We start from the raw sequence: 57,671 nt of genomic DNA on the forward strand, positions 1-57,671 counted from the left end.
CGGGCAGTGTTTGCCTTCGATACCGCCCCGTCCTGGGAACAGCGAAAAGCCAGACTCCGCACAAAGCATCGGCGCATACCGCAAAAACAATCGAGCGCGCGAATACTAGCCTATGCAAGTTACCTCGCCTATCGCGTGGTCGACATCAGGCTCTCTCTCGCCGACGAATTCACATAATTTGCGACATCATTCGCGCCCTTTCGGGCGCGAAATTTTTATCTGGCGTTCATTTTCACATGCGCCGCAACATGGTCAATCCGACCAGCCGCGAAACCACCAAAGCCACGTACATCACGCCGGAAAACTGCTCCAGCATGACCAGTGCGCGTGCCTGTGGATGCAACGGCACAACGTCACTCAAGCCGACGCCAGACAGCAAGCTGAAGCTGAGATAAAGCAGCTCCATCCAACTGCGCTGCGAGCCTCCGCCGGTGCCCTGGAAGCTGCCCGAGTACCACTGCTGGCATACCGCGAATGCGAACGCAAATGCCCATGCAAGCAAGGTGAATGTCGCGCCTGCGGCGAACAGTTCGTCGCGGGTGACCTTGTGGTCCTGGAGCATGTAGGCAATCAGCGCGCCGGCCGTATAGAAGTACAGCAGGCTCTCCAGCAACTGTGCGGTGGTCAGCAGTGCGCTGCGGTCGAGCAATGCGCCAGCCAGCGAGAACACCACCGACGGGATGGCCAGCAGCAGTGCCAGCCAGGTGCCCAGTGGGCTGCGCTGGACCACCCACAGCGCCAGGCCCAGTACCGCCATGCCGAACATGCCCAGCGCCGCGCGGCCGGCAGCGGTGTCATCCAGCGCGGGGTACAGCAGCACCGCGATCAACTGGGCACCCAGCAGCCAGGCCGAAGGATGACGGCGGGCAATGGCCAGCCAACGGGTGGTCATGGCAACGGGCATGGTGTCCTTCCCCCAGGGTGATGCGCGGAGCATAGCGGGGAGCGGCGTGATGAGCGGTGGTGCCGGCCGCTGGCCAGCACTCCTCCCGGCCCCTGCACAACCGGCCGCCGGCCAGCGGCCGGCACCCGGCTGCTCGTCATCCCTGGTGGTAGACCTCTGCGCCAGCCGCGCGGAACTCCTCCGACTTCTCCTTCATGCCGGCTTCGGCGTAGTCACGCACATCCTGGGTGATCTTCATCGAACAGAAGTGCGGGCCGCACATCGAGCAGAAGTGGGCCAGCTTGTGCGCATCTTTCGGCAGCGTCTCGTCATGGAACTCCTTGGCCTTCTCCGGATCCAGGCCAAGGTGGAACTGGTCTTCCCAGCGGAACTCGAAGCGCGCCTTGCTCAATGCGTTGTCGCGAACCTGCGCCCCCGGATGGCCCTTGGCCAGGTCGGCTGCATGCGCGGCAATGCGATAGGCCATGATGCCGTCGCGCACGTCCTGGCGATTGGGCAGGCCGAGATGCTCCTTCGGCGTCACGTAACAGAGCATGGCCGTGCCGAACCATCCGATCATCGCCGCGCCGATCGCGCTGGTGATGTGGTCGTAGCCCGGTGCGATATCGGTGGTCAACGGCCCCAGCGTATAGAACGGCGCCTCGCCGCACTCACGCAGTTGCTTGTCCATGTTCTCCTTGATCAGCTGCATCGGCACGTGGCCGGGGCCCTCGATCATGGTCTGCACATCATGCTTCCAGGCAGTCTTCGTCAGCTCGCCCAGCGTTTCCAGCTCACCGAACTGCGCGGCGTCGTTGGCATCGGCGATGCAGCCCGGGCGCAGGCCGTCACCCAGCGAGAAGGTCACGTCGTAGGCCTTCATGATTTCGCAGATCTCTTCGAAATGCGTGTAGAGGAAATTCTCCTTGTGATGCGCCAGGCACCACTTGGCCATGATCGAGCCCCCGCGGCTGACGATGCCGGTCACCCGCTTGGCGGTGAGCGGCACGTAGCGCAGCAGTACGCCGGCGTGGATGGTGAAGTAGTCCACGCCCTGCTCGGCCTGCTCGATCAGCGTGTCGCGGAAGATCTCCCAGGTCAGTGCTTCGGCGCGGCCATCAACCTTCTCCAGCGCCTGGTAGATCGGCACCGTACCGATCGCCACCGGCGAGTTGCGGATGATCCACTCGCGGGTTTCATGGATGTGCTTGCCGGTGGACAGGTCCATCACGGTGTCACCGCCCCAGCGGATCGCCCACACCAGTTTCTCTACCTCCTCGGCGATTCCCGAGGAAACGGCGCTGTTGCCGATGTTGGCATTGATCTTGGTCAGGAAGTTGCGGCCGATGATCATCGGCTCGCTTTCCGGATGGTTGATGTTGTTGGGCAGCACCGCGCGGCCGCGCGCGATTTCATCCCGCACGAACTCCGGAGTGATGATCTTCTGGATCGAGGCGCCGAACGCCTCGCCCGGGTGCTGCTGCAGCAGGCCCGCATCGCGGATCGTCTCCAGCCGCTGGTTCTCGCGGATGGCAACGAATTCCATTTCCGGCGTGATGACGCCGCGCCGCGCATAGTGCATCTGGGTGACGTTCGCGCCTGCCCGTGCACGGCGCGGCAGGCTGCGGGCGGGGAAGCGCACGGCAGCGAGCTTCGGGTCGTGCTCGCGATCACGCCCGAACGACGAACTCAGGCCTTCGAGCTGCTCGGTATCGCCACGTTCCTCCACCCAGCCGCGACGCAGTGCCGGCAGCCCGGCGGACAGATCGATACGCGCGTCCGGATCGGTGTAGGGGCCGGACGTGTCGTAGACCGTGACCGGTGCATTCTCTTCGCCGCCGAACAGCGTCGGGGTGCGGGTCAACGCGATCTCCCGCATCGGCACCTGCAGATCCGGGCGCGAACCGGGCACGTGGATCTTGCGCGAGCCGGGAATGGGCCGGGTCACGGATTCGGAGAGTTGCTGGGCCTGTTGCTGCAGGGCGGAGAGCTGTGCGTTCATCGGGCATCGTCCAGGAAGGTCAGGGACGAAGCGGCGGCGCACTGCGACCGCGCCCGGACGGTCCTTGGGCGGAGTCCGGGCACGGCTGCATTGCAAAGCTTCCCTACGCCGGTATGAGCCGGATCAGGTTCCAAGGGACTGTCTCAACCGTGGCCACGTGGCCTCGGTACCCCCGCTTCTTGGCGTGCATTAGAGCATAGACCGGCCGCTTCCGGATCTGACCCCAATCGCTATTCGTTAACAGAACCATGACGTCGCGTTCAGTAACGTGCACGTCCGTCGCGCTCCCGCGACCGATGCTTCCTTCGCCGCCGACGCGGCCCCTGCCCGGTTCGCGCTGCATGCCGCCGGCCCTTCGCTGCAAGCTCTGCTCGCTCCCCTCAATCCCTTGATCGGAGAAGCTCCTTCATGGTGTTTCGCGTTTCCATCGCACTGGTTCTGCTGCTGGTGCTGCTTGCCGGTATTGCACCTGGCCCCTTCAATACCGTGGTGCAGAGCATCCTCGGCGAACTCATCCGCGGTATCGGCTGGCTGTATCTGCTGGTGGTGTTCCTGGCCCTGGTGTTCCTGATGTACCTGGCCTTCGGACGCTTCGGCAACCTGCGCATCGGTGGCGAAGACGCCGAGCCGGAGTTCTCGCGGGCCAGCTGGATGTCGATGCTGTTCGCCGCCGGCATGGGCATCGGCCTGGTGTTCTGGGGCGCCGCCGAGCCCATTTCGCACTTCAGCAAGCCACCGGAGGGGCTGGCGCCCGAAAGCATGGACGCCGCGCGCGCCGCCATGCGCTATGCGTTCTTCCATTGGGGCCTGCACCCGTGGGCGATCTACGCGCTGATCGGGCTGGCAATGGCCTGGTTCCAGTTCAACCGCAACGGCCGTGGCCAGATCAGCGATATGTTGCAACCGATCATCGGCCGTCACCATCGTGGCTGGATCGGGCATATGGTCAACATCTCCGCGGTCGTCGCCACCGCGGTTGGCGTGGCTACAGCACTGGGCTTCGGCACGGTACAGATCGCGGCCGGCGTGGAACGCGTGTTCGGCGTGCAGGCGGGCGTGCCGCTGCAGCTGACCATCATCGCAGTGGCTTTCGTACTGTACATGGCGTCCACGCTCAGCGGCGTCGGCCGCGGCATGAAATGGCTGTCCAACTTCAACCTTGCATTGGCTGCACTGCTGCTCGCGCTGGTGCTGGTACTCGGCCCGACTGGCGCGATCTTCAACACCTTCACGACGACGTTGGGCTCCTATCTCAATCAGCTGGTGACGATGAGCCTGCGCATGTCACCGTTCTCGTCCAGCACCTGGGTCGCGGACTGGACGATCTTCTACTGGGCCTGGTGGATCTCCTGGGCACCGTTCGTGGGTTCGTTCATCGCGCGCATCTCGCGCGGGCGCAGCGTGCGCGAGTTCGTGATCGGCGTGGTGCTGGCACCGACGCTGCTGGGCTTCTTCTGGTTCTCGGTGTTCGGTGGCACCGCGATCTGGATGCAGATCTTCGGCCAGGCCGACCTGCTGCAGGCACTGGGCAACGGCTATGAAACGGTGCTGTTCACCATGTTCGACAGCATGCCGCTGCCGTTGCTGCTGTCGTGCATTGCGCTGGTGCTACTGATGATCTTCTTCGTGACCTCGGCTGATTCTGCGGTACTTGTGCTGGCCAGCATGTCCACGGACGACGCGGGCGAGCCATTGCGCAAGCACAAAGTGGCGTGGGGTGTCGGCATTGCGCTCGTGGCGGGTTCCTTGCTGTTGGCAGGGGGACTGGAGGCGCTGCAGGGCATGATCACCATCGCTGCGCTGCCGTTCGCGCTGCTGATGCTTCTTGTGATGGTGTCCCTGTACCGGGTGCTGGACCAGGAATACACCCGGGAGCGGCGGCAGGCGCAGCGCCAGCGGCACATGATCGATGCGTGGATTGCACGCGAGATGGCGGCGCAGGAGGAGACGCAGGCCGAGGCCGCACGCGCGCACGATCAGGATTGAGGGTGTTTTGCACCCTGCGGCTGCACCGCTTTTTCAAGCAAGGGCAAGTGCAAGTGCAGAAGCCAAGGCGGCTCTGGGCTTCTGCTTGCTTGGCGGGGAGGGGGCAGATGGCGGGACACGCCGCAAGTACGTCCCTGTAGGCTCGGCCACGGCATCCATGCCGTGGACGGTCCCGCCATCTGCCCCCTCCCCGCCTCCGACGATCTCCCAGTGACGGCAGTAGATCCACGCCATGCGTGGATCAGGTGTATCGGAAAACAAGAAGGGGTCGGATCCGTTTTCCTTCGGAAAACGGATCCGACCCCAACCCACAGCGCGCGGCTGTCGCTGTTGCCTTTGCTCTTGATCTTCTTCCTTCTCTTCCGTGGCTGACGCGCAAGGAAATTTTCGGGGGGCGTGCGGGTGGGAGTGGCGGGGGTATCCGCGCCATGGATGGCGCGGCTAAGCCTACAAGGACGTATTTACGGCGTCCCCCGACACTCCCACCCGCACGCCCCAGCGCATGAACCTGCTCCAGCGCTCAGCCGCGAGGGGGCTCAGCCCGGTGGCCGGGAAACCTCAATACCCCGCCGCCTGCCCATCCTTGCGGCTCTCCGAAGCACCGTAGTACACCCCGGTCTCGGGATCGCGCATGATCGCCTGATAGCCACCATACGGGCCGTCGGCGAACACGATGCGATGCCCCTTGCGCATCAGCGCGCGCACGGTCTCGTACGGGAAGCCGGTTTCCAGATTCACTTCGCCACCGTCGGTCATCGCCGTGGCCTGGCCGGTCGGCTCGGTGGAACCCTCATGCTGGATGCGCGGTGCGTCACCGGCTTCCTGCAGGTTCATGCCGAAGTCCACCAGGTTCATCACGATCTGCGCATGGCCCTGCGGTTGCATCGCGCCGCCCATCACGCCGAAGCTGGCATACGGCTTGCCCCCCTTGGTGATGAACGCCGGAATGATCGTCTGGAAGGGGCGCTTGCCCGGTGCGTATCCGTTGGGATGGTTCTTCTGCAGCACGAACATCTCGCCGCGGTCCTGCAGGATGAAGCCCAACCCCGGCGGCGCCATGCCGCTGCCCATGCCGCGGTAATTGGACTGGATCAACGAGACCATCATGCCGTCGGCGTCGGCCACCGTCATGTAGATCGTGTCGCCTTCCTCCAGCTGCTTCGGTGTGCCCGGCTGCACTTCCTTCAAGGCCTTGTCCATCGAGATCAGCGCGCGGCGCTGCGCGGCGTACTCCTTGGAGATCAGCTTCTGCACCGGCGCCGGCTGGAATGCCATGTCGGCGTAGAAGCGCGCACGGTCGGCGAAGGCCAGCTTCTTCGCCTCAACGAACAGGTGCACATGCTCGGGTGAGCCGAACGGGATCTTCGAGAAATCGTAGCCTTCCAGCACGTTGAGGATCTGAAGCGCAGCGATGCCCTGGCTGTTGGGTGGCAGCTCCCAGACATCGTAGCCACGGTAGTTGCTGCTGACCGGCTCGACCCATTCACCGTGGTGGTCGGCCATGTCCTGGTAGCTCAGGTAGCCACCGTTGGCCTTGAAGTAGTCACCGATGGTGCGCGCGATCTCGCCCTTGTAGAAGGCGTCGCGCCCGCCGTCGGCGATCTTCTGCAGGGTGCTGGCCAGGTTCGGGTTCTTCCACATCTCGCCCTTGCGCGGGGCGTGGCCGTTGATCGTGAACTGCTCCTTGAAGCCCGGGTACTGCGACAGCTTGGGCACCGAACGGTCCCAGTAGTAGGCGATCACCTCGGCCACCGGGTGGCCCTCGCGGGCGTAGCGGATGGCCGGCGCCAGGTTATCGGCCATCGGCTTGCGACCGAAACGGTCGTGCAGGGCGAACCAGCCGTCGACCGCACCGGGCACCGACACCGGCAACGGGCCGGTGGCCGGGATGTCCTTCAGGCCACGACGCTGGAACTCGGCCAGGGTGAGCGACTTCGGCGAGCGGCCCGAGCCGTTGTAGCCGTAGAGCTTCTGCGTCTTTGGGTCCCAGACGATGGCGAACAGGTCGCCACCGATGCCGTTGCCGGTCGGCTCCATCAAGCCGAGCGCGGCATTGGCCGCGATCGCCGCGTCGACCGCCGAGCCACCGCCCTTCATCACGTCCAGCGCGATCTGGGTGGCCAGCGGCTGCGAGGTAGCCGCCATCGCATGCGGGGCGATCACCTCCGAACGGGTGGCGAAGGTGTGGCCGGTGATGCGGTCGGCGGCGATGGACAGTGCAGGCACGGCAGCCAGCACGGCGGCGGCGAGCAGGGAGCGGGCAAGGCGTCGGGACACGGTCGGGTTCCGGTGGAAGGTGGTTCCGCGATCTTCGCCGCTGCGGCCTTCATGCGGTATCGGGCAGAGGTCATGGGCGATGGCCTTTCGGTGGGTGCCGACCAAGGTCCGCCCCAGCATGGCGAACAGCGACCCGGAATCCGCGCAAAAAGCGTGTTGAAAGGAGTGAATTCGGGTTCACTGAAACACTTTCAGTGGCAACCATCCTTGCGGCGCAAGCGATTTCGCTGGACTCACTGGAAACCGATAAAAAAACTGTCGTGAGGGTTGACACCGCCAAAACGCCTGTGTTTCTCTCGATCGCATGTTGCATCACAACACGCCACCGCGAACCCACATCGAAGCCGCCGCCATCGGCGCCGCCTCGCTGCGTTCGATTCTTGTGCTCGTACTTATTACCCAACCCACAGGTGCGGGACGAGCCAGCGTGTAAGCAACAGACACACCGGAACTCTTCAAAAACCCGCACCCGCCCCGGTGCGGGTTTTTTCATTTCAGAACCTGGTTTCAGACGCAACCACCATGACCAACGCTCATCGCACAACCCGGACCTGCAGCACCACGCCTCGTGGTGGCTGTGCCTGTGCGATGCGCGGCGCCCCCTCCACCGCTTTCCCCTGACCGGCCGGCACGTCACCTCGACGACCGGCCGTTCTTTTTTCTTCCCACCGCAAGGAACCTCCCCCATGAGCACCAACGACCTGCCCCAGACCAAGATCGCCGTCATCGGCTACGGCAGCCAGGGCCGCGCCCACGCACTGAACCTGCGCGAATCCGGCTTCGACGTGGTGGTAGGCCTGCGTCCGGGCGGTCCGACCGAAGCCAAGGCCCAGGCCGATGGATTCACCGTGGTCGCGCCCGCCGATGCGGTGAAGGACGCCGATCTGGTCGCCGTGCTGACCCCCGACATGGTGCAGAAGAAGCTCTACAACGATGTGCTGGCGCCGAACATGAAGCAGGGGGCGTGCCTGCTGTTCGCCCACGGACTGAACGTGCACTACGGCATGATCGAGCCGCGCGCCGATCTGGACGTGGTGCTGGTCGCGCCGAAGGGCCCGGGTGCGCTGGTGCGCCGTGAGTACGAGATCGGCCGTGGCGTGCCGTGCATCTGGGCGGTCTACCAGGACGTCAGCGGCAAGGCCGCGCAGCATGCCCAGGCCTATGCGGCCGGCCTCGGCGGTGCCCGCGCCAACCTGATCCAGACCACCTTCAAGGAAGAGACCGAGACCGATCTGTTCGGCGAGCAGGCGGTGCTGTGTGGTGGTGCGTCGGCGCTGGTGCAGGCCGGTTTCGAGACCCTGGTGGAAGCTGGCTACCAGCCGGAGATCGCCTACTACGAAGTACTGCACGAGCTGAAGCTGATCGTCGACCTGTTCTACGAAGGCGGCATCTCGCGCATGCTGGAATTCATCTCCGAGACCGCGCAGTACGGCGACTACGTCAGCGGCCCGCGCGTGATCGACGCTGGCACCAAGGCACGCATGAAGGAAGTACTGAAGGACATCCAGGACGGCACCTTCACCAAGAACTGGGTGGCCGAGTACGAAGCGGGCCTGCCGAACTACAACAGGTTCAAGCAGGCCGACCTGGAGCACCCGATCGAAAAGGTGGGCAAGGAACTGCGCGCCAAGATGGTCTGGTTGCAAGGACAGGCCGCGTAACCGCGCGGCCCTCCCCCACCCGCTTTGCAAGGTTCCCCCATGAACTCTTCCACACACCGCAGCGCGCCGCCCAACGGCGCGCGCTGGCTGACCCAGGCGCTGGAGGCCGAAGGCGTCCGCACGCTGTTCGGCTATCCCGGTGGCACCATCATGCCGTTCTACGACGCGCTGGTGGACTCGTCGCTGAAGCACATCCTGGTGCGCCACGAGCAGGGTGCCGCCCTGGCCGCCAATGGTTTCGCCCGCGCCAGCAACCAGGTGGGCGTCTGCGTGGCCACCTCCGGGCCGGGCGCGTCGAACCTGGTCACCGGCATCGCCGATGCGATGCTGGACTCGGTACCGATGGTCTGCATCACCGGCCAGGTCGGCACGCCGCTGCTGGGCACCGACGCCTTCCAGGAACTGGATGTGTTCGGCCTGACGATGCCGATCGTCAAGCACAGCTGGCTGGTGCGCAGCGTCGATGACCTGCCGCGCGTGGTGGCCGATGCGTTCCGGATCGCCCGCGAAGGTCGCCCCGGCCCGGTGCTGATCGACCTGCCCAAGGACGTGCAACTGGCCGACGCCAGCCATCTGCCGGCCCATGCGCCCAGCAGCGTCGAACCACCGCCGGCGCCGGCCGAGGCCGCCATTGCCGAAGCCATTGCCGCGCTGGCCGCGGCCGAGAAGCCGGTGGTCTACGCCGGCGGTGGCATCGCGCTGGGTGATGCGGTGCAGGACCTGCGCGATTTGGTGGAGGCCAGTGCCATCCCCACCGTGATGACGCTGCGCGGCCTGGGCGCACTGCCGGCCAGCCATCCGCAGTCGCTGGGCATGCTGGGCATGCACGGGACCCGCGCGGCCAACATGGCGGTGCAGGAAAGCGACCTGCTGCTGGTGCTGGGCGCACGCTTCGACGACCGTGCCACCGGCAAGCTGGCCGAGTTCGCACCGTTCGCCCGCGTCGTTCACATCGATGCGGACGCATATGAGATCTCCAAGCTGCGCAGCGCCGACGTCGCTGTGCCTGGCAATGTCGGCCATGCCATCCGCGCCCTGCGTGCGGCCTTCCCCTCCCCCAAGGCCCACCAGGACGCATGGCGCAAGCGCTGTGCACAGCATCGCGATCGTTTCGCAGCGCGCTACGACGCACCGGGCCAGCACATCTACGCCCCGGCGCTGCTGAAGCGCCTGAGCGAACTGGCACCGGCCGATGCGGTGATCGCCTGCGACGTCGGCCAGCACCAGATGTGGGTGGCGCAGCACTGCCGCTTCAACCACCCGCGCAACCACCTGACCAGTGGCGCGCTGGGGACCATGGGCTTCGGCCTGCCGGCAGCGATGGGTGCGCAGTTCGCCTGCCCCGATCGCACCGTGGTGCTGGTGTCCGGCGACGGCAGCTTCATGATGAACGTGCAGGAGCTGGCGACCATCGCGCGTTGCCGCCTGCCGGTGAAGATCGTGCTGCTGGACAACAGTTCGCTGGGCATGGTGCGGCAATGGCAGGAGCTGTTCTTCGCCGAGCGCTACAGCGAGATCGACCTGTCCGACAACCCGGACTTCGTGGCGCTGGCGCAGGTGTTCGGCATTTCCGCCACCCGCATCGACGCGCGGGATGACGTCGAGGGTGGCCTGGCCGCGCTGCTGGCCGAACCCGGCCCGGCACTGCTGCACGTCGCCATCGATGCACGCGCCAACGTATGGCCGCTGGTGCCACCGAACACCGCCAACAGCACGATGCTGGAAAGCAACCCCGCCCATGCCCGCCAGGAGATCCCCAATGCACTACCGGCTTGACCTGGTGCTGCACCCGGCCGAAGGCGCGCTGTTGCGCGTGATCGGCATGGCCGAGCGCCGTGGCTTCGCGCCGCGTGCGATCAGCGGTGCGCCGGTGGCCGCCGACGATGGCCGCTGGCACCTGCAACTGGTGGTGGATGGCCAGCGCCCGGCGGAAACGCTGTGCCGGCAGATCGAGAAGATCTACGACTGCGTGTCCGTGCAGGTCACCGCCGTGGAAGGAGCATCCGTATGAACACCCGTACCGTAGTGACCACGGTGCCGGTACGGAGGCGTCTTCTTCGCCGCCCGTGCCCGCATGCGGCGGTCGCCTGCACCCCGCTGGTGGCCCATGCCGGCCGCTGATGCCAGCCAGGAAAGCGATGTCGGCGACGTAAGCGTCGCCGACGTACTGGCGGCGCAGGCCCGGCTGCGCCGCTTCCTGCCGCCTACCCCGCTGCACCATGCCGAGCGCTTCGGCACCTGGCTGAAGCTGGAGAACCTGCAGCGCACCGGGTCCTACAAAGTGCGCGGCGCGTTGAACGCGCTGCTGGCCGGCCGCGAGCGCGGCGATACCCGGCCGGTGATCTGCGCCTCGGCCGGCAACCATGCCCAGGGCGTGGCGTGGGCGGCCTACCGCCTGGACGTTCCGGCCATCACCGTGATGCCACATGGCGCGCCGGCCACCAAGATCGCCGGCGTCGCTCACTGGGGCGCCACCGTGCGCCAGCATGGCACCAGCTATGACGAGGCCTACGCCTTCGCGGTTGAACTGGCACAACGCCACGGCTACCGCTTCCTTTCCGCGTTCGACGACGCCGATGTGATTGCCGGCCAGGGTACGGTCGGCATCGAGCTGGCCGCGCACGCACCGGACGTGGTGATCGTGCCGATCGGCGGCGGTGGCCTGGCCTCCGGCGTTGCACTGGCGCTGAAATCACAGGGCGTGCGCGTGATCGGTGCCCAGGTGGAAGGCGTTGACTCAATGGCGCGCGCCATCCGCGGCGACGTACGCGAGATCGCCCCCGTCGCCTCGCTGGCCGACGGCGTGCGGGTGAAGATCCCTGGATTCCTGACCCGACGCCTGTGCACCTCGCTGCTGGACGACGTAGTGATCGTGCGCGAAGCCGAACTGCGTGAAACCCTGGTCCGGCTGGCACTGGAAGAACACATCATCGCCGAGGGCGCCGGTGCGCTGGCGCTGGCAGCAGGCCGCCGTGTCGCTGGCCGCCGCAAGTGCGCGGTGGTGTCCGGCGGGAATATCGATGCGGGTGTCCTGGCCGGCCTGCTCACCGACATCCGGCCGCGCACGCCGCGCAAACCACGGCGACGGCGTAGTGAAACCCCGCGCTCGCCCGGCAAGGCCAGCGCCCTCGCGTCCCCCACCTCTTCCCCTTCCCCCCTGCAAGCCGCCGCACCCGCTGTCGAGGAGATTTCCCTGTGACCACCATCGAACGAATTACCACCCCGCGCATCCGCATCTTCGACACCACCCTGCGTGACGGCGAGCAGTCCCCCGGCTGCAGCATGAGCCCGCCGCAGAAGCTGGTGATGGCGCGTGCGCTGGACGAACTGGGCGTGGACATCATCGAGACCGGCTTCCCGGCCAGCTCGCAGTCCGACCGCGAAGCGATGGCACTGATCGGCCGCGAACTGCGCCGCCCGAGCCTGACCCTGGCGGTGCTGTCTCGCTGCCTGCAGGCCGACATCGAGACCTCGGCACGCGCACTGGAAGCTGCGGCCAACCCGCGCCTGCACGTGTTCCTGTCCACCAGCCCGCTGCACCGCGAACACAAGCTGCGGATGACCCGCGAGCAGGTGCTGGAATCGGTACGCAAGCACGTCTCGCTGGCTCGCTCCTACATCGACGATGTCGAGTTCTCGGCCGAGGATGCCACCCGCACCGAGCTGGACTACCTGATCGAAGTCTCGCGCGTAGCCATTGCCGCCGGCGCCACCACCATCAACCTGCCCGACACCGTCGGCTTCACCACGCCGGAAGAGATCCGCGCGATGTTCCAGCAGGTCATCGCCGGCGTCGCCGATGTGCCGAATGCCGCCAACGTGATCTTCAGCGCGCACTGCCACAATGACCTGGGCCTGGCGGTGGCCAACTCGCTGGCCGCCATCGAAGGCGGTGCACGCCAGGTCGAGTGCACCGTCAACGGCATCGGCGAGCGCGCCGGCAACTGTTCGCTGGAAGAGATCGCGATGGTGCTGAAGGTGCGCCAGGCCTTCTACGAACAGGACAGTTCGATCAACACCCCGCGCATCGTCGGCACCTCGCAGCTGCTGCAGCGCCTGGTCGGCATGCCGGTACAGCGCAACAAGGCCATCGTCGGTGCCAATGCCTTCGCCCACGAATCGGGCATCCACCAGCACGGCATGCTGCGCCATCGCGGCACCTACGAAATCATGCGCCCGGAAGACGTGGGCTGGGAAGATTCGCAGATGGTGCTGGGTCGCCACAGTGGCCGCGCCGCCGTCGAAGCACGCCTGCGTGCACTGGGCTTCTGGCTGGACGAAGACGAACTGAAGCTGGTGTTCGAGCAGTTCAAGGGCCTGTGCGAACAGCAGCGCGTGGTCACCGATGCCGACCTGCAAACCTTGATGCAGGGCGGCTCCAACGCGCAGGGCTATCGCCTGGCGTCGATGACCATCAGCGACGTCGGCAGCCGCGCCAATGCACTGGTCGAACTGTCCGACCCGGACGGCAACCGCGTGGCCGAGACCGCGCAGGGCGACGGCCCGGTCGATGCGCTGTTCGGCGCGCTGTCGGCTGCCACCGGCGTGCAGCTGATGCTGGACAGCTACCAGGTGCACAGCGTCGGCATCGGCGCCGATGCGCGCGGTGAAGCCAATCTGAGCGTGCGCCACGACGGCGTGGAGTACGACGGCACCGGCACCAGCAAGGACATCATCGAAGCCTCCGCGCTGGCCTGGCTGGATGTGGCCAACCGCCTGCTGCGCCAGCGCCAGGCCACCGCCCACAGCAGCACCGACGTTCCCACCCCTGCCACCGCCTGAGGAACCCGAGATGAGCGCCTTCGACACTCCTAGCGCAGCCGCTGGCCAGCAGTGGAACGCCCAGGACTATGCGATCGATGCCGGCTTCGTACCGTTGCTCGGTGGCGCGGTCGCGCGCCTGCTCGATCCGCGCGCCGGTGAGCGCATCCTCGACCTGGGCTGTGGCGATGGCGTGCTCAGCACCGAGCTGGCCCTGAGCGGCGCGTGCATCCACGGCGTGGACGCGTCGCCGGAACTGGTGATCGCCGCCCGTGCACGTGGCGTCGACGCGCAGGTGATGGACGGCCACGCGCTGTCGTTCGACAGCGAGTTCGATGCGGTCTTCAGCAATGCCGCATTGCATTGGATGGGCAACCCGGACCGCGTGCTGGAAGGCGTGCGTCGCGCGCTGCGCCCCGGTGGCCGCTTCGTCGCCGAGTTCGGCGGCCATGGCAACGTGGCCACGATCGTCGCGGCGGTACAGGCCGCACGCGTGGCCCACGGCCATGGCGCCAGCACCTTCCAGTGGTACTTCCCGACCGCCGATGCCTATGCCGACCGCCTGCGCCAGCATGGCTTCCAGGTGCAACTGATCGAATGCACGCCGCGCCCGACCCCGCTGCCGACCGGCGTGGCCGGCTGGCTGCGGGTATTCGCCGCGCCACTGCTGGATGACCTGCCCGCCGAGGCCCGCGCCACCGTGCGCGAGGCGGCTACTAGCCTGCTTGCCGAGTTGCCTCGTGACGCATTCGGCCAGCCGCTGGCCGACTACGTGCGGCTGCGGGTCCTCGCCCGCCGTCGCTGACTTGACCCTTTCATATTCATTCCTGATGTTCGCAACTTCGTACTTCTGCCAGGCATACGCATGACTTCCGCACCCCGCACCCTGTACGACAAACTGTGGGACGCCCACGTGGTGGTTCCCGAATCCGACAGCGCACCCGCCGTGCTGTACATCGACCTGCACCTGATCCATGAGGTCACCTCGCCGCAGGCATTCACCGAACTGCGCGAGCGCGGCCTGGCGCCGCGCCGGCCGGACCGCACCAAGGCGACGATGGACCACTCCACGCCGACCTTGCCGGCTGCGGCCGACGGCACGCTGCCCTATGCCAGTGCCGCCTCCGAAGCACAGGTCGCCACCCTGGCGCGAAACTGCGCCGAGCACGGTATCGAACTGTTCGACATGGCCTCGGACAACCGCGGCATCGTCCATGTCATTGCGCCGGAACAGGGCTTCACCCAGCCGGGCATGACCATCGTCTGCGGTGACAGCCACACCTCCACCCACGGTGCATTCGGCTCGCTGGCCTTCGGCATCGGCACCAGCGAGGTCGGCCACGTGCTGGCCACGCAGTGCCTGCTGCAGCGCAAGGCCAAGACCTTCGCGATCACCGTTGACGGTGCGCTGGCACCCGGCGTCGGCGCCAAGGATGTGGTCCTGCACATCATCGGCGTGATCGGCGTCAACGGCGGCACCGGCCACGTGATCGAGTTCCGTGGCAGCACCATCGAAGCGATGGACATGGAACAGCGCATGACCCTGTGCAACATGTCGATCGAGGCCGGTGCACGCGCCGGCATGGTCGCGCCCGACCAGGTCACCTTCGACTTCGTCGCCGCTACGCCGCGCGGCCCCAAGGGCGCCGACTTCGACGCTGCCGTGGCGCGCTGGCAACAGCTGCGCAGCGATGACGGCGCGCGCTTCGACAGCGAAGTGCACATCGACGCCGCCGACATCCGCCCGACCCTGACCTGGGGTACGCATCCGGGTACCGCGATCGCCGTGGATGCGCCGATTCCCGTCGCCAACGATGCCGCCGCACAGAAGGGCCTGGACTACATGCACTTCCAGGCCGGCAAGGCGCTGGCGGGCACACCGGTGGACGTAGTGTTCGTTGGTTCGTGCACCAACGGCCGCCTGAGCGACATGCGCGAAGTCGCACAGGTGCTGCGCGGCCGTCGTGTTGCCGAGCGCGTACGCATGCTGGTGGTACCGGGCTCGGAGATCGTCAAGCGCGAGGCCGAGGCCGAGGGCATCCATGAGATCGTGCGCGCGGCCGGTGCCGAATGGCGCGAGCCGGGCTGCTCGATGTGCATCGCGATGAACGGCGATCTGGTCGCCCCCGGCCAGCTGGCCGTGAGTACCAGCAACCGCAATTTTGAAGGCCGGCAGGGGCCCGGTTCGCGCACGCTGCTGGCCTCGCCGATGAGCGCGGCGTGGGCCGCGGTGAACGGGCACGTTGCCGACACCCGCGAACTGTTCGCACAGGAGGTGGCGTGATGGCCGGTTTCCGTACCCTGACCTCGGCCAGCGTGGTGCTGCGCCAGACCAACATCGACACCGACCAGATCATCCCGGCGCGGTTCCTGTCCACCACCGAGCGTGCCGGGCTGGGTCGCAACGCGTTCAACGACTGGCGCTGGCAAGCTGATGGTTCGCCGGTGGCCGACTTCGCCTTCAACCAGCCGCACAACGCCGGCCGCAGCATCCTGCTGGCGGGCCGCAACTTCGGCTGCGGTTCTTCGCGCGAGCATGCACCGTGGGCGCTGACCGACCTGGGCCTGCGTGCCATCGTCAGCAGCGAGATCGCGGACATCTTCCGCGGCAACGCGCTGAAGAACGGCCTGCTGCCGATCGTGCTGGACGAGGCCGACGTACAGGCGCTGATGCAGCGCCCGGACGATGCGCTGACCATCGACGTGGCTGCGCGCGAACTGCGCACCCCCGATGGCCAGGTCTATTCCTTCCCGCTGGATGGCTTCTCGCAGACCTGCCTGCTGGAAGGCGTCGACCAGTTGGGGTATCTGTTGGGCCGTGTCCCTGAAATCGAACGTTACGAGAGTGAGCATGCACGCTGAAATTGTTGTCCTGCCCGGTGATGGCATCGGCCCGGAAGTGGCCGCCGCGGCAGTTGCCGTCCTGAAGGCGGTCGCCGGACGCTTCAACCACACCTTCACCTTCAGCGAGCACGACATCGGTGGCATCGCCATCGACCGCCACGGTGAACCGCTACCGGCGTCGACGCTGGCCGCCTGCCAGACCGCCAATGCGGTGCTGCTGGGCGCGGTCGGCGGCCCGAAGTGGTCCGACCCGAACGCCAAGGTGCGCCCGGAACAGGGCCTGCTGGCGATCCGCAAGGCGCTGGGCCTGTATGCCAACCTGCGCCCGGTGCGTACCCACGAGGCCGCGCTGCACGCCTCGCCGATCAAGGCAGAGCTGCTGCAGGGCGTGGACTTCGTGGTGGTGCGTGAACTGACCGGCGGCATCTACTTCGGCCACAAGACCCGCGACGCCGACAGCGCCAGCGACCTGTGCCGCTACACCGTGGCCGAGATCGAGCGCGTGCTGCGCAGCGCCTTCCGCCTGGCCCAGCAGCGTCGCGGCAAGGTCACCTCGGTGGACAAGGCCAATGTACTGGAAACCTCGCGCCTGTGGCGCGACGTGGCCGCACGCATCGGCCGCGAAGAATTCCCGGACGTGGCGCTGGAGCACCAGCTGGTCGATTCGATGGCCATGCACCTGCTGGCCAAGCCACGCGAGTACGACGTGATCGTCACCGAGAACATGTTCGGCGACATCCTCACCGATGAGGCCTCGATGCTGGCCGGTTCGCTGGGCCTGCTGCCGTCGGCCTCGCTGGGCCTGCTGCCGTCGGCCTCGCTGGGCGAGCCCGGTGCGGTGGGCATTTACGAGCCCATCCACGGTTCGGCCCCGGACATCGCCGGCAAGGGCATCGCCAATCCGTACGCAACAATCTTCAGCGCCGCGATGCTGCTGCGCCATTCGCTGGGGCTGGAAGCCGAAGCGGCCGCAGTGGAAGCCGCCGTGCATGCGGTGCTGGATGACGGCGTGTTCACCGCCGACCTTGCGGCCAAGGGCCAGGCCGTCAGCACCGCCGCGGCAACCGACGCGGTGCTGGCGAAGCTGGGCTGATCCATCGGGCAACACCTGTAGAGTCGAGCATGGCACGGCTCTACAGGTGGCCCGTGGCCACTGCCCGACTCCGTGCCAACCAAGGTTGGCACCTACCACAGCGGTAGATCCACGCCATGCGTGGATGATTCGGTTCCCGCGCGGTAGGGCCACGCCATGCATGGCTTTGCTTACTTGGTGGTGTACCCACCATTGACCAGAATCGTCTGCCCGGTCATCCACCAGCCATCGGTCACCAGGAAGCGGATCCACGGCACGATGTCGGCGATGTCGGTCAGCCCGGTGCGGGTGAACGCCGACAACGCCGCCGCAGTCTTGTGATACGCCTGCGCATCGGCGCTCTCGGCCGGATAGAAGAACGGCGTGTCCATCGGACCGGGACCGATCGCGGTCACCGAGATGCCGCGCTCGCCGAACTCCTTCGACGCCGCACGGGTGAAATGCTCGACCGGCGCCTTGGTGCCGGCATAGCTGGAATAGAACGGCGTGAACGCACCCAGCAGCGAGGTGACCAGGGTGCAGATGCGGCCACCGTCATTGATGTGGCGACCTGCCTCCTTCAGGAAGAAGAACGCGGCCTTGGCATTGACCGCGCTCATCTCGTCGTACTCCGCCTCGCTGATGTCCAGCAGCGGCTTCTTGAGTACCTTTCCCACCGTATTGATGGCGATGTCAGGACGGCCGACTGCGGCCACGGCATCGACGAACAAGCGCTCCATCGCTGCCGCCGACGTCAGGTCGCCCTGCAGGGCCACCGCCTTGCTGCCGGCGGCCTGCACCGCGGCTACAGTCGCTTCTGCATCGGCCTGGGTAGCGGCACTGTTGTAGTGGATGACGATGGCTTTGGCGCCCTGTGCGGCGAAGTCGCGGGCGATCAGGCCGCCCAGGTTCTTGGCGCCACCGGCGATCAGTACGGTCTTGCCCTTGAGGGAATGCTCGGTCATGGCTTCGGTCTCGGGAGGGGGCTGCCCGGGGTGGCAACCCTGCCCTGACGACGATATCGTGCAGAAAAAGCGGATAAAGCCCGCCACATTGACTTAACTTTCCAGAGTCAGCGAACAATGGACCGGATCGATCGCTTCCGCATCTTCACCCGGGTCGTGGAGTGCGCGAGCTTCACCCGCGCCGCCGACCAGCTCGGCCTGCCCCGCTCCACTGTCTCGGCAGCCATTGCGGAGCTGGAGCAGCGGCTCGGCACCCGCCTGCTGCAGCGCTCGACCCGGCGGGTGTCCACCACCCACGACGGCGATGTGTTCCATGCCCGCTGCCTGCGCCTGATCGCCGAGGTCGAGGACGCCGAATCGCTGTTCCTCCAGGTCGACGCCCAGCCGTCGGGGCTGCTGAAGATCGACGTACCCAGCCGCATCGGCCGCCGCATCATCGCACCGGCGCTGCCAGACTTCTTCGCCCGCTACCCTCAGGTGGAAGTGGACCTGGGCATGAGCGACCGCGCGGTGAACCTGATCGAGGACGGTTGCGATGCAGTGTTGCGGGTCGGCCAGCTGGGCGACTCCAGCCTGGTGGCGCGCGAGCTGGGCCAGCTGGACTTCGTCAACGTCGCCGCACCGGCCTACCTGCGCGAGCACGGAGTGCCGCAGCACCCCGCCGATCTGCAGCAGCATCGCGCGGTGAACTATGCGTCGCCGACGAATGCACGGGTGGAACCCTGGGAATGGCAGGACGGCGGCCAGCTTCACATGCAGCCGATGCCGGGCTGGGTACGAGTGAACAGCGCCGAGGCGTCGATCGCCTGCTGCGTGGCGGGACTAGGGCTGTTGCAGATTCCGCGCTACGACGTACAGGCGGAACTGCAGTCAGGTGCCTTAGTGGAGGTGATGCCGCAACACGTGGCGCAGCCATTGCCGGTGACACTTCTGCAGCCGCATCGGCAACACCGCGCACAGCGCGTGCAGGTGTTCATCGAATGGCTGCTGCCGGTGCTGCGGAGCGGCCTGCAGCTGCAGTAGATCCACGCCATGGGTGAATGCATGCATCCGTGCCAACCAAGGTTGGCACCTACCAGGGCAAAGACCAACCGGCGTGGGGGGGGGCAGAGCCCTTTCCCGGAGGAAAAGGGATCCGACCCCGGTCGGCATCACGCCCCGGATTCATCGGGCTTCACCCGGAACCAGGCCGCGTACAACGCCGGCAGGAACACCAGGGTCAGCACCGTACCGACGATCAGGCCACCCATGATCGAGATCGCCATCGAGCCATAGAATGCGCTGCGCGACAGCGGAATCATCGCCAGCACGGCTGCCAGTGCGGTCAGCACGATCGGGCGGAAACGGCGCACCGTGGCATCGATGATCGAATGCCAACGGTCATGCCCGGCATCGATGTCCTGCTGGATCTGGTCGATCAGGATCACCGAGTTGCGCATGATCATGCCGGCCAGCGCGATCGTGCCCAGCAGCGCCACGAAGCCGAACGGCGCGCGGAACAGCAGCAGGAACAGGGTCGCGCCGATGATGCCCAGCGGCGCGGTCACCAGCACCATCGCTGCACGCGAGAAGCTGCGCAGCTGCAGCATCAGCAGCGTGGCCACCACCACCAGGAACAGCGGCATGCCGGCCTTGATCGAGTTCTGGCCACGCGCCGAATCCTCCACGGTACCGCCGGTTTCCAGCAGGTAACCACTGGGCAGCTCGGCACGGATGCCGTCCAGTGTGGGCAGGATCTGATGCACCACGTCCAGCGCCTGCATGCCATCACTGATGTCGGCGCGCACGGTCACCGTCGGCAATCGGTTGCGGTGCCAGATGATGCCGTCCTCGAAGCCGTACTCCATCGTCGCCACCTGCGACAGCGTGATGCTGCCACCGTTGGCGGTGGGCATCGACAGGCTGGACAGCAGCTCCAGTTGATTGCGCTCATCGGCCGGCCCGCGCAGCAGCATCTCGATCTGGCGATTGCCCTCGCGATACACGCTTACCGATTGCCCGGCCAACGAACTGGCCAGGAACTGGCTGACCTGGGCGCTGCTCACGCCCAGCGCGCGGGCGCGCTCCTGGTCGACCACCAGGCGCACCACCTTGCTCGGCTCGCTCCAGTCCAGGTTGACGTTCATCACGTGCGGGTTCTCCCGCACCTTGGCCTCGACCTGGCGCGCGATCGCCTGCACCTTCTCGATGTGCTCGCCGGAGATGCGCATCTGCACCGGATAGCCGACCGGCGGGCCGTTCTCCAGGCGGGTCACGCGCATCTGCACGTCCGGGAACTTCGGGATCACCTCGTGCAGCAGCCAGTCGCGGGTGCTTTCGCGTGAAGTGATGTCCTTGGCCAGCACCACGAACTGGGCGAAGTTGGTCGCCGGCAGCTGCTGGTCCAGCGGCAGGTAGAAGCGCGGCGAACCGGTGCCCACATAGGACACGTAGTTGGCAATGCCCTCGCGGCTGGACAGCAGCTTCTCAAGCTTCTCGGCCTGGGCCTGGGTCGAGCGCAGCGAGGCGCCCTCGGCCAGCTCGATGTCCACCATCAGTTCCGGCCGGGTCGAATCCGGGAAGAACTGCTGCGGCACGAAGCGGAACATCATCAGCGAGAACACGAACAGGCCGATGGTCGCCGCGATCACCCACCAGCGATGCCGCAGGCAGGTATCGAGGAAGCGACGGAAACTACGATAGAACGGGCGCTGGTACGGATCGTGGTCGTGCCCGTGCTGCGACGGCGCGATCAGATTGGCCAGCGCCGGATAGCGGTCGGCCCACTGCTGGCGCTTGGCGTGCCAGCGCGCTGACAGGCTGCCCGGCTTCGGCGGCTGCGGATTGAACAGGTCCGGCAGCATCTTGTCGCCCAGGTAAGGGATGAACAGCACCGCTGCGATCCACGACACCACCAGCGCGATGGTCACCACCTGGAACAGCGAGCGGGTGTATTCACCGGTACTCGATGCCGCAGTGGCAATGGGCAGGAAGCCGGCCGCGGTGATCAGGGTGCCGGTCAGCATCGGGAACGCGGTCGACTCCCAGGCGAAACTGGCGGCGCGCAGGCGGTCGTAGCCCTGCTCCATCTTGGTGGCCATCATCTCCACCGCGATGATCGCATCGTCCACCAGCAGTCCCAGCGCCAGCACCAATGCACCCAGCGAGATCTTGTGCAGGCCGATGTCGAAGTAGTGCATGACAAAGAAGGTCATCGCCAGCACCAGCGGGATGGTCACGCCCACCACCAGGCCGGTGCGCAGGCCCAGCGAGAAGAAGCTGACCAGCAGCACGATCACCACCGCCTCGGTCAGCACCTGCACGAACTCGCCGACCGACTCTTCCACCGATTGCGGCTGGTCGGACACCTTGCGCAGCTGCATGCCGGCCGGCAGGGTCTTCTGCAGGCGTTCGAACTCGGCATCGAGGTTGGCGCCGAGCTTGAGGATGTCACCGCCATCCTTCATCGCCACCGCCAGGCCGATCGCCTCTTCGCCCATGAAGCGCATCTTCGGCGACGCCGGATCGGCGAAGCCGCGCTTGACCTCGGCGATGTCGCCCAGGTGCACGGTGCGGTCGCCGGCGCGGATCGGGAACTGGCGGATCGCTTCGATGTCGTTGAACTGGCCGGTCACCCGCAGCTGCACGCGATCGGTGGCGGTCTCGAAGAAGCTGGTGCCGGTCACTGCGTTCTGGTCGGCCAGCGCCTGCTGCACCTGCTGCATCGACACGCCCAGCGTGGCCAGCCGGGTGTTGGACAGTTCGATCCACACCTTCTCGTCCTGCAGGCCGACCAGGTCGATCTTGCCGACGTCGGGCACCCGCTGCAGTTCCAGCTGGATGCGGTCGGCGTAGTCGCGCATCACCGCGTAGTCGAAGCCCTTGCCGGTCAACGCATAGATGTTGCCGTAGGTGTCGCCGAACTCATCGTTGAAGAAAGGACCGACGATCTCGCGCGGCAGCGTCGGGCGGATGTCGCCCACGCGCTTGCGCACCTGGTACCACAGGTCCGGGATCTGCCTGGAACGCAGGCTGTCGCGCGCCATGAAGATGATCTGCGATTCGCCCGGGCGCGAGTACGAGCGGATGAACTCGTACTCGCCGGTATTCATCAGCGCCTTCTCAAGCGGCTCGGTCACCTGCCGCGAGACCTGCTCGGCGGTCGCCCCCGGCCACAATGTGCGCACCACCATCGCCTTGAAGGTGAACGGCGGGTCCTCGGACTGGCCCAGATGCTTGTACGACCATGCGCCGATCAGCGCGAAAGCCAGCATCGCAAACAGCACCAGCGGGCGGTTGGACAACGCCCACTCGGAAAGATTGAAGCGGCGCACCGGCTTACTCCCTGGCCTTGGCGGCAGCGGCCGGCGTAGCCGGCTTCAGCACGGGACGGTTCTGCCGGTCCACGGCGATCACCGGCTGGCCGGCCCGCAGCAGGTGGCCACCCGCAGCAACTACCCAGTCGCCCGCGCTCACGCCCGACAGTACCGGTACCGTCTCGCTGCCAAACGCACCGGTGGTAACCGTTGCGGCCTTCAGCGTACTGTTGCCCGGATCGACCACCCATACGCTGGCGGCACCGTTGGCACCACGCTGCAGCGCGCCCAGCGGCAGCTGCAGGGTGCCGTGGCGACCGGCGCTGCTGTAGACGCGTGCACTCTGGCCCAGTTCGACGTCGGCCAGCGCATCGGCGGGCAGGCTGACCCGGGTCGCATAGGTACGTGCCTGCGGATCGGCAGCGGCGGCGATCTCCCGGATCGTGCCCGGCAGGCGCTGGCCGGGGCGGTTCCACAACTCCACCTCGACCGGTTGGCCCACAGCATAGTCGCGGATGGTGGCCTCGGGCAGGTCGATCAGCACTTCGCGGCCACCGTCGGCGGCCAGGTTGAAGATGGTCTGCCCGGCGGACACTACCTGCCCGGCCTCGGCCTCGCGGCTGGCGATCACACCGTCGGCCGGCGCACGCAGCTGTGCGTAGCCGGCCTGGTTGCGGAGCACATCGAGGTTGGCGCGGGCGGCGTTGGCCTGGCCCTGCGCGGCCTTGAACGCGGCGGACTGCTGGTCCAGCTGCGAGCGGCTGACCAGCTGCTGGTCGGCCAGCACCTGGTAACGCTTGAGGTCATCGCGGGCGCGCACCAGATCGGCTTCGGCTGCCGCCAGCTGCGCCTGCGAGGCACGGGCCTGCAGCGCGAAGTCGGCCACGTCCAGCTCGGCCAGCACGTCGCCCTTCTTCACCCGTTGCCCGGCATCGACGTGGCGCTTGACCAGGTTGCCGCCAACGCGGAACGACAGCGGGCTTTCCTGTCGCGCACGCACCGTGCCCGGGAACGCCGCCGGCGCCTGCCCGGCCTGCTCGCCGGGGTGAACCACCAGCACCGGTACGGCCGCCGGTGGCGCCTGTTCCTGCCCCGAACAGGCTGCCAGCGCAGCCATCCACACCATACCGCCCATCCAGCGCACGATCTTCATCGGTCAACGTCCTGAAAACGCAGGGTTGCAACTAAGGGAGGAGCCGCGACTGCCGGCCCAATTTAATAAACCGACCGGTATAGTATAAATATCGAACCGCTTGGTCTAGTATTGTCGCGATGAGTTCCCACATTTCCCGCAAGCCGTCGGCCAAGCCCGCTGCCAAGGCCGCCGGACCCGGGCGCCCCAAGGACCTCGGCAAGCGCGCGGCGATCCTTGAAGCAGCCAAGGCACTGTTCATCGAACAGGGCTATACCGGCGTGAGCATGGACACCATCGCCGCTCAGGCCGGCGTCTCGAAGCTGACTGTGTACAGCCACTTCGGCGACAAGGAGACGCTGTTCTCCGAGGCGGTGCAGTCAAAGTGCATTGAAATGCTGCCCGACGCGCTGTTCGTAGCCGACGCGGACGGCCCGCTGCGCGACCAGCTGATCGGTATCGGCCTGGCCTTCTTCGAGCTGATCACCTCCGACGCGGCGATCTCGATCCAGCGCATGATGATGGCGCCGGAGACCGACGAACGCCTGCGCGCGCTGTTCTGGAAAGCCGGCCCCGAGCGTACCTGCGAGGCCCTGGCCGATTTCCTGCGTGCCCGCGCCGAACGTGGCGAACTGGATATCCCCGACTGTGCTCTGGCCGGCGAGCAGTTCCTGACCCTGGTCAAGGGCGAAGTGCACATGCATATGATGTGCGGCATGCCACTGTCACCCGTGGAATGCGACCCTCTTGCCCACGTGACCGCCAGCATCGACTTCTTCCTGCGCGCCTACGCGCCGCGAGGGGCCGGAACGGCTGAATAACCAAAACTGAACGAACCGGAGGTCGCGATGACTTCCGGCACTGCGACCCCGGCCCCCGGCAGCTGATGCTCTGGGCGCGCCGCCGGCCTCCGGCACCGGTAAAATGGCCGGCCCACTGCGCTGGATTTGAACCTCATGACGATTGATTACGCCCACGCCCGCGAACTGATGGTGGAACAGCAGATCCGTCCCTGGGACGTGCTGGACATCAAGGTGCTCGACGTCCTGGCCCGCCTGCCACGCGAGGCCTTTGTCGCCGACGCGCACCGGGCACTGGCCTACGCCGATGTCGAACTGCCGATCGGCCACGGCCAGAAGATGATGAAGCCGGTCATCGAGGGCCGTACCCTGCAGGCATTGGACCTGCAGCCGGGTGACGAAGTGCTGGAAATCGGCACGGGCAGCGGCTTCCTGTCGGCCTGCATCGGCGCGCTGGCGCGCGATGTGCTGAGCTTGGAAATCGACCCTGAGCTGGCCTCCGCTGCGCGTGCCCGCCTGGACGCCTCCGGCCTGGGCACCAACGTCCGCGTGGAAGTGGCCGATGCCCTGTCCTGGCAGACCGAACGCCGCTTTGACGTGATCTGTGTCACTGGTGCGGTCGACGTGGTGCCGTCACAGTTCGCCTCGTGGCTGCGTCCGGGTGGCCGCCTGTTCGTGATCCACGGCCGCTCGCCGGCGATGGAGGCCCTGCTGGTCAAGGCCGACGGTAGCTCCGAGTCCCTGTTCGAGACCGATATCGATTACCTGCGTGGTGCCGCCCCGGCCCCCCAGTTCCACCTCTGAGTCCAAGGAAGCCGCAATGATCCGCCGATCCCTCGCTGTTGCGCTGGCCACTGCCCTGCTGCCGTTGTCCGCCCATGCCGCCGACCTGCTGCAGGTCTACGAAATGGCCCGCAACGGCGATCCGCAGCTGTCGGCCGCCGAATCGACCCGGCTGTACGACAAGGAAGGCGCCGTGCAGGCGCGTGCCGCCCTGCTGCCGCAGATCAACGGCCAGGCCGCGCTGAACCGCACGCGCAGCGAGCCGAACGCCGACGCCAACTCCGGCTCGTTCACCAACAAGCGCCGCACCTACACGATCGACGGCAGCCAGACGCTGTTCAACTGGACCCAGATCAACAACCTGCGCTCGCAGCGTGAGCTGAGCAAGGCGGCGGACTTCACCCTCGAATCGGCCAACGACAACCTGATCGTGCGCACCTCGGCGGCCTACTTCAACGTGCTGGTGGCGATCGAATCGCTGAACGCCGCACAGACCAATGAAGCTGCCGCGAAGAAGCAGTTCGACTTCGCCGACAAGCGCCTGGAAGTGGGCCTGGCGCCGATCACCGACGTGCACGAAGCACGCGCCCAGTACGACCAGGCGCGCGCCAACACCATCATTGCGCAGAACACCCTGGCCGATAACTACCAGGCCCTGACCGAACTGACCGGCCAGCCGGTGACCAACCTGCGTGGCCTGCCGGCGGACTTCCGCCCGGAAGTGCCGGCCAACCGCGGCAACATCGACGAGCTGGTGCAGCAGGCTACGACCCAGAATCCGGCGCTGAAGGCGCAGGAGCTGAAGGTCAGTGCCGCTGAAGCCGGCGTGCAGGCTGCCCGTGGTGGTCATTACCCGACCCTGTCGCTGGGCGGCAGCTGGGGCAAGAGCGCCACCTGGGGCGACAGCACCGGTGCCGGCTCGCTGTCACCGGATGCGCGCACCAACAGCATCGGCCTGACCCTGAGCGTGCCGATCTTCTCCGGTGGTGCCACCCAGTCCGGCGTGCGCCAGGCGCTGGCGCAGCGTGACATCGCCCAGGACGGCTACGAGCAGCAGAAGCGTGCCCTGGATCGCAATACCCGCAATGCCTACCAGACCCTGGTTCAGGGCATCAGCGAAGTGGAAGCCCGCCGCCTGGCGGTGGTCTCGGCGCAGAGCGCGTACGACGCTTCGCAGGTCGGCCTGGAAGTCGGTACCCGTACCGTGCTGGATGTGATCCAGAACCAGCGCATCCTGTTCTCGGCACAGCTGGACTATGCCCAGGCCCGCTACACCTTCCTGCAGAACCGCCTGCTGCTGAGCCAGTCGCTGGGTGCGCTGGACGTGGCCGAACTGCAGGACGTCAATCGGCTGCTGACCCAGGACGCGGGCAACCCGGCCACGACCACGCACTGAGTCGTCGCCCCTGCAACTAAAAAGCCACCCGCGAGGGTGGCTTTTTTGCAGATGCTGCATCCACACGCGCGCGCCCCGGCGTGGCCCCACGAACCGTCAGCCCGGCCATGCGCGCAGGCGTTCCAACGCCGCGAGCGCGCACAGCACGGCTGCCAAGGGGGCCAGCATCGACATCATCAGCCCGCAGCCGGCTGCGCCTTGCCGGGTGTCATCCCGACGCCGCAGCACCGCCAGGCACAGCGCTGCCATGACCACCAGCGTTGCCGGACCCGGCAGCGCCGGCAAGGTGCCCTGCGGCAGCCCCAGCACCAGCATCACCGCCGGCAGCGCAACCACCATTGCGCTCAGGCGCGTGCGGGATCGTCCCGCCGCGTCAGCTGCGCGGGGCCACAACGATGTGGCCAACCGGACGGCCAGCATCAGCAGCACCAACTGCAGGGCGGCCAGGCCCGCTGCCCCGGCCAGGGGCAACAATGGCAGCATCCACTGCAGCTGGGGGTGCACCTGCAGCGCAACCGCCAGTGGCCGGGTACTGGCGAGCGCGGAAAATTCGACCAGCCCGGCCTGCAATGCTGCCAGCACGATCAGCAGCAGCATCGCCAGCAACGAGACCAGCGCCAGCACCGCCGGCTGCCACATCGCGCCCTGGCGGCGCAGCGCAGGAAAGCCCAGTGCCAGGCCCACGCTGGCAAATATGCCCAGCAGCGGCACCGCAGCCGCCAGCACGCCCCCCAGCCCGAAGCGATACGGTGCGGTCGCCGGAGGCAGCCAGGGAATCCAATGCCCGTAGTGCACGTGACGCGCCGCCAGCGCCAGCAGCAACACCCCCACACCGATCTTCACCGTCAGCAGCGCACAGGCCGCCAGAGCCACACCCCGCGGCGGCAGCAACGCGAGCGCGCTCAACAACAGCAGACCCATGGCCGCCGCTACCTGCACGGGCAGCCAGTCGTTGGCATGGAGGCCTCCGGTAGCCAGCACGGCATGTACATGGCGGGCCATGGACTGTGCCGCGCCCGCCGTGGTCGCCGTCAGCTCAAGCAACAGGATCGCGCCCAGAACGATGGCCACCCGTGGCCCCCAGCTGGCGGCCAACAGCCCGTACAGGCCATCGGCCGCCGGCAGTCGCAGCACCAGATCCTGCAGGCAGCACAGCACCAGGCCAGCCCCCAGTGCGGCCAGCAACAGGCTCAGTACGATGGCCGGGCCAGCCTGTGCCGCCGTGTGCTGGCCCACCAGCGCGATCACGCTGCCGCCCACCAGCAGCGTCAGTGCCACCACAGCCAGGTGGTCCATCCCCAAGCGCGCCCCACCGGTGCCGTCCCTGCCCCTGTCGCCGTCCATCGCAAGTTCCCTTGATATCCGCCCAAGCGCGGTCGACAGCAGGCTGGCAGCCTGCGTCGTCCTGCGGAATCAGAATCGGTGCTGCGTGCGCCACGATGTGATGGCAGGCACGCTGCCATCGGCAGGGTCGGTCCAGCAACGACAGAAAAATCGTTGCTAAGCAGAATTGATGAAGTTGATCACGACAACGCTGCACAGCGCCGCCGACGCCGCGCTGCCGGGATCACTCGCGCGGTGGTGGCAGGTGCGGTGCGACCAGCGCAAGCGTGCGCTGCAGCGCGCCACGGCCATTGCTGACCAACGTGCAGCCCGCACGCGCCATGTCTTCGCGGGCCTGCGCATCTTCAAGCAGATGCTGCAGCAGGTCGCCCACTGCCTGCACATCTTCGCCAATCAGCAGCGCACCGGCCTCGCGCATGCGCCGGGAGATTTCCGCGAAGTTGTGCAGGTGCGGGCCGGTCACCGCCGCGGTTCCCATCGCAGCGGGCTCCAGCAGGTTGTGGCCACCGATGGCCTGCAGGCTGCCGCCGACGAAGGCGACCTGGGCGCAGGCGTAGAACGGCATCAGCTCGCCGAGGGTGTCGATGACGAACACGTCTGTGGCGGCGCGCGGCCACTGGTCCACGCGGCGGGTCGCCACGCTCCAGCCCTGTTCGCGCGCCAGCGCTTCCACCTTGGGGAAACGTTCGGGATGGCGCGGTGCCCACAGCAGCAGCAGATCCGGATGCTGCTGGCGCAGGCGGCGGTGCAGGTCGATCACCGCCTGTTCTTCGCCATCATGGGTACTGGCGGCGATCCATACCGGGCGCGCGCCCGGCACCCGTGCATGGAACTGTTCGACGAAGCCCTGCACGTCCGGCGTGGTGATGTCGAACTTCAGGTTGCCCAGTGCCTGCACCTGGCCGGGCTCCGCCCCCAGCTGCACGAAGCGCTCGGCATCGTCCTGCGACTGCGCGGCCACGCAGGTGACGGTGCGCAGGGCGCGGCGGATCAATGCGGCCAGCAGCCGGTAGCCGCGCAGCGAACGCGCCGACAACCGGGCATTGAGGATGTAGACCGGAACGCCACGGTCACGGCAGCCGAACAGCATGTTCGGCCACAACTCGGTTTCCAGGATCAGCGCCAGGCTGGGCTGGAAATGGCCGAGGAAGCGATTGACGCTGCCCGGCACGTCGTACGGCAGGTAGACATGGTCCAGCGCGTCGCCCCAGAGCGCACGCACGCGCTCGGAGCCGGTCGGAGTGATGGTGGTGATGACCCAGCGGATGTCCGGGCGCTGCTGGCGCAGGGCGTTGACCAGCGGCGCGGCGGCATTGACCTCGCCCACCGAGACCGCGTGCAGCCACACCCGTGGCTGGCCGGTCGGCTGCGGATAGGAGGCGTAGCGTTCGTCCCAACGCCGGAAGTACTCACGGACCCGGAAGCCGCGCCAGACCAGGTGGTACACGGTGATCGGCAGCAGGATGTAGAGCACGACCGAGTACAGGCCGCGCAGGATCCATTCGACAGGGTCTTTACGCATGCGGCAAGGATACGGGAGCCCCCCGGGAAAGACACGCGGCCGCCTTGGTAGAATGACCCCATGTCAGATGCCTCCACCGCCGTCCGCCCGTCGCTGCGCGATCCGCGCAACTGGCCGATGTTCGCCGCCATGTTCGGCGCCTTCGCCATCGCCCGCCTGCCGTGGATGCTGCAGCGCGCGCTGGGCCGGGGCGTCGGCTGGATCACCTGGCGCCTGCTCGGCAGCCGCCGCCGCGCCGCCGAGGTCAATCTGCAGCTGTGCTTCCCGGAGAAGGACGAGGCGTGGCGGCAGCGCCTGGTGCGCGACAGTTTCGATGCGCTGGGCGTCGGCGTGTTCGAGTGCATCCGCGCCTGGTGGGGCAGCATCGACAGCATCCGCCCGCAGGTACGGATCGAAGGCCTGGAGCACCTGCGGCAGATGCAGGCCGAAGGCCGCGGCGTCCTGCTGGTCTCCGGCCACTTCATGACCCTGGAAATGTGCGGCCGCCTGCTGTGCGACTACGTCGATCTTTCCGGCATGTACCGCAAGCACAAGAACCCGGTGTACGAGTGGGCGGTGAAGTTCGGCCGCCTGCGCTATGCCAAGGCGATGTTCGCCAACGAGGACATCCGCGCGACCGTGCGCCACCTGAAGAAGGGCGGCTTCCTCTGGTACGCGCCAGACCAGGACATGCGGGGCAAGGACACCGTGTTCGTGCCGTTCTTCGGCCACACCGCTTCGACCATCACCGCCACCCATCAGCTGGCGCGCATGACCGGCTGTGCGGTGATTCCGTACTTCCACCGGCGCGAAGGCGGAAAGTACTTCCTGAAGATCGGCGCGCCGCTGGAGAACTTCCCCAGCGAGGATGTGGAAGCCGATACCACGCGGGTCAACCAGGCCATCGAAGCGATGGTGCGCGAGGCTCCCGACCAGTACCTGTGGATCCACCGCCGCTTCAAGCGCCAGCCCGGTGGCCGGAGTGATTTCTACAAATAACGGTGGGGCGGGAGGGTTTCGTCCACGCATGGCGTGGATTTGATGACGCGGAGCATTCTGAAGTAGATCCACGCCATGCGTGGATGCTCTACATCCGGGTGCCGGCACCTACAACGGCCAACGGCACCATGCGTGCGGGTACTCACCCAACGTGCCGGCCAGGCCCGCACGGACCGGATTGGTCAGGATGTACATCGCCTTCTCATGAAGGGATTCATCGCTGCGTACGGCATGATCGTGGTAACCGTGCTGCCACAGCGCCCCTCGTCGCTGCAATCGCCGGTTCAGCAGTCGGCTGCTGCGTGATTTGAGCAGGGCCATACACTCGGCCAGGGTTCCTCCGCGCAGCTCCATCAGCCAGTGCAGATGGTCGGGCATGACCACCCAGGCGAGGCTGTGGCTGAAGCCCTTGCGCTCTACGAAGCGCAGGGTGTCGATAAGGATCGCCACGTTTGCCGCATCGGCGAACAACGGTTCGCGGCCGAGGGTTGCTGTGGTCAATGAATAAACGTTGCCGGATCGGGAATACCGACCGTAGCGAAGTCTGGGGCTGGCCATGCCTCCAGCGTGCGCGAACTGCCGGGGCACCGATAGTGGAGATGTCACCGTGTTCAGGTCGGGAAAGCCTCATCCACGCATGGCGTGGATCTACTGATCGACTCCATGGTTGATCCCTACCATGCGCGGATGCGCGGTCACGTCACCGGCGAGGAATCATCTGCGTCGCGGGCCAGCAGGCTGCCGGCGAACAGGGCTGCCAGCAGCACCGTCAGGCCACCCCAGAACGCGGAATAGAACGCCAGGTGCGTATTGAGCGGGAACACCGTAACCGCCAGCGCCAGCATTGCCGGTCGGGCGCGATCATGCGCAGCCGCCGGGGCATAGCGCCACGCCCGCCAGGCCTGCGCCACCGCCGCCAACCACAGCAGCAGGCCCAGAACGCCGGTCTCGGCAAGGATTTCCAGCACGATCTGGTGGGCGTGCAACGCCGGTTGGCTGCCCCACACGGCGGGACCCTCATCTGACACGCAGGCCGGATACGCATCGCGGAAGCCGCGCGCACCGACACCGTTGACCGGATGCTCCTCGATCATGCACACCGCTGCGGTCCAGATGCGCGCGCGCCCCGAAAGCGCCTCGTCAACGCCCTGCCCGTCTTCGTTCCATGCCTGCGCCGTGCGCGCGACACGCTCGCGCAGCTGCGGCACGCCCGCTGTCAGTGCGGCCGTACCCAGCGCTGCCACCAGGGCCAGCAGCAGCAGCCGCTTCCAGCCGAACTGGCGCACGCCGCTGTAGGCCAGCACCAGCACAAAGGTGATCCACGAGGCGCGCGAACCTGCCAGCAGCAGCACGCACCCCAGTGTTGCAGCGGCCAGCAGCCACCCTGCATTGCCCAAACGCTGCGCCATCGGCAGCAGCAGGAACGGTGACAGGCTGGCCAGCACCTGGCCGAATTTCAGATTGCAGGGCCCAAGCGCGCCACTGAGGCGGTCGGCCAGTGCGGCTTCGTCGGCCGGGCACAACGCGTGGCCACTCACGGCCAGCTTCAGGTGTTCCAGCGACCAGAACCACGGGCTGGTGCCAGCCAGCGCCTGCACCAGCGCGTCCAGCGTCCACACGCCGGTGATCAGCGCCAGGCCACCGAAGGTCAAGCGCCGCCGTTCCGGCGTGGCCACCGCAATCGCCACCAGCCACATGAAGGGCAGGTAGCGCAGTCCGGCGGCCGCCTTGGTCCACGAGGCCGAAGGGTCGATCGCATCGATGGCCGAAAACGCCTGCGGCAGCCAGTAGCCGAGGAACAGGATCGAGGTCAGCGCCCACGCCGCCGTGCTCAACAGGTGCGGGCGGCGCTGCAGCCGGCGCATCACCATGCGCGCGGCAGCATAGACCGCGCCAAGGCCCAGCACGGTTTCGGCAATGCCCGGCAGCGGCCACATCGCCACGTACGCCAGCACCCACCAGGGCGCCCAGCGCCCGGCACGGTCGTCGCGCACGATGGCAGCGGGGTCAGCCGGCGAGATCGGCATAGAGGCGGAGGGTATCGCGCTGCATGGCCTGCAGGGTAAACGGGATGCGGGTCGGCAGGGACGGCGGCTGCGCCAGCAGGGCCAGCGCACGTTCACCCAGCGCGCGCGCGTCGCCGAGCGGCACCGCACCGCTGGGCTGCAGCTGCAGCAGCAGTTCGCCGACGCCACCGTGGTCCCAGCCCAGCACCGGGCGACCGACCGACAGCGCCTCGACCACGGTGCGGCCAAAGGCTTCCGGCTTGTCCGACAGCTGCAGCACCAGATCGCTGGCGGCGTAGGCCTGGGCGATGCGGACGGTAGGCGTGCTGATCTGTACGGCCTCGGCCACGCCCAGTGCCGCGGCCTGGCGGCGCAGGTCAGCCACGTAGGCCTCGCGCCCGGGTTCGTCGGTGCCCAGCATCCACAGCTGGGCAGGCACGCCGGCGGCACGCACGTCGGCCAGCAGCTGCAGCGCGTGGGTGTGGCCCTTCAGCCGGGTGCCGCGCCCCGGCAGCAGCAGCAGCGGGCCTTCGACCTGGGCCAGCCACGGGTAGTCGGCCGCCAGCGCCAGCCGCGGGCGGCGGTCGGCGCGCGCCACGCGCGGGAACTGGTTGACGTCGACACCTCTCGGTATGACCCGCAGTTTTTCTTCCGGCACCGTCGGGTAATGGCGTTGCACGTAGGCGCGCACGGTGTTGGACACGCAGATCACGCGTTCGCCACTGGTCATCACCGCGCTGTAGCGGCTGGGCGAGTTCAACCCGTGCACGGTGGTCACCCAATGCGGGCGCTGTGCGGCGGGCATGGCGCGGATCGCGTACAGGCCCAACCAGGCCGGCAGCCGCGAACGGGCATGCACGATGTCCGCACCAACTTCGGCAAACAGCCGGCGCAGGGTCGGCAGATGGCGCAGGGTCAGCAGCGACTTGCGGCCGATATCCAGGGTGAGGTGCTCGGCACCACTGTCCAGCAGCGGCTGCACCAAGCGGCCACCGGCAGACACCACCAGCGCGCGATGGCCGGCGGCAACCAGGGCCGCAGCGATTTCCAGGGTCGAGCGCTCGACACCACCGGAGTGCAGCGCCGGCAGCAACTGCACCACGGTCAATCGGCGCATCGAAGGGGCCGCCGTTTAGTCGGCCAGCACGAACACGGAACCGCAGTACGGGCACTGCGCTTCGCCGTTGGGCTCGTCTTCGATCGGCAGGTACACGCGCGGATGCGAGTTCCACAGCGCCATTTCCGGGGTCGGGCAGCTCAACGGCAGATCGCTGCGGTGCACGGTGTAGCGCTTCTCGGCGTTGGCGGGCGCGGTGGCGGTATGGCTCATGGCGGATTCGGTGAACGGGTTGCGAGGCCCGTGATTCTAGCATCTGGGCCGCAACGACATTGCCCCGCAACGGGCCTTTGCACGCCGCCGCCGATGCCTCGCATCTCCCCACCACACGCCGGGCGGCGGCGATTCCGGGGATTTCGCGGTCGTTCCGGCAGGTTCGCTCGCCAGAATCGACTCCAGCGATATTTCCCGCATTTGGATCGAACTAAATGGCACTTGCCAGCGCGCGGCGGCTGTTGCAGGATCGGGCCAGGTCGCACCCCGACCCACCCAATCCAACCCGATCGCATGGCCCGCCCCCACCGGACCGGCATCGCCTCTTCCACTGCCAGCTTGGCGGGCGGAGCGATGCTGTCCGTGGTGTCCGCCGATGCGGGTTCGCCCGCCGCCAGCCCTTCCGGGAGACCCTTGCATGACCCTGTCCGATCCGCGCCGCGCCCTGCTTCCGCTCGCCCTGGCCCTGGCCTGTGCGACCACTGCGATGCCGGCGCGGGCGCAGGGGCTGCAGACCTCGTTCGAACCGGGCGAACCTGTACCGGCGCAGGCCACCGGTGCGCTTCAGGTCACGATCGGCAATGGACCGGCCGCGCCCTACGCCGCCAAGCGCAACGCCGGCTACAGCGGCCTGCATGCGCTGCGCTACAGCAGCGAAGGCGGCAGCGCGCGGCGCGAACTGTTCAAGGCCGACCTGCCCATCGAGGCCGATACCACGCTGTCGTGGCTGGTGCTGCCGGAAATCGTCGGCAAGGACACCGTCGCCTCGACCTATGTATCGCTGGACCTGCTGCTGGACGATGGCAGCCGCGTTTCGGCCGGTGCGGCACGCGACCAGCATGGCGTGGCGATCGGCGCACGCGCGCAGGGCGAATCGAAGACGCTGTACCCGCAACAATGGGCCCGCAAGGCAGTGCGGCTGGGCGACGTGCCCACGCTGAAGGGCCGCCGCGTGGTTGCGATCGAGCTGGAGGTAGCCAGTGCCGAGGGCGCGCCGGTCTCTGGCTGGATTGATGACGTGCGCCTGGATGCCCAACCGCGGCAGCGGCCGCAGCGCGTCTCCGACTGGGTGCTGACCACCCGCGGGACCCAGGCCAACGGCACCTTCTCGCGCGGCAACAATTTCCCGGCCACGGCGGTGCCGCACGGGTTCAACTTCTGGACCCCGGTGACCGACGCCGGCGCACTGAACTGGCTGTACCGCTGGAACGAACAGAACGATGCGCAGAACCGCCCGCAGCTGCAGGCACTGGCACTGAGCCACCAGCCCAGCCCGTGGATGGGCGACCGCCAGACCTTCCAGGTGATGCCCTCGGCCAGCCGTGGCGTGCCGGACGCCGACCGCCGCAAGCGCGCGCTGTCGTTCGACCGCCGTCATGAAAGCGCGCGCCCCTACCGCTACGACGTGCGCTTCGACAATGGCATCGCTGCTGCCATCGCACCGACCGACCATGCTGCGCTGTTCCGCTTCGAGTTCCCCGAGGGCGGCGACGCCAACCTGCTGTTCGACAATGTCGATGCGCGTGGTGGCCTGACCCTGGACACGGCCACGCAGACCCTCAGCGGCTACACCGATACGCGCAGTGGCCTGTCCAACGGCGCCAGCCGCATGTACGTGGTGGCCAGCTTCGACAAGCCGTGGCGCAGCAGCGGCCGCCTCGACACCGGCCGCCCGACCGGTTACATCAAGTTCGATGCTGGCAGCGACCGGCAGGTGACGATGCGCATCGCGACCTCGCTGATCTCGGTGGAACAGGCGCGTCACAACCTGGCGCTGGAAATCTCCGCCGCCGACACGCTGGAAAGCGTGGCGGGCCGTGCGCAGGATGCATGGGACGCGCGCCTGGCCCGCTTCGACATCGGCGATGCCACTGACGACCAGAAGACCACCTTGTATTCCAGCCTGTACCGGCTGTACCTGTATCCCAACTCCGGCCACGAGAATGCCGGCAGCGCGGCCGCGCCTGACTGGCGCTACGCCAACCAGGCCAGCGCCAGCGACGACAACACCGAAGGCAGCGCGAACCGCAGCTTCACCGGCGTGCGCGATGGCAAGGTGTTCGTCAACAACGGCTTCTGGGACACCTTCCGCACCACCTGGCCAGCCTATGCGCTGTTCACGCCCGACGATGCCGGGCAGATGGTGCAGGGCTTCATCGAGCAGTACCGTGCCGGTGGCTGGATCGCACGCTGGTCGTCGCCGGGCTACGCCGACCTGATGGTCGGCACCAGTTCGGACGTGGCCTTCGCCGATGCGTGGCTGAAGGGCATCGGCGGCTTCGATCCGGCCGAGGCCTACGCCGCCGCGCTGAAGAACGCGACCGTGGTACCCCCCGACCGCCATGTCGGCCGCAAGGGCATGGACCGTTCGACCTTCCGTGGCTACGCCAGCGCGGACGTGCACGAAGGCATGTCGTGGACGATGGAAGGCGCACTGAATGACTTCGGCATCGCCAACATGGCCGAGGCCCTGGCCAAGCGCGCGACCACGCCGGCCGCGCGCGAGCGCTACAGCACCGAGGCCGACTACTTCCGCCATCGCGCCGCCAGCTACGCGACGATGTTCGATCCGGCCGCCGGCTTCTTCCAGGGCCGCAAGGCCGATGGCCAGTGGCGCGTGGACGCCAAGGCCTACGACCCGCGCGTGTGGGGCCACGACTACACCGAATCCAATGGCTGGACCTTCGCCTTCACCGCCGCCCACGATGGCGAAGGACTCGCCGCGCTCTATGGTGGCCGTGACAAGCTGGCAGCGAAGCTGGATGCCTTCTTCTCCACCCCGGAAACCGCCGACCCCGCGTTTGCCGGATCCTACGGCGGCACCATCCACGAGATGACCGAAGCGCGCGATGTGCGCATGGGCATGTACGCACACAGCAACCAACCGGCGCACCACATCCCATGGATGTACCTGTACGCCGGGCAGCCGTGGAAGACCCAGCAGCACGTGCGCGAGATCCTGTCGCGGCTGTATGTGGGCAGCGAGATCGGCCAGGGCTATCCGGGCGACGAGGACAACGGCGAGACCTCCGCGTGGTACGTGCTGGCTTCGCTGGGCCTGTATCCGCTGCGCATGGGCGCCCCGGAGTACGTGATCGGTTCACCGGCGTTCGAACATGCGAGGGTGGAACTGCAGGGCGGCGCGGTGCTGACCGTGAACGCGGCCAACAACTCACGCGAGAACGTCTACGTGCAGTCGCTGAAGATCAATGGCAAGCCGTGGACGAAGACCTGGGTGCCGCACGAGCTGATCGCCAAGGGCGCGACGCTGGACTTCGTGATGGGGCCGCAGCCGTCGCGCTGGGGCAGCGGCGTGGATGACGTGCCGCGCTCGCTGACCGCGCGGGGCCAGCGCCCGCAGCTGCTGCACGACCTGCTCGGCAGTGGCGCCAAGGTGACGCTGGCCGATGGCCGCGCCCTGCCGGCGCTGGTCGATGACGATGCAGCCACCACCGTCGGCCTGGGCGGCGGCGCAACCATCGCACTGACCGGCCTGGGCGACGGCGCGCCGACCATGTACACGCTCACCAGCGGTGACGGCCGCATCCAGGGCGGCGAATGGACGCTGGAAGCGCGCAGTGGCAACGGCCGCTGGATCGTGCTCGACCAGCGCAGCGGCGAAGCCTTCGAGTCTGCCCGCCAGACCCGACCGTTCCGCATCGCCAAACCCGGTCGTTACAGCGAGTATCGGCTGCGCCTGGCCGCACCGGGCCGGCTGCCGCTGGCGGAGATCGAACTGTTGGCGCCCAGCGCCGTACAATGAGCCCCATGCGCTACCGTCTGCTGCCTCTGGCCCTTGTTGCCCTTTCCTTCTCCAGCTTCGGCCAGACCCAGGCCTTTGATGCGCAGCTGACCCGCGATGGCGTGACGCTGAACTACCAGGACGCCCGTGGCGCCCTGGCCGCGCCGCAGCGAAAGCGGGTGATCGATACGTTCTACTTCGCCTACCTGCGCGAACGTGCGGACTTCCACCCGGCCGCGCCGTCGATGGTGCGCATTGTGATCGACCCAGCCTACACCGGGATCGCCTTTGTCGGTGACAAGGACCAGGCCGCGACGATCACCATCAACCCGGGTTGGCTGGCGCAGCACCCCAACGACATCGACCTGGTCACCCATGAGGCCATGCACATCGTGCAGGGCTATCCGGGCTATGGCGACGCACGGGTGCCGGGTTGGCTGGTGGAAGGCATCGCCGACTACGCACGCGACCGCTACGGCATGGACAATGCCGCTGCGGGCTGGGCACTGCCGGGCAAGGTCGAGAAGGGGCAGAACTTCGACAGCGGCTACCGTGTCACCGGTGCGTTCCTGAAATGGGCCGACGCCGAACATCCGGGCCTGGTGCTGGCACTGGACAAGGCCCTGCGCGACGGCCGCTATGCACCGGCGCTGTGGCAGAAGCACACCGGCAAGGCACTGCCGGCGCTGTGGGCGCAGTACGCCAAGCCGCGTTCCGACGCTCCGCCGCCGGCCCCTGCACGCCGCGGCAAGCGGCGCTGACTGTGCGATCAACTGGGTATAGCCGCGACTGGGTAGAGTCGACTGCGTAGAGTCGACTGTTGGTCGACTGACTTTCGTCCAGCCCCCGAAAACCCCGCGCTTCGCGCGATAGTCGACCAACGGTCGACTCTACCTCGCTGGCGTCTACGCCTCAGCGCGACTGCACGAAACCGGCGTACAGCGCGAACAGCTGCTGGAAGTACCGCCGCGTCACTCGATTGCGCATGACACCCTCGCCGATGGGAAGTTGGTCGGGCCCAGGGTGGGAAGGCCGGTCCGGTCCCTTCCCACGGCCGGGCCGCGTGGGCGTATTGGGCCGCAGCGGCGTTGCAGGGAAATGACCGGGCAACGTAGCGCGTGTGGCACAGACCGGAGTAGGACCGGCCGCTGGCCGGCTGCCGTCGTGTATCTGAGCACGATTGGGGTTGCCGGCCAGCGGCCGGCACTACCCGTTTCCGCTGCGCGGAAACAAAAACGCGCCCCGTGGGGCGCGTTTCCGCAGCTGTCGCTGGAAAGAAGGCTTATGCCTTCTTTTCCGCTTCCAGCTGCTTCCTGATCTGCGCATCGACCGCCGCAATGGCGGTCATGTTCAGGATCCGGCGCGAGGTCGCGCTGGTGGTCAGGATGTGCACTGGCTTGTTCACGCCCATCAGGATCGGGCCGATCGCCACGCCGTCGGTGAACACCCGCACCAGGTTGTAAGCGATGTTGGCCGCTTCCAGGTTCGGCAGCACAAACAGGTTGGCGCGGCCCTGCAGGGTCGAGCCCGGCAGCAGCTTCTGGCGCAGCGCTTCATCCCATGCGGTGTCGCCCTGCATTTCGCCATCCACGTTCAGGCGCGGGTTGCGCTTGAGCAGCAGCTCGCGCACCTGGCGCATCTTCAGCGCATCCTTCGAATCATGGCTGCCAAAGTTGGAGTGCGACAGCAGCGCCACCTTCGGCTCGATGCCGAACAGCTTCATGCGATAGGCCGCCTGCAGGGTCGCCTCGCACAGCTGCTCGGCGGTCGGATCTTCCTGCACGTGGGTATCGACGAAGAAGAACACGCCCTGCTGGTTGATCACGCCGGTCATCGCCGAGGTCGAGGTGACCTTCGGCTCCAGCGGCAGCACGCTGCGCACGTAGCCCAGCTTCTTGTGGAAGCGGCCGACGATGCCGGTCAGCATCGCATCGGCCTCGCCACGGGCCACCATCACCGCTGCGATCAGGGTCGGGCGCGAACGCATCAGGTTCTTCGCCGCGGCCACGGTCACGCCACGACGACCGGTCAGGCCGTGGTAGTACTGCCAGTATTCGTTGAAGCGCGGGTCGTCGTTGATGTTGGTGACTTCAACGTTCTCGCCGATCTTCAGGCGCAGGCCCAGGCGCTCGATGCGCGACTCGATCACTTCCGGGCGGCCGATCAGGATCGGATGCGCCAGGCCGTCATCGACCACGTTCTGCACCGCCTGCAGCACCACTTCCTCTTCGCCCTCGGCGTACACCACGCGCTGCTTGTCGCTGCGCGCGCGGTCGTACACCGGCTTCATCATCAGGCTGGTGCGGTAGACGAACTGGGCCAGCTTGTCGCGGTAGGCGCCCATGTCCTCGATCGGGCGCGAGGCCACGCCCGAATCCATCGCGGCCTGGGCCACGGCGGCCGACAGTTCCACCAGCAGGCGGCGGTCGAACGGGCGCGGGATCAGGTATTCACGGCCGAAGCTCGGGGTCTCGCCGCCGTAGGCCGAACCCATGTCGGTGGCTGCACGGCGTGCCAGTGCAGCGATGGCACGCACGCAGGCGATCTTCATTTCCTCGTTGATCGCGGTGGCGCCCACGTCCAGCGCACCACGGAACAGGTACGGGAAGCACAGCACGTTGTTGACCTGGTTCGGGTAGTCCGAACGGCCGGTGCCGATGATCGCGTCCGGACGCGCAGCGCGCGCCACCTCCGGCATGATTTCCGGGGTCGGGTTGGCCAGCGCGAAGATCACCGGATCCGGCGCCATGGTCTTGACCATGTCGGCGGTCAGGATGCCCGGTGCCGACAGGCCCAGGAAAATGTCCGCGCCGTCGACGATCTCGGCCAGGGTGCGCTTGTCGGTGTCACGCGCATAGCGCTGCTTTTCCGGGTCCAGGTCGGTACGACCGGTGTGGATCACGCCCTCGCGATCGAAGGCCAGGATGTTCTCCGGCTTCAGGCCCAGCTGCACCAGCATGTTCACGCAGGAAATGCCGGCCGCGCCCATGCCCGTGGTCGCCAGCTTCACTTCCTCGATCTTCTTGCCGGTGATCGCCATCGCGTTGAGCACGGCCGCGCCGACGATGATCGCCGTGCCGTGCTGGTCGTCATGGAACACCGGGATCTTCATGCGCTCGCGCAGCTTGCGCTCGACCACGAAGCATTCCGGCGCCTTGATGTCCTCCAGGTTGATGCCGCCGAAGGTCGGTTCCAGCGAGGCGATGATGTCGACCAGCTTGTCCGGGTCGGTCTCATCCACTTCGATGTCGAACACATCGATGCCGGCGAACTTCTGGAACAGCACGCCCTTGCCTTCCATCACCGGCTTGCCGGCCAGCGCGCCGATGTTGCCCAGGCCCAGCACCGCGGTGCCGTTGGAGATCACCGCCACCAGGTTGCCGCGGGCGGTCAGCTCGCTGGCCTGCTGCGGGTCGGCCTTGATCGCTTCACAGGCGTACGCCACGCCCGGCGAATACGCCAGCGACAGGTCGCGCTGGGTCAGCATGGGCTTGGTAGCGGAAACCTTGATCTTTCCCGGCGGGGACATCCGGTGGTAATCGAGGGCGGCCTGTTTGAAATCTTCGTTGGACATCGATGTGGGTTACATGAATGGGCAGAAGGGACAGGGGATGATACCCCCGTTGGAGCGTCCGGACCTGTCGCTATCCTGTCGCAAGCATGCTGCGACCGCACAATTCCGTGCCGTATGCGACGGTACCGCGATACCAGCTTCGGCGCTGCCCATGACAGCCATGGGACGCCCTGAAACGCCGCGGGGCCGTACCACTGACGTGATCGGCCCCGCGGTACCACACACCTGGATCAGCCCTTGGCCGGCAGCGCCTCGGGCAGCGCATCGACCGGCGGCGGCAGTTCGCTCTCGCGGCCATCCAGCGCCAGCTGCAGGCGGTTGCGGTCCAGCGCGCCTTCCCAGCGCGAGACCACCACGGTGGCCACCGCATTGCCGATGAAATTGGTCAGCGAGCGGCATTCGCTCATGAACCGGTCCACGCCCAGGATCAGCGCCATGCCAGCCACCGGCACCTCCGGCACCACGGCCAGGGTGGCGGCCAGGGTGATGAAACCGGCGCCGGTGACACCCGCCGCGCCCTTGGAGCTGAGCATGGCGACCAGCAGCAGGGCGATCTGGTGGCCCAGGGTCAGTTCGGTGTTGGTGGCCTGGGCGATGAACAGTGCCGCCAGGGTCATGTAGATGTTGGTGCCGTCCAGGTTGAACGAGTAGCCGGTCGGGACCACCAGGCCCACCACCGACTTGCTGCAGCCGGCGCGTTCCATCTTCTCCATCAGCGACGGCAGCGCCGACTCCGACGAGGAGGTGCCGAGCACCAGCAGCAGTTCGGCCTTCAGGTAGCGCGCCAGCTTGAACACCGAGAAGCCGCACAGGCGGCAGACCAGGCCCAGGATCACCGCGACGAACAGGAACGCGGTGAGGTAGAACGAGCCCACCAGCCAGGCCAGGTTGATCAGCGAGCCGACGCCGTACTTGCCGATGGTGAAGGCGATCGCACCGAAGGCACCGATCGGGGCGGCCTTCATCAGGATGTGCACCAGCTTGAACACCGGGGCGACCAGCGCCTCCAGGAAGTTCAGCACCGGCTTGCCCTTGTCGCCCACCATCGCCAGCGCGATGCCGAACAGCACGGCCACGAACAGCACCTGCAGGATGTTGCCATCGACAAAAGCGCTGAGCAGCGTCTTCGGGATGATGTCCATCAGGAAGCCGACCAGGGTCAGGTCATGCGACTTCTCGACGTAGCTGTGCACTGCGGTCTGGTCCAGCTCGGCCGGATTGATGTTCATGCCCGCGCCGGGCTGCACCACGTGCGCCACGATCATTCCGACAATCAGCGCCAGCGTGGAGAAGAACAGGAAGTACGCCATTGCCTTGGCGAACACCCGGCCCACCGTGCGCAGGTGGGTCATGCTGGCGATGCCGGTGACGATGGTGAGGAAGATCACCGGCGCGATGATCATCTTCACCAGGTTGATGAAGGCATCGCCGAGCGGCTTCATCTTCTCGCCGACCAGCGGTTCGTAGTGGCCGAGGATGGCACCCAGGACGATCGCCACGATCACCTGGAAGTACAGCTGGCGATAGATCGGCAACGGCTTTGCAGGCACCGGTGCTGCGGTCGGGATGTGCATGGCGGACTCCGGAAGGGGCGTTTTCAGGCACGTACGGCCCCGGGACTGCACGGGAGCCGTTACCGTGGAAACTGACCGCAGGCCCTGTACTGCACGCACAGGGGGTGCGACCAATGGACGCCTTTGTACGCGCCAGGCACGCCGGCGCAGATAACCTATTGGTACTAGCCCCCCGGTTCAGGTGGCACAGGTGCCTACACTGGCGCCGCACCGCCCAGAAACGGGAAGGCCGGTGGCCCGGGCTGAACGGCTGGGCATGTCCCTGCGAAAGTTTCGGCCCCTGCGGCCGCTGATGTCCTGTCCACACGCAATCTGAGAGAGCCGCACCCAACATGCGCCCGAATCCCACCTTGCTGGCCCTGTCGCTGGCCGCCCTACCCGCCCTCGCTTCGGCTGCGGATTTCGACAACTGGCCGACCAAGTACACCTTCGGCGACGGCACCGAGTTGGCCGCTACCGCCAACATCGCCTACGACTACAACGACTTTTCCTCGGCCAGTGGCCTCGAGGACGACGACGCCGTGCGCCGCAAGGAATTCGGTGCGACGCTGAAGAAGAAGGGCGTGTACGACGCGATGGTCTACTACGACTTCCAGGCCGATACCTGGCTGGACGTGTTCGTGCGCTTCGAGAGCAAGGCCTTCTTCGGCCGTGACGTCGGCCGCTTCCGCTTCGGCTACATGAAGACGCCGGTCGGCCTGGATGCGAACACCTCTTCGCGTGCCGGCAGCTTCCTGGAAACCTCGCTGCCGGTGCAGGCCTTCTACGAAGGCCGCCGTACCGGTGTGGAATGGGTGCTGGAGCGCCCGCAGTACCTGCTGCAGGCAGGCGCCTATGGCGGCAAGGACCTGCAGGGCGACAACCCCGGCACCACCCAGGCGGTGCGTGCGGTGTGGACGCCGGTGAAGGCACCGGGTGACGTTATCCACCTGGGCCTGGCCTACTCGCAGGAGAACCCACGCGGCTACAGCGATGGCCGCGACGTGCACCACGAGGCCAGCGCCCGCCTGCGCGCGCGCCCGGAAGCCGGCCTGACCGACATCCGCTACGTCGATTCCGGCGCGCTGGTCACCGCCGACCAGATCCGCCGCACCGGCCTGGAAGGCATCTGGATCCGCGGCCCGTTCTCGCTGCAGGCCGAAGCGCTGCGCGCCACGGTCACCCGCCATGACGGCAAGCCCGACTTCACCGGCAGCGGCCAGTACGCGATGGCCAGCTGGGTGCTGACCGGCGAATCGCGGCCGTACAACGCCGGTGCGGTGGCCAACATCAAGCCGGCGCACAACTACGGTGCGGTGGAACTGGTGGCGCGTTACAGCCGCCTGGACCTCGACGATGGTGACATCCTGGGTGGCCGCCAGCACGACCTGACGTTGGGTGCGAACTGGTACCTGACCAGCCACTTCAAGTTCCAGGCCAACTACGTGAAGGTCGACGCCAGCCGTCGTGGCGTGCACAGCACGCCGGAGATCTTCGAACTGCGCGCGCAGATGCACTTCTGACCCCTTCCACGTCAGACCCCGGCGGGCGTGCACGCCACGCCCGCCGGCCCTGCGTAGACTGCCGCCATGTACTGGCTCAGCCGCCACCGGATGCTGTTGCTGACGATCCTGGTGATGGTCGGTGGCACCGTGCTGTGCGCGGTCGCCGCTGGCCATTACGCCTGGCGGCGCGCGCTCGGCGACGAAAGCAGCCAGGTGCAACGCCAGCTGCAGCTGTATGGCCAGGGCCTGCAACAGCGCATCGACCGCTTCGGCACCTTGCCGCAGGTCATGGCGCTGGATCCGGATCTGCTGCACGCACTGCGTGTGCCGCCCTCGCCCGGCGAACGGCAGCGACTGAACCTGAAGCTGCAACGTGCCAATGAAGTCACCCGGGCCTCGACCCTGACCCTGGTCGGCCACGATGGTGTGGCGGTGGCGGCCAGCAACTGGGACCAACCGACCAGCAACGTCGGCGAGAACTACAGCTACCGCCCCTACTACCGCCAGGCGCTGGCGCAGGGCCGTGGCCGCTTCTACGGCATCGGCATGACTACCGGCGTGCCCGGCTATTACCTTTCGCAGGCCATCGAGGATGACGGCAAGCGGCTCGGCGTGGTGGTGATCAAGGTCGAGCTGTCCGCGCTGGAACAGGAATGGTTGAGCAGCCCGGACGTGGTGCTGGCCAGCGACGACCATGACGTCGTGTTCCTGTCCAACCGGGACAGCTGGCGCTACCGGCTGCTGCGTCCGCTGCGTGCCGGTGAGCGCCGCGAAATGCTCGATGCACGTCAGTACGCCGACCGTGCCCTGCAGCCCTTGCGTGCACGTACCCAAGACGTGCTGTCCGATGGCGGCCGCATGGTGCGGCTGCTGGATCCTGCGCTGCCGCAGCCGATGCTGTGGCAAAGCCTGGCGCTGCCCGCCGAGGGCTGGAACCTGCACCTGCTGCACGACGCCGGCGCCGCTACTGCTGCCGGTCGCGCGGCCGCCCTGACCGGCGGTGCCGCGTGGCTGGCCTTGGGCTTCCTGGTGCTGTTCGTGCAGCAGCGCAGGCGCTTGGCCAAGCATCGCCTGCGCAGCCGCCGCGAACTGGAAACCCTGCTCAAGCAGCACGCACAGGAGCTGCGCACCGCACAGGATGGCCTGCTGCAGGCCGCCACCGACGCCGACAGTGGTCTCAGCCGCAGCCTCGAACACCTGCCGCAGGGTGTGGTGGTGATCGACCGCGACCTGCGCCTGGTCGCGTGGAATTCGCGCTATCTGGAACTGTTCCGGTTCCCGGCAGACCTGGTGCGCGTGGGCCGGCCGATCGAGGAACTGTTCCGTTTCAATGCCCGTCGTGGCCTGCTCGGTCCCGGCCCGGTGGACGAGGCCATCGAGCGCCGCCTGAACCACCTGCGCAGTGGCCGCCCGCACATGCGCGAGAGCGAAAAGGACGACGGCACGGTGCTGGAGATCCGCGGCAATCCCCTGCCTGATGGCGGCTTCGTCACCAGCTACGCCGACATCACCAGCTACAAGAATGCCGCGCGCGAACTGCGCTCGCTGGCCGATGCGCTGGAACACCGCATCGCCGAACGCACCCGTGACCTGGACGAGGCGCGGCGCGAGGCCGAGCAGGCCAACCGCTACAAGACCCGCTTCGTCGCCTCGGCGGTGCACGACCTGCTGCAGCCGCTCAACGCTGCGCGCATGTTCGTCTCGGTGCTGCGCGGCAAGCTGGGCGACCCGGTGCAGCAGCAGACTGCCGATCATATCGATGCCGCGCTGGCGGCGCAGGACGCGATCCTCAACAGCCTGCTGGATATCTCGCGCCTGGAATCAGGATCGCTGCAGGTCCGCGTGCGCACGTTTGCACTTTCTCCGCTGCTGGAGACCCTGGCGCGCGAGTTCGGCATCGCCGCCCAGACCCGTGGCCTGCAGCTTGACTGGGTGGACACCCGCGCAGTGGTGGTCAGCGACGAAGCCCTGCTGCGGCGGATCCTGCAGAATTTTCTGTCCAACGCGTTGCGCTACACCCCACGTGGGCGCCTGCTGATCGGCTGCCGGCGTGCAGGCGATCAACTGCGCATCGAAGTGCATGACCAGGGCCCGGGCATTCCGGAAAGCCTGCAGGGTGAGATTTTCGAGGAGTTCCGCCGGCTGAACGACGGCGTGGAACAGGAACGTGGCGCCGGCCTGGGCCTGGCCATCGTCGAACGCATCGGCCGCCTGCTCGGCCACCGCATCAGCCTGCGCTCTACACTGGGCAAGGGCAGCGTCTTCGCCGTGAGCGTAGCACTCGGGCGCGCCGACGATGTGATCGCACCTGCCGCAGCGCCGGTCATCGCGAGCGAACCCTCCGACGACAGCCCACTGCGAAAGTGCCGGGTGTGGAGCATCGACGATGATCCCCACGTCTGTGCGGCGACCCGTGCGCTGCTGGAGCGCTGGGGTTGCCAGGTGGAACTTGCCGACGGTCCGCAGGGTGCACTGGAAATCGCCAGTGCATTGAACGTGCCGCAGTTGCTGCTGCTGGACGTGCGCATGGGGCAATGGCACGGACCGAACCTGTATGAAGCGCTGTGCACGCTGTGGAAGGCGCGGCCGCCGGTGATCCTGGTGACCGCCGAGCGTGATGAGGCACTGAAGGCGCATGCCGCCGAGAACGGCTGGGGCTTCCTGCTCAAGCCGGTGCGACCGCCCGCGTTGCGGGCATTGATGACGCAGATGTTGTTGCGGCATCGGGGCTAGGACGGCTCGGCCACGCGGGCGTCGCGTTGCCGGCGCACGCTGGCTTTGCTCCTCGTTGATTCCGTACCGAATTCCCAAACCTCTTCGCGCGACAGCCATGGGCAAGGAGGAAATGGATGCGCCGCGTCATTGCGTAGGGCATGGAGAAAATCCGAGTGGGGAGAGAGCAGTCTCCTGACTGACCGGCGCTGCTGAGGATCAGTAGATTTCAACGTTCGGCTGATCGGCAGATCGTACTGAAGACAGCCACAGCCTACGGCCAAGGATCCAGCATGCCCTGCCATCACCTATCCATCGCCCCCCTCCGATACCTCCATCGAATCACAGCAATGCTCTTCTGCCTGTGCTGCGCGGGATGCATGGCTGACAGCACACCAGATACGGACGTCAGCCTCAGGAGGGCCGCGACAGAAGCAAAGGCTCCTCCAGCCATATCGAATGCGGACGCCTCGCCGAACCCCGGCATTCCGACAGCGGCCACGCATCGCGCAGCATCTTCGCTCGCGCTTCTTCGGTCAGAATCCGCACTCGTGTTCAAGGACGGCATCTCGATCCTGGCCGCCGAGGGCCTCCTGCAGTCAAGCAGAAACATGTCGGATGCGATCAACCGCATGACGCAGGATGCAGCTTCCAGCCCCGAGGCGCAGGACCTGACCCGGCACTATCGATCATCACTTGAACGTGCAATCGGTCAAGAAGGTGTACTTGAACGCTTTTCGTGTGGCCTGAGCATCTGCATCGGTATCGCCCGGACCCGAAGCAGCGCGGATCATGAGGCGTGGGGTCACAGGTTTGCGTCAGATGCATCCTCTCCCACTTACAGCTATGCCGAAGCGTCTGAGCATTCCTGGATGGGATACGAGAACAGGTTCATCTTTTCGATCGACCCGCAGATGAGTTCGATCAGCGGCAACTGACGGGCCAGACTCCATTTTCGCGTTGGCGCAGTTGATTCGAGCAGCTCAGAATGCTCTCACCGAGAGCCAAGTGCCCTGCCCAGGTCAGCCGTCCATCCCTGCCCGCGCGTCGCCTTCCGGTTCCAGCGCCTTCACCAGCACCGCCGCCTGCGTGCGGCTATGGCATTCGAGCTTCTTCAGGATGGCAGTGACGTGCACCTTCACCGTGTTCTCGGCCAGGCCCAGCTCGTAGGCGATCTGCTTGTTGAGCAGGCCATCGGCCAGGCACAGCAGCACGCGGAACTGCTGCGGGGTCAGCTGGGCCAGGCGGCTGGCCAGCAGCGCATCGGCCTCCGAGCGCTCGGCGGCCATTGCCGGGAACCACAGGCCGCCGTCGAGCACCGCCTGCACGGCCTCGCCGATGGTCTCGGCCGGGGCCGACTTCGGGATGAAGCCGGCCGCGCCGAACTGCTGGGCACGGCGGATCACCCGCGGATGGTCGTTGGAGGAGAGGATCACCACCGGAATGTCGGGATGCGAGCCACGCACGTGCAGCAGCGCGGAAAAGCCGTGCGCGCCAGGCATGGTCAGGTCGAGCAGCACCAGGTCCACGTCCGGCTGCGCGTCGAGCGTCTCGGCCAATGCCTCGGCGCTCGCAACCTCGCGCACCTGTGCCAACGGCAGGCTCTGCCGCAAGGACTGCACCACCGCCGAACGCAGCAGCGGGTGGTCATCGGCGATCAGGATGGTGTATTCGCTCATACCGCCATTGTACGGGCAGGTCGCCGCCTCAGCGCCCGGCCGGCTCGACGCTGCTGCGCCAGGCATCGAGAAACTGGCGACGCTTGAGCGCGTCCAGATACACCAGCAGGCCCGGACCCAGCTGGATCGGGCGGCGGCTGCGGCCCGGCGCATCATCGCCGCGCGCGTTGCCGGTCACGATCGGCATCAGCCGTGCCTCGCGCGACAGCACCTGCTGGCCGCGTGGCGACAGCAGGTAGTCGAGGAAGCGCCGGGCTTCTTCCGGGTGTGGGCCGGTACGCGGGATCACTGCGGTACGCAGCACCACCAGCGTGTAGTCCTCGGGCTCCACAATGCCCAGCGGCGCGCCGGCATCAACGCGCGCCTGCGCGTAGGAGCCAAGCACGTTGTAGACCAGCGACAGCTGGCCACTGGCCACCTGGTCCAGCAGCACGCCGGTGCGCTCCTCGCGCACCACGTCGTTGTCGCCGAGCGCGCCCAGCAGCGCGCCGGCAATGCTGCCGCGCTGCGCGTCCTGGGTCGCCAACAGGTAGCCGACGCTGCTGCGCTCGATGTCATAGGTGCCGACCCTGCCGCGCAGGGGTGCACCTTCAGCACGCAGCCGGTCCAGCAGCTGGCGGCGCGTGTGCGGCACCTTGGCCGAAGGAATCGCGCGGGTGTTGTAGACCATCACCACCGGCTCGTAGCTGATGCCGAACGCCTCGTTGCGCCACTGTGCCCAGGCCGGCAGCGCGGCGGTCTGCGCCGAACGGTGTGGCAGCGCGTGACCGTCATTGACCAGCTTGGTCTGCAGGTCCATGCCGCTGGAGATCAGCAGGTCCGGTGATGCCGGGCCGCCGCGGTCGTGCAGGTACCGCGCGTACAGGTCCTGGGTGATGATGTCCTCGTACACCACCTCGGTGCCGGGGTGCAGGCGCTGGTAGTCGGCGATGACCACCGCGAACACTTCGATGTCGGTGGTGCCGTGGATGCGCAGCTGAGCGGTGGCCGCTCCCTGTGCGGGAAAACGGCGCACATCGCCGGGCGCAGCCAACACCGGCAGGGCCAGCAGCAGCGCAACAGTCGTGGCGAACAAGCGGATCATGGACTGCTCCGGGGCAGGCGGATGGTGGCGACCAGCCCGCCCTGCGGGCGGTTGCTCAGGTCAATGCGGCCGCCATGGCTGTCGACCACGCGCTTGACGATGGCCAGGCCCAGCCCGGCACCACCTGAGGGCGCGCCTTCGCCACGGGCGAAACGCTCGAATACGCGCTCGGCATCGGCCGGGGCGATGCCCGCGCCGTGGTCGGCGATGGTCAGCACGGCCTGCTCGCCTTCCACGGTAAGGGCAATCTGCAAGTCGCCGTCACCGCCGTACTTCAGTGCGTTGTCGACCAGGTTCTTGATCGCCTCGCGCAGCAGCAGCGCATCGCCGTGCACCAATGCCGGTTCGGCGGTCATCGCCAACTGCACGCGCGGCGCCGGACCGGCCTGCGGCAGCGCTTCATGCAGGGCCTGGTGCACGGTCTCGGCCAGGTCCACCGCCGCAAAGCGCTGCAGGTGCGAACGATGGATCACGCTGGCGTCGCTGAGCAGCTGGTTGAGCAGCCGGCTCATATGCGTGGCGTTGCGCTCGATCGCCTGCAGGCTGCGTCGCATGTCCTCCGGATCGTCATCATCCAGCGCCAGCTGTGCCTGTGCGCGCAATGCCGCCAGCGGCGTGCGCATCTGGTGCGCAGCCTCGGCCATGAACGCGCGCAGTGTCTCGTTGCTGCTGGACAGGCGTTCCATGAAGCGGTTCAGCGCCGCCACCATCTGGTCCATCTCGCGCGGAACGCGGGCATCCAGCGGCTTCAGGTCGGACGGCTCCCGTCGCGACAGCTCGCGCTCCACCCGCACCAGCGGCCGGAATGCGCGATGCACGCCGAACGCCACCAGTGCCAGCAGCAGCCCGGACAGCACGCCGATCGCCAGCAACGCGCGATTGACCATGTCCTGCGCGACCGCTTCACGCGCACGCCGGGTCTGGCCGACCTGGACCTGCACCTCGCCCTGCGCCGAGGCAGCGGCGAAGCTGCGGCCGACCACCACGAAGCGCACGGTCTCGCCGCTGTAGGTGGCATCGAACAGCTGCGGCTGGGTACCGGGCCGGCGCGGCGCTGCCGGCAGGTCATCGTAGCCGGTGATCAGCGTGCCGCGGCTGTCGGCCACGCGATAGAACACGCGGTCCTCCGGCGCCATCGCCAGCAGGTCCAGCGCCGCATACGGCAGATCGACCTGCCACTGCCCATCGACCAGCGCCACCGAATCGGCGATGGACAGCGCCGAGGACACCAGCAGGTGATCGTAGGAACGGTTGGCGGCACGCTGGCCGTAATCGCGTGCGGCGAACAGCAGGGCCACCGCGAACACCGCCAGCAGCACGCCGAGATAGAGCAGCAGCGTGCGCCGCAGCGAACCCGGCGCCGCAGTCGCAGCGCGCGCGTCAGCCATCGGCGTCGGCATGGGTATCGCTGGCCTCCAGCAGATAGCCGACACCGCGCACCGTGGTGATGCGCAGCGGTGCGCCCGCCAGCTTCTTTCTCAGGCGGCCAACATACAACTCGATGGCATTCGGGCCCGCTTCGTCATCGAAACCGAACAGGCCGTTGCCGATCTCATCCTTGCCGACCACTTGGCCGAGGCGCCCGACCAGAATCTCCAGCAGGCGGTACTCGCGGTTGGGCAGTTCGATCGGTTCGCCGTCGAGGCTGACCCGGTGCGCAGCGTTGTCGAACTGGAAGCCGCCGATCTGCACCACTTCGCTGGCCTGGCCACGCGCACGCCGCAGCAGCACGCGGCAGCGCGCTTCGAACTCGCGGAAATCGAACGGCTTGCCCAGATAATCGTCGGCACCGACATCCAGCGCCTGCACGCGATCCTCGATGCCATCGCGCGCGGTCAGCATCAGCACCGGCGTGCTGTCACCGCGCTCGCGCATGCCGGCCAGCACGCGCAGGCCATCGAGCTTGGGCAGGCCGATGTCCAGCACCACCAGGTCGAAGCTCTGGTAACGCAGCACGCTGGCGGCGGCCAGGCCATCGGCCTGCCAGTCCACGGCGTGCCCGCTGCGGCGCATCCGGCGGATGATCGCATCGGCCAGATCCGGGTTGTCTTCGACCAGCAGCAGGCGCATGGGCACACGGGTGGGAGGGGAACCGAATGCTACCGCATGCCGCCGCCGCGCTTGCTGGGCACGGCACGGCGAGATCGGCGACACGCTTTTCGCTGCACCGCACAAACCGCTGACAGGACGATGACAGCTTGCCCGACCCAGACTGCGGCCGCGCACCGTCCGGTGCCCACGATTGCCGCGCGCCTGGCGCGCACCTGGGAGGGTTTGTGGAATTCACGTTTGCCTGGCGGCGTCCTGCCGCCATGATGGCGCTGGCTGCCCTGTCGGCGCCGGCCTTCGCTGCCGAAGACAACCGCCCGGTCACCGCCACCCTCGGTGGCCGCCTGCACCTGGACTTCGCCACCTTCGACAACGACAACCGCGGCACCCCGAACAAGGACGACACCGAGATCCGTCGCGCCTGGCTGGACGTGTCCGGCAAATTCTTCGTGGTCGACTACAAGCTGGAAGCCGACTTCTCCGGCGACCGCGTCGAGGCCAAGGATGTCTACCTGGCACGCAGCTTCGGCGAGGCCGGCAAGCTGACCGTCGGCCAGTTCAAGCAGTACTTCTCGCTGGATGACCGTACCAGCTCCAACTACGGCAGCTTCCTGGAGCGCGGCAACGCCGGCACCACGCTGGCGCCGCTGTACCGCCTGGGTGCGTCCTGGCAGGCCAATCCGGGGGATTTCACCTGGGCGGCCAGCCTCTACAGCCTGGAGAGCATCGACGCCTGGCAGGTGAAGGGCCGCGCGGCGGGTGGTCGCGTCACCTGGGCGCCCTCGCCCAGCGACGGTGACGTGCTGCACCTGGGCCTGTCGCTGGCCCGCGAGGCCTACGACAACCCGGGGGCCAACGGCGTGCCCGGCCTGCGTATCCGCCCGCGCCCGGCCGGCCACCTGTCCGACAACAGCCGCCTGACCCTGGTCGACTTCTCCGCCGGCCGCGATACCGACGTCAACAAGTGGTCGCTGGAATACGCGCAGGTGCGCGGCCCGTTGTCGTGGCAGGGCGAGTTCAGTGGCGCCACCTTCGATGATGGCGCCCAGCGCGGCGACGTGATGGCGGCCTACGCCATGCTCAGCTGGTTCGTCACCGGCGAAAGCCGTGCCTACGACCGCAAGACCGGCCGCTTCGCACGGGTCAAGGACATCCGCCACAAGGCTGGGGCCTTCGAAGTAGCGCTGCGTTACGACCAGATGTGGGGCGCGCAGCACCTCGATGGCGCGCCGGACCTGCGCCGTGGCAGCACCGAAGCCTGGACGCTGGGTGGCAACTGGTACCTGCGCGACAACCTGCGCTTCATGCTCAACGTGATCGAAAGCCGCAACCGCGACCGCCTGGCCGGGGTCACGGTGGACCGCACGCGCGCGGTCACCGGCCGCCTGCAGTACGACTTCTAAGCCAGCTGTGCCGGGCAAACCACCCGGCCCCCTTCCACTCCCCCACATCCTGTTTTCGCAAGGAGTCCGCAGATGATGCTGAGCATCCTCGGCTTTGGCATGGTCATTACATTCATGTACTTGATCATGAGCAAGCGGTTGTCGCCGCTGGTGGCCCTGATCACCATTCCCATCCTGTTCGCGCTGATCGGCGGCTTCGGTGCCGGCATCGACGAGATGATGCTGGAGGGCATCAAGAAGATCGCGCCGACCGGCGTGATGCTGATGTTCGCCATCCTCTACTTCGGGGTGATGATCGACGCCGGCCTGTTCGATCCGCTGGTAAGGGTGATCCTGCGCTTCGTCAAGGGCGACCCGATGAAGATCGTGCTGGGCACTGCGGTGCTGGCGATGCTGATCTCGCTCGATGGCGACGGTTCGACCACCTACATGATCACCGTCTCGGCGATGCTGCCGCTGTACCAGCGCCTCGGCATGAACGCGCTGAACATGACCTGCGTGACCATCTTGGCCGGCGGCGTGATGAACCTGACCCCGTGGGGCGGCCCGACCGCACGCGCGGCCACCGCGCTGCACGTGGACCCGGCCGATGTGTTCGTGCCGCTGATCCCGTCGATGGTGATCGCCTGTGCCGGCGTGCTGCTGCTGGCCTGGTACCTGGGCCTGAAGGAACGCCGTCGCCTCGGCGTGGTGACCCTGCCCAAGGGCGGCAGCTGGATGGACAACAGCGTGTCCGATGACAGCAATCCGCTGCCGACCGTGGAAGACGCCGAGGACATCAAGCGTCCGAAGCTGCTGTGGGTCAACCTGGCCCTGACCGTGGCGCTGATGACCGCGCTGATCATCGGCGTGCTGCCGATGCCGGTGCTGTTCATGGTCGGCTTCGCCATCGCCCTGGTGATCAACTACCCGAACCTGGCCGAGCAGCGCCGCCGCGTGGTCAACCATGCCGGCAACGTGCTGTCGGTGGTGTCGCTGATCTTCGCTGCGGGCATCTTCACCGGCATCCTCAACAACACCGGCATGGTCGAGGCGATGTCACACAGCTTCCTGGCGGTGATTCCGGAGTCGTGGGGCCCGTACCTGGCGGTGATCACCGCCGTGGCGTCGATGCCGTTCACCTTCTTCATGTCCAACGACGCGTTCTACTTCGGCGTGCTGCCGATCCTGTCCGAGGCCGCCGGCAACTACGGCATCACCCCGGTGGAAATGGCGCGCGCCTCGCTGGCCGGCCAGCCGGTGCACCTGCTCAGCCCGCTGGTGCCCTCCACCTACCTGCTGGTGGGCCTGGCCAAGGTCGAATTCGCCGACCACCAGAAGTTCACCCTGAAGTGGGCCATCGCCATCTCGATGCTGCTGATGATCGGCAGCCTGCTGTTCGGCCTTTACCCCCTCGCCGCCTGACCCTTTGCCAAGGAGCCTTCTGCAATGACGCTTCGAATCGCTTACGTCACCAGTGGAATGGGCAGTGTCGGCACTGCCATCTGCCAGAGCCTGGCCCGCAGCGGCCACACCGTGGTTGCCGGCTGCGCGCCGAACTCGCCGCGCAAGGCCAACTGGCTGCGCGAGCAGCGCGAACAGGGCTTCGACTTCATCGCCTCCGAAGGCAACGCCACCGACTGGGCCTCGACCAGCGCCGCGTTCGCCAAGGTCCGCGCAGAAGTCGGTGAAGTGGACGTGCTGGTCAACAACTCCGGCGGCAGCCGCGACCTGCTGTTCCGGCAGATGACGGTGGAAGACTGGAATGCGGTGATCGCCTCCAACCTCAATGCGCTGTTCAACCTGACCAAGCAGGTGGTCGATGGGATGGCCACGCGTGGCTGGGGCCGCATCATCAACATCGGTTCGGTCAGCGCCCACAAGGGCCAGATCGGCCAGGTGAACTACGCCACCGCCAAGGCCGCGATGCACGGTTTCAGCCGTGCACTGGCCGCCGAAGTGGCCTCGCGCGGCGTTACCGTCAACACGCTGTCGCCGGGTTACATCGCCAGCCAGGCGATCAGCAGCTTCCCGCCGGACGTCCTGGATCGGCTGGCCGCATCGGTGCCGGTGCGCCGCCTCGGCCGCCCCGAGGAAGTGGCCGGCCTGTGCGCGTGGCTGGCCTCGGATGAAGCCTCGTACGTGACCGGTGCCGACTATCCGGTCAACGGTGGCCTGTACATGGGTTGAGCCCTCCCCCACGGAGTGCGCGGGGCCGGTGAACCTTCGTTCGCGAGGGGGATCCGGCCCCTTTTTCCATCTGGTAGCAGGACACGCACGGGGGCCTGCGTCGTTCGTTGGTTTTTCGTAAAGAAGGTTTCATGTTCCGTTCGCATAGTGGCCATGCACCGCGCACGCGTGCCGGTGACCACCCCCCATGCAACGGACCACCATGCAGACCCGACACCTGACGATCGCCGTGGCGATCGCGCTCTCCGCCGCCGCCAGCGCCCATGCCGCCACCGCCGCCGATACCGGCGCCAGCACCGATGCCGCGCTGAGCGCGCAGACGCTGGACACCGTCTCCGTGATCGGCCAGGGCGAGACCCGCCAGGTGCAGCGCATCACCACCGTCGACAAGCAGGTGCTGCCGCCGGGTACCAGTGGCCAGAAGATCCTCGACCGCCTGCCGGGCGTGTCGGTGCAGTCCAACGATGCCTTCGGTGCCAATGAGGAATCGCAGACCATCAGCCTGCGTGGCTTCGACAAGAGCCGCCTCGGCTATACGCTGGACGGCATTCCGCTGGGTGACAACAGCTACGGCAACTACAACGGCCTGAGCATCGCCCGCGCGATCATTGCCGAGAACCTGGCCGGTGCCGAGCTGTCGCAGGGCATCGGTTCGCTGGGCGTGGCTTCGACCAGCAACCTGGGCGGCACCATCCAGTATTTCTCGATGGACCCGTCCACTGAATTCGGTGGCCGCGCCAGCGTCACCGTCGGCGACAACAACCAGCGCCGTGGCTACCTGCGCGTGGACACCGGCGACCTCAACGGCTTCTCGGCCTATGTGTCCGGCGTGCACCAGGACCAGGACATGTGGGCCGCGCCGTACCAGAACCAGACCACCCGCCAGTTCAACGCCAAGGCCGTGTGGAATATCGGCGACCACCGTTTCGGCGCGTTCGTGGCGACCTCGCGCGCCAGCCAGGCCAACTACGCCTACCTGTCCAAGGACATGCTGGCCCGCGGCCTGGGCTATGACTGGAACATCTACGCACCGGACTGGGACCGCGCCGTCGCTGCTGCGTACTGCGCGCCGGGCACCTACAACAAGGCGCGCTGCAGGTTCAGCGGCGGCGTCAACAGCATCGACGATGCGTACTACCAGAGCCGTGCACTTCGCGACGACAACCTCTATTCGGTCGATGCCGACCTGCGCCTGGGCGAGCAGGGTCGCCTGAAGTTGCTGGCCTACCACCACGACAACCGTGGCCAAGGCCACTGGTGGGCACCGGGCCAGCCGTCCTACCCGGGCACCGACAGGATGCTGCCGATTTCGATCCGCAGCACCAACTACACGATCAACCGCGATGGTGTGACCGCCGCGCTGTCGTGGACGGTGGGCATCCACGAACTGGAGGCCGGCCTGTGGTACGAGCAGAACGACCATAACGTGTCGCGCAACTTCTACTACATCAGCGGCCCGTTCCTGGACGACCTGTACCTGAAGAACCCGGACCGCCTGCTGTTCAACCAGGATTTCGACATCCGCACGCGCCAGTTCTACGTGCAGGACCGCATGCGCTTCCTCGACCAGCGCCTGACCGTGGACGTGGGCATCAAGAGCCCGAACACCCGCATGCGCGCCACCGCCCAGCCGGGCGTGGAAACCAGCATCGCTTCGGGCACGCTGACCGCCAAGAAGTCGGTGCTGCCGCAGGTGGGCCTGGGCTTCAAGCTCAACGCCAACAATGAACTGTTCGCCTCGTACGCCGAGAACATCGCCGCCTTCGTCGGTGGCGGCAGCGGTGGCCCGTTGCAGGTGTCGCCGGAATCGTTCGCAGCCAGCGCCGGCCTGGAGCCGGAGAAGTCCAAGAGCCTGGAAGCCGGCTTCCGTACCTTCGGCGAGAAGTACCAGGCCTCGATCGCGGCCTACAACGTGAAGTTCGACAACCGCCTGCTGTCGCTGAACCCGTGTTCCAGCATCGAAGTCGGCACGCGTCCGGAGTGCGTAACGCGCTTCATCAATGTCGGTTCGGTGAAGAGCCACGGCGCGGAACTGACCTTCATCCTCAAGCCGATCGACGGCCTGCAGTGGTACAACGCGCTGTCCTGGAACAAGACCACCTACGAGGATGACTACACCTCGGGCGGCGCGATCGTGCCGGTGGCCGGCAAGATCACGGTGGAT

The 57,671-nt window shown here is 67.0% G+C and carries 42 protein-coding genes and 1 riboswitch (1 of these 43 only partly in view); of the genes, 24 read left to right on the forward strand and 18 right to left on the reverse strand.

From position 1 onward, the window contains the following. Nucleotides 1–232: 232 nt before the first annotated feature. Entirely contained in the window at nucleotides 233–904 is a 672-nt protein-coding gene (locus ACSYHF_RS16650) for an ion channel (RefSeq protein ID WP_447575819.1), read from the reverse strand. Nucleotides 905–1,040: 136 nt separating this feature from the next. Then, nucleotides 1,041–2,885 (reverse strand): phosphomethylpyrimidine synthase ThiC, encoded by a 1,845-nt coding sequence (gene thiC, locus ACSYHF_RS16655; protein ID WP_329848787.1) that lies wholly within the window; start codon nucleotides 2,883–2,885, stop codon nucleotides 1,041–1,043. 82 nt (nucleotides 2,886–2,967) lie between these two features. After that, nucleotides 2,968–3,069, reverse strand: a riboswitch (TPP riboswitch). A 224-nt stretch (nucleotides 3,070–3,293) separates the two neighbouring features. Here thiC and ACSYHF_RS16660 point away from each other — a divergent pair. Beyond that, nucleotides 3,294–4,871, forward strand: a complete 1,578-nt coding sequence (locus tag ACSYHF_RS16660) for a BCCT family transporter (RefSeq protein WP_447575820.1) — start codon at nucleotides 3,294–3,296, stop codon at nucleotides 4,869–4,871. Nucleotides 4,872–5,429: 558 nt separating this feature from the next. Here ACSYHF_RS16660 and ggt read toward each other — a convergent pair. Further along, nucleotides 5,430–7,148 (reverse strand): gamma-glutamyltransferase, encoded by a 1,719-nt coding sequence (gene ggt / locus ACSYHF_RS16665; RefSeq protein WP_065196510.1) that lies wholly within the window; start codon nucleotides 7,146–7,148, stop codon nucleotides 5,430–5,432. A 686-nt stretch (nucleotides 7,149–7,834) separates the two neighbouring features. Here ggt and ilvC point away from each other — a divergent pair. The 9 genes from ilvC (at nucleotide 7,835) to leuB (ending at nucleotide 17,507) form a co-directional block, all read left to right on the forward strand. Continuing rightward, nucleotides 7,835–8,809 (forward strand): ketol-acid reductoisomerase, encoded by a 975-nt coding sequence (ilvC, locus tag ACSYHF_RS16670; protein WP_053499062.1) that lies wholly within the window; start codon nucleotides 7,835–7,837, stop codon nucleotides 8,807–8,809. A 39-nt stretch (nucleotides 8,810–8,848) separates the two neighbouring features. Beyond that, entirely contained in the window at nucleotides 8,849–10,585 is a 1,737-nt protein-coding gene (gene ilvG, locus ACSYHF_RS16675; protein ID WP_447575821.1) for an acetolactate synthase 2 catalytic subunit, read from the forward strand. Next, a complete protein-coding gene (locus ACSYHF_RS16680) occupies nucleotides 10,569–10,820 on the forward strand; it encodes an ACT domain-containing protein (RefSeq protein WP_005419108.1) in 252 nt (83 codons plus the stop codon). The genes ilvG and ACSYHF_RS16680 overlap by 17 nt, the downstream gene beginning before the upstream one ends. A 96-nt stretch (nucleotides 10,821–10,916) precedes the next feature. Next, nucleotides 10,917–12,008: a threonine dehydratase gene (locus ACSYHF_RS16685; protein ID WP_447575822.1), complete on the forward strand. Its 1,092-nt coding sequence runs from the start codon at nucleotides 10,917–10,919 to the stop codon at nucleotides 12,006–12,008. Beyond that, nucleotides 12,005–13,591, forward strand: a complete 1,587-nt coding sequence (locus ACSYHF_RS16690) for a 2-isopropylmalate synthase (protein WP_111129280.1) — start codon at nucleotides 12,005–12,007, stop codon at nucleotides 13,589–13,591. Before ACSYHF_RS16685 ends, ACSYHF_RS16690 begins: the two co-directional genes overlap by 4 nt. A gap of 10 nt (nucleotides 13,592–13,601) precedes the next feature. Beyond that, nucleotides 13,602–14,375 (forward strand): class I SAM-dependent methyltransferase, encoded by a 774-nt coding sequence (locus ACSYHF_RS16695; RefSeq protein WP_005419113.1) that lies wholly within the window; start codon nucleotides 13,602–13,604, stop codon nucleotides 14,373–14,375. A gap of 60 nt (nucleotides 14,376–14,435) precedes the next feature. Then, entirely contained in the window at nucleotides 14,436–15,854 is a 1,419-nt protein-coding gene (gene leuC, locus ACSYHF_RS16700; RefSeq protein ID WP_447575823.1) for a 3-isopropylmalate dehydratase large subunit, read from the forward strand. Continuing rightward, the gene (gene leuD / locus ACSYHF_RS16705; protein WP_005419117.1) at nucleotides 15,854–16,432 is read left to right on the forward strand and encodes a 3-isopropylmalate dehydratase small subunit; all 579 of its coding nucleotides are present in this window, start codon (nucleotides 15,854–15,856) and stop codon (nucleotides 16,430–16,432) included. The genes leuC and leuD overlap by 1 nt, the downstream gene beginning before the upstream one ends. Next, on the forward strand, nucleotides 16,422–17,507 hold the full coding sequence (gene leuB / locus ACSYHF_RS16710) for a 3-isopropylmalate dehydrogenase (RefSeq protein ID WP_447575824.1): 1,086 nt from the start codon (nucleotides 16,422–16,424) through the stop codon (nucleotides 17,505–17,507). Before leuD ends, leuB begins: the two co-directional genes overlap by 11 nt. Nucleotides 17,508–17,677: 170 nt before the next feature. On the opposite strand, the gene ACSYHF_RS16715 is transcribed toward leuB, so the two are convergent. Then, complete coding sequence (locus tag ACSYHF_RS16715) at nucleotides 17,678–18,451, reverse strand: SDR family oxidoreductase (RefSeq protein WP_005419120.1); 774 nt, start codon at nucleotides 18,449–18,451, stop codon at nucleotides 17,678–17,680. Nucleotides 18,452–18,568: 117 nt separating this feature from the next. Here ACSYHF_RS16715 and ACSYHF_RS16720 point away from each other — a divergent pair, with 117 nt between their 5' ends. Next, a complete protein-coding gene (locus ACSYHF_RS16720; protein ID WP_447575825.1) occupies nucleotides 18,569–19,474 on the forward strand; it encodes a LysR family transcriptional regulator in 906 nt (301 codons plus the stop codon). A 128-nt stretch (nucleotides 19,475–19,602) separates the two neighbouring features. Here ACSYHF_RS16720 and ACSYHF_RS16725 read toward each other — a convergent pair whose 3' ends face one another. Both ACSYHF_RS16725 and ACSYHF_RS16730 read right to left on the reverse strand, forming a co-directional pair. Further along, complete coding sequence (locus ACSYHF_RS16725) at nucleotides 19,603–22,764, reverse strand: efflux RND transporter permease subunit (protein ID WP_134955735.1); 3,162 nt, start codon at nucleotides 22,762–22,764, stop codon at nucleotides 19,603–19,605. A 4-nt stretch (nucleotides 22,765–22,768) separates the two neighbouring features. Beyond that, nucleotides 22,769–23,899, reverse strand: a complete 1,131-nt coding sequence (locus tag ACSYHF_RS16730; RefSeq protein ID WP_447575826.1) for an efflux RND transporter periplasmic adaptor subunit — start codon at nucleotides 23,897–23,899, stop codon at nucleotides 22,769–22,771. Nucleotides 23,900–24,018: 119 nt separating this feature from the next. Here ACSYHF_RS16730 and ACSYHF_RS16735 point away from each other — a divergent pair, with 119 nt between their 5' ends. From ACSYHF_RS16735 to ACSYHF_RS16745, 3 genes are all read left to right on the forward strand, one after another. Beyond that, nucleotides 24,019–24,699, forward strand: a complete 681-nt coding sequence (locus ACSYHF_RS16735; protein WP_005419125.1) for a TetR/AcrR family transcriptional regulator — start codon at nucleotides 24,019–24,021, stop codon at nucleotides 24,697–24,699. A gap of 135 nt (nucleotides 24,700–24,834) precedes the next feature. Next, nucleotides 24,835–25,482: a protein-L-isoaspartate O-methyltransferase family protein gene (locus ACSYHF_RS16740; protein ID WP_111129272.1), complete on the forward strand. Its 648-nt coding sequence runs from the start codon at nucleotides 24,835–24,837 to the stop codon at nucleotides 25,480–25,482. A 16-nt stretch (nucleotides 25,483–25,498) separates the two neighbouring features. Beyond that, complete coding sequence (locus ACSYHF_RS16745; RefSeq protein WP_005419128.1) at nucleotides 25,499–26,857, forward strand: TolC family outer membrane protein; 1,359 nt, start codon at nucleotides 25,499–25,501, stop codon at nucleotides 26,855–26,857. A 96-nt stretch (nucleotides 26,858–26,953) separates the two neighbouring features. Here ACSYHF_RS16745 and ACSYHF_RS16750 read toward each other — a convergent pair whose 3' ends face one another. Further along, nucleotides 26,954–28,153 carry an amino acid transporter gene (locus tag ACSYHF_RS16750; RefSeq protein ID WP_375367194.1) on the reverse strand — a complete coding sequence of 400 codons (1,200 nt, stop codon included), beginning with the start codon at nucleotides 28,151–28,153 and terminating at the stop codon, nucleotides 26,954–26,956. A gap of 271 nt (nucleotides 28,154–28,424) precedes the next feature. After that, complete coding sequence (gene waaA / locus ACSYHF_RS16755; protein ID WP_447575827.1) at nucleotides 28,425–29,723, reverse strand: lipid IV(A) 3-deoxy-D-manno-octulosonic acid transferase; 1,299 nt, start codon at nucleotides 29,721–29,723, stop codon at nucleotides 28,425–28,427. Nucleotides 29,724–29,783: 60 nt separating this feature from the next. On the opposite strand from waaA, the gene ACSYHF_RS16760 reads away from it, so the two are divergent. Then, nucleotides 29,784–30,701 (forward strand): LpxL/LpxP family Kdo(2)-lipid IV(A) lauroyl/palmitoleoyl acyltransferase, encoded by a 918-nt coding sequence (locus ACSYHF_RS16760; RefSeq protein WP_005419134.1) that lies wholly within the window; start codon nucleotides 29,784–29,786, stop codon nucleotides 30,699–30,701. Between the two features lie 108 nt (nucleotides 30,702–30,809). Here ACSYHF_RS16760 and ACSYHF_RS16765 read toward each other — a convergent pair whose 3' ends face one another. The 4 genes from ACSYHF_RS16765 to ACSYHF_RS16780 all read right to left on the reverse strand — a co-directional run bounded on the left by ACSYHF_RS16765 (nucleotide 30,810) and on the right by ACSYHF_RS16780 (nucleotide 34,037). Further along, on the reverse strand, nucleotides 30,810–31,259 hold the full coding sequence (locus tag ACSYHF_RS16765; protein WP_262222013.1) for an REP-associated tyrosine transposase: 450 nt from the start codon (nucleotides 31,257–31,259) through the stop codon (nucleotides 30,810–30,812). 137 nt (nucleotides 31,260–31,396) lie between these two features. Continuing rightward, the gene (locus ACSYHF_RS16770; RefSeq protein WP_447575828.1) at nucleotides 31,397–32,728 is read right to left on the reverse strand and encodes an O-antigen ligase family protein; all 1,332 of its coding nucleotides are present in this window, start codon (nucleotides 32,726–32,728) and stop codon (nucleotides 31,397–31,399) included. Then, nucleotides 32,709–33,824, reverse strand: coding sequence for a glycosyltransferase (locus ACSYHF_RS16775; protein WP_069139227.1), 1,116 nt, complete (start codon nucleotides 33,822–33,824; stop codon nucleotides 32,709–32,711). Before ACSYHF_RS16775 ends, ACSYHF_RS16770 begins: the two co-directional genes overlap by 20 nt. A gap of 15 nt (nucleotides 33,825–33,839) precedes the next feature. Beyond that, nucleotides 33,840–34,037, reverse strand: a complete 198-nt coding sequence (locus tag ACSYHF_RS16780) for a zinc-finger domain-containing protein (RefSeq protein WP_005410967.1) — start codon at nucleotides 34,035–34,037, stop codon at nucleotides 33,840–33,842. Between the two features lie 418 nt (nucleotides 34,038–34,455). Between ACSYHF_RS16780 and ACSYHF_RS16785 the strand changes: the two genes are divergently transcribed. Together ACSYHF_RS16785 and ACSYHF_RS16790 are read left to right on the forward strand one after the other, a co-directional pair. After that, on the forward strand, nucleotides 34,456–37,800 hold the full coding sequence (locus ACSYHF_RS16785) for a GH92 family glycosyl hydrolase (protein ID WP_447575829.1): 3,345 nt from the start codon (nucleotides 34,456–34,458) through the stop codon (nucleotides 37,798–37,800). Then, entirely contained in the window at nucleotides 37,797–38,540 is a 744-nt protein-coding gene (locus ACSYHF_RS16790) for a basic secretory protein-like protein (RefSeq protein ID WP_032954509.1), read from the forward strand. The genes ACSYHF_RS16785 and ACSYHF_RS16790 overlap by 4 nt, the downstream gene beginning before the upstream one ends. Nucleotides 38,541–39,061: 521 nt before the next feature. Here ACSYHF_RS16790 and ACSYHF_RS16795 read toward each other — a convergent pair. Further along, on the reverse strand, nucleotides 39,062–41,353 hold the full coding sequence (locus ACSYHF_RS16795; RefSeq protein WP_005419150.1) for an NADP-dependent malic enzyme: 2,292 nt from the start codon (nucleotides 41,351–41,353) through the stop codon (nucleotides 39,062–39,064). A gap of 230 nt (nucleotides 41,354–41,583) precedes the next feature. Further along, nucleotides 41,584–42,927, reverse strand: a complete 1,344-nt coding sequence (locus ACSYHF_RS16800) for a dicarboxylate/amino acid:cation symporter (RefSeq protein ID WP_005419151.1) — start codon at nucleotides 42,925–42,927, stop codon at nucleotides 41,584–41,586. Between the two features lie 332 nt (nucleotides 42,928–43,259). On the opposite strand from ACSYHF_RS16800, the gene ACSYHF_RS16805 reads away from it, so the two are divergent. The 3 genes from ACSYHF_RS16805 to ACSYHF_RS16815 all read left to right on the forward strand — a co-directional run bounded on the left by ACSYHF_RS16805 (nucleotide 43,260) and on the right by ACSYHF_RS16815 (nucleotide 48,061). Next, complete coding sequence (locus ACSYHF_RS16805; protein WP_005419152.1) at nucleotides 43,260–44,429, forward strand: OprO/OprP family phosphate-selective porin; 1,170 nt, start codon at nucleotides 43,260–43,262, stop codon at nucleotides 44,427–44,429. A gap of 66 nt (nucleotides 44,430–44,495) precedes the next feature. Next, nucleotides 44,496–47,144, forward strand: a complete 2,649-nt coding sequence (locus tag ACSYHF_RS16810) for a hybrid sensor histidine kinase/response regulator (protein WP_447575830.1) — start codon at nucleotides 44,496–44,498, stop codon at nucleotides 47,142–47,144. A gap of 359 nt (nucleotides 47,145–47,503) precedes the next feature. Next, a complete protein-coding gene (locus ACSYHF_RS16815; RefSeq protein WP_141239374.1) occupies nucleotides 47,504–48,061 on the forward strand; it encodes a hypothetical protein in 558 nt (185 codons plus the stop codon). Between the two features lie 84 nt (nucleotides 48,062–48,145). Here the strand turns inward: ACSYHF_RS16815 and ACSYHF_RS16820 are convergent, their stop codons facing one another. Genes ACSYHF_RS16820 through ACSYHF_RS16835 form a run of 4 tightly spaced genes read right to left on the reverse strand, consistent with a single transcriptional unit; the run spans nucleotide 48,146 to nucleotide 51,956 of the window. After that, complete coding sequence (locus ACSYHF_RS16820) at nucleotides 48,146–48,802, reverse strand: response regulator (protein WP_005419171.1); 657 nt, start codon at nucleotides 48,800–48,802, stop codon at nucleotides 48,146–48,148. 28 nt (nucleotides 48,803–48,830) lie between these two features. Continuing rightward, nucleotides 48,831–49,886, reverse strand: a complete 1,056-nt coding sequence (locus tag ACSYHF_RS16825) for an ABC transporter substrate-binding protein (protein ID WP_095377943.1) — start codon at nucleotides 49,884–49,886, stop codon at nucleotides 48,831–48,833. After that, on the reverse strand, nucleotides 49,883–51,274 hold the full coding sequence (locus ACSYHF_RS16830) for a sensor histidine kinase (protein ID WP_032954514.1): 1,392 nt from the start codon (nucleotides 51,272–51,274) through the stop codon (nucleotides 49,883–49,885). The genes ACSYHF_RS16825 and ACSYHF_RS16830 overlap by 4 nt, the downstream gene beginning before the upstream one ends. After that, on the reverse strand, nucleotides 51,267–51,956 hold the full coding sequence (locus ACSYHF_RS16835; RefSeq protein WP_005419188.1) for a response regulator transcription factor: 690 nt from the start codon (nucleotides 51,954–51,956) through the stop codon (nucleotides 51,267–51,269). Before ACSYHF_RS16835 ends, ACSYHF_RS16830 begins: the two co-directional genes overlap by 8 nt. 242 nt (nucleotides 51,957–52,198) lie before the next feature. Here ACSYHF_RS16835 and ACSYHF_RS16840 point away from each other — a divergent pair, with 242 nt between their 5' ends. From ACSYHF_RS16840 to ACSYHF_RS16855, 4 genes are all read left to right on the forward strand, one after another. After that, a complete protein-coding gene (locus ACSYHF_RS16840; RefSeq protein WP_447576444.1) occupies nucleotides 52,199–53,338 on the forward strand; it encodes an OprO/OprP family phosphate-selective porin in 1,140 nt (379 codons plus the stop codon). 75 nt (nucleotides 53,339–53,413) lie between these two features. After that, the gene (locus ACSYHF_RS16845) at nucleotides 53,414–54,742 is read left to right on the forward strand and encodes a CitMHS family transporter (RefSeq protein WP_005419191.1); all 1,329 of its coding nucleotides are present in this window, start codon (nucleotides 53,414–53,416) and stop codon (nucleotides 54,740–54,742) included. 24 nt (nucleotides 54,743–54,766) lie between these two features. Continuing rightward, nucleotides 54,767–55,507 carry an acetoacetyl-CoA reductase gene (gene phbB, locus ACSYHF_RS16850; protein ID WP_005419193.1) on the forward strand — a complete coding sequence of 247 codons (741 nt, stop codon included), beginning with the start codon at nucleotides 54,767–54,769 and terminating at the stop codon, nucleotides 55,505–55,507. Between the two features lie 202 nt (nucleotides 55,508–55,709). Then, nucleotides 55,710–57,671, forward strand: the 5' portion of a protein-coding gene (locus ACSYHF_RS16855; RefSeq protein WP_262090946.1) for a TonB-dependent receptor. 336 nt of this gene lie beyond the right edge of the window; only the first 1,962 of its 2,298 coding nucleotides appear in the window; the start codon lies at nucleotides 55,710–55,712; its stop codon lies off the right edge, out of view.

It is taken from the genome of Stenotrophomonas maltophilia group sp. P373, assembly GCF_053295075.1.

Excerpts from the sequence above, each read along its gene's own strand:
- ACSYHF_RS16650 (WP_447575819.1), bottom strand. The coding sequence starts at position 904 with ATGCCCGTTGCCATGACCACCCGTTGGCTGGCCATTGCCCGCCGTCAT.
- thiC (WP_329848787.1), bottom strand. The coding sequence starts at position 2,885 with ATGAACGCACAGCTCTCCGCCCTGCAGCAACAGGCCCAGCAACTCTCC.
- ACSYHF_RS16660 (WP_447575820.1), top strand. The coding sequence starts at position 3,294 with ATGGTGTTTCGCGTTTCCATCGCACTGGTTCTGCTGCTGGTGCTGCTT.
- ilvC (WP_053499062.1), top strand. The coding sequence starts at position 7,835 with ATGAGCACCAACGACCTGCCCCAGACCAAGATCGCCGTCATCGGCTAC.
- ilvG (WP_447575821.1), top strand. The coding sequence starts at position 8,849 with ATGAACTCTTCCACACACCGCAGCGCGCCGCCCAACGGCGCGCGCTGG.
- ACSYHF_RS16680 (WP_005419108.1), top strand. The coding sequence starts at position 10,569 with ATGCACTACCGGCTTGACCTGGTGCTGCACCCGGCCGAAGGCGCGCTG.
- ACSYHF_RS16685 (WP_447575822.1), top strand. The coding sequence starts at position 10,917 with ATGCCGGCCGCTGATGCCAGCCAGGAAAGCGATGTCGGCGACGTAAGC.
- ACSYHF_RS16695 (WP_005419113.1), top strand. The coding sequence starts at position 13,602 with ATGAGCGCCTTCGACACTCCTAGCGCAGCCGCTGGCCAGCAGTGGAAC.
- leuC (WP_447575823.1), top strand. The coding sequence starts at position 14,436 with ATGACTTCCGCACCCCGCACCCTGTACGACAAACTGTGGGACGCCCAC.
- leuD (WP_005419117.1), top strand. The coding sequence starts at position 15,854 with ATGGCCGGTTTCCGTACCCTGACCTCGGCCAGCGTGGTGCTGCGCCAG.
- leuB (WP_447575824.1), top strand. The coding sequence starts at position 16,422 with ATGCACGCTGAAATTGTTGTCCTGCCCGGTGATGGCATCGGCCCGGAA.
- ACSYHF_RS16715 (WP_005419120.1), bottom strand. The coding sequence starts at position 18,451 with ATGACCGAGCATTCCCTCAAGGGCAAGACCGTACTGATCGCCGGTGGC.
- ACSYHF_RS16720 (WP_447575825.1), top strand. The coding sequence starts at position 18,569 with ATGGACCGGATCGATCGCTTCCGCATCTTCACCCGGGTCGTGGAGTGC.
- ACSYHF_RS16730 (WP_447575826.1), bottom strand. The coding sequence starts at position 23,899 with ATGAAGATCGTGCGCTGGATGGGCGGTATGGTGTGGATGGCTGCGCTG.
- ACSYHF_RS16735 (WP_005419125.1), top strand. The coding sequence starts at position 24,019 with ATGAGTTCCCACATTTCCCGCAAGCCGTCGGCCAAGCCCGCTGCCAAG.
- ACSYHF_RS16740 (WP_111129272.1), top strand. The coding sequence starts at position 24,835 with ATGACGATTGATTACGCCCACGCCCGCGAACTGATGGTGGAACAGCAG.
- ACSYHF_RS16745 (WP_005419128.1), top strand. The coding sequence starts at position 25,499 with ATGATCCGCCGATCCCTCGCTGTTGCGCTGGCCACTGCCCTGCTGCCG.
- ACSYHF_RS16750 (WP_375367194.1), bottom strand. The coding sequence starts at position 28,153 with ATGGACCACCTGGCTGTGGTGGCACTGACGCTGCTGGTGGGCGGCAGC.
- waaA (WP_447575827.1), bottom strand. The coding sequence starts at position 29,723 with ATGCGTAAAGACCCTGTCGAATGGATCCTGCGCGGCCTGTACTCGGTC.
- ACSYHF_RS16760 (WP_005419134.1), top strand. The coding sequence starts at position 29,784 with ATGTCAGATGCCTCCACCGCCGTCCGCCCGTCGCTGCGCGATCCGCGC.
- ACSYHF_RS16765 (WP_262222013.1), bottom strand. The coding sequence starts at position 31,259 with ATGGCCAGCCCCAGACTTCGCTACGGTCGGTATTCCCGATCCGGCAAC.
- ACSYHF_RS16770 (WP_447575828.1), bottom strand. The coding sequence starts at position 32,728 with ATGCCGATCTCGCCGGCTGACCCCGCTGCCATCGTGCGCGACGACCGT.
- ACSYHF_RS16775 (WP_069139227.1), bottom strand. The coding sequence starts at position 33,824 with ATGCGCCGATTGACCGTGGTGCAGTTGCTGCCGGCGCTGCACTCCGGT.
- ACSYHF_RS16780 (WP_005410967.1), bottom strand. The coding sequence starts at position 34,037 with ATGAGCCATACCGCCACCGCGCCCGCCAACGCCGAGAAGCGCTACACC.
- ACSYHF_RS16785 (WP_447575829.1), top strand. The coding sequence starts at position 34,456 with ATGACCCTGTCCGATCCGCGCCGCGCCCTGCTTCCGCTCGCCCTGGCC.
- ACSYHF_RS16790 (WP_032954509.1), top strand. The coding sequence starts at position 37,797 with ATGAGCCCCATGCGCTACCGTCTGCTGCCTCTGGCCCTTGTTGCCCTT.
- ACSYHF_RS16795 (WP_005419150.1), bottom strand. The coding sequence starts at position 41,353 with ATGTCCAACGAAGATTTCAAACAGGCCGCCCTCGATTACCACCGGATG.
- ACSYHF_RS16800 (WP_005419151.1), bottom strand. The coding sequence starts at position 42,927 with ATGCACATCCCGACCGCAGCACCGGTGCCTGCAAAGCCGTTGCCGATC.
- ACSYHF_RS16805 (WP_005419152.1), top strand. The coding sequence starts at position 43,260 with ATGCGCCCGAATCCCACCTTGCTGGCCCTGTCGCTGGCCGCCCTACCC.
- ACSYHF_RS16810 (WP_447575830.1), top strand. The coding sequence starts at position 44,496 with ATGTACTGGCTCAGCCGCCACCGGATGCTGTTGCTGACGATCCTGGTG.
- ACSYHF_RS16815 (WP_141239374.1), top strand. The coding sequence starts at position 47,504 with ATGGCTGACAGCACACCAGATACGGACGTCAGCCTCAGGAGGGCCGCG.
- ACSYHF_RS16820 (WP_005419171.1), bottom strand. The coding sequence starts at position 48,802 with ATGAGCGAATACACCATCCTGATCGCCGATGACCACCCGCTGCTGCGT.
- ACSYHF_RS16825 (WP_095377943.1), bottom strand. The coding sequence starts at position 49,886 with ATGATCCGCTTGTTCGCCACGACTGTTGCGCTGCTGCTGGCCCTGCCG.
- ACSYHF_RS16830 (WP_032954514.1), bottom strand. The coding sequence starts at position 51,274 with ATGGCTGACGCGCGCGCTGCGACTGCGGCGCCGGGTTCGCTGCGGCGC.
- ACSYHF_RS16835 (WP_005419188.1), bottom strand. The coding sequence starts at position 51,956 with ATGCGCCTGCTGCTGGTCGAAGACAACCCGGATCTGGCCGATGCGATC.
- ACSYHF_RS16840 (WP_447576444.1), top strand. The coding sequence starts at position 52,199 with ATGATGGCGCTGGCTGCCCTGTCGGCGCCGGCCTTCGCTGCCGAAGAC.
- ACSYHF_RS16845 (WP_005419191.1), top strand. The coding sequence starts at position 53,414 with ATGCTGAGCATCCTCGGCTTTGGCATGGTCATTACATTCATGTACTTG.
- phbB (WP_005419193.1), top strand. The coding sequence starts at position 54,767 with ATGACGCTTCGAATCGCTTACGTCACCAGTGGAATGGGCAGTGTCGGC.